This is a genomic window from Mariprofundus sp. NF (assembly GCF_013387455.1).
In the GTDB taxonomy this organism is placed as follows: domain Bacteria; phylum Pseudomonadota; class Zetaproteobacteria; order Mariprofundales; family Mariprofundaceae; genus Mariprofundus.
Genome location: NZ_VWNC01000006.1, coordinates 115,343 through 173,013, shown reverse-complemented (window position 1 = coordinate 173,013; position 57,671 = coordinate 115,343). Strand labels below are relative to the sequence as shown.

At 50.8% G+C, this 57,671-nt stretch carries 50 protein-coding genes (2 of these 50 running past the window's edge); 20 read left to right on the top strand and 30 right to left on the bottom strand.

All coding sequences use genetic code 11. The features are described from left to right. Positions 1–875: the 5' portion of a glycosyltransferase family 2 protein gene (locus F3F96_RS09875; RefSeq protein ID WP_176963086.1), read on the bottom strand. It extends 106 nt beyond the left edge of the window; 875 of the gene's 981 nt are visible here — the first part of the coding sequence; the start codon lies at positions 873–875; its stop codon lies beyond the left edge, outside the window. Positions 876–1,203: 328 nt separating this feature from the next. Between F3F96_RS09875 and F3F96_RS09870 the strand changes: the two genes are divergently transcribed. Beyond that, positions 1,204–2,361, top strand: coding sequence for an LptF/LptG family permease (locus F3F96_RS09870; protein ID WP_176963085.1), 1,158 nt, complete (start codon positions 1,204–1,206; stop codon positions 2,359–2,361). A gap of 97 nt (positions 2,362–2,458) precedes the next feature. Here the strand turns inward: F3F96_RS09870 and F3F96_RS09865 are convergent, their stop codons facing one another. From F3F96_RS09865 to F3F96_RS09800, 14 genes are all read right to left on the bottom strand, one after another. Further along, positions 2,459–3,502 carry a glycosyltransferase family 4 protein gene (locus F3F96_RS09865; protein WP_176963084.1) on the bottom strand — a complete coding sequence of 348 codons (1,044 nt, stop codon included), beginning with the start codon at positions 3,500–3,502 and terminating at the stop codon, positions 2,459–2,461. Beyond that, on the bottom strand, positions 3,499–4,275 hold the full coding sequence (locus F3F96_RS09860; RefSeq protein ID WP_176963083.1) for a glycosyltransferase family 2 protein: 777 nt from the start codon (positions 4,273–4,275) through the stop codon (positions 3,499–3,501). The genes F3F96_RS09865 and F3F96_RS09860 overlap by 4 nt, the downstream gene beginning before the upstream one ends. Beyond that, a complete protein-coding gene (locus tag F3F96_RS12730) occupies positions 4,268–5,086 on the bottom strand; it encodes a galactosyltransferase-related protein (protein WP_176963082.1) in 819 nt (272 codons plus the stop codon). The genes F3F96_RS09860 and F3F96_RS12730 overlap by 8 nt, the downstream gene beginning before the upstream one ends. Next, entirely contained in the window at positions 5,083–5,949 is an 867-nt protein-coding gene (locus F3F96_RS09850) for a class I SAM-dependent methyltransferase (protein WP_176963081.1), read from the bottom strand. The genes F3F96_RS12730 and F3F96_RS09850 overlap by 4 nt, the downstream gene beginning before the upstream one ends. An 80-nt stretch (positions 5,950–6,029) precedes the next feature. After that, positions 6,030–6,815, bottom strand: a complete 786-nt coding sequence (locus F3F96_RS09845) for a DUF3108 domain-containing protein (RefSeq protein WP_241697773.1) — start codon at positions 6,813–6,815, stop codon at positions 6,030–6,032. 8 nt (positions 6,816–6,823) lie between these two features. Next, entirely contained in the window at positions 6,824–7,396 is a 573-nt protein-coding gene (locus F3F96_RS09840) for an isoprenylcysteine carboxylmethyltransferase family protein (RefSeq protein ID WP_176963080.1), read from the bottom strand. Beyond that, complete coding sequence (waaC, locus tag F3F96_RS09835; RefSeq protein ID WP_176963079.1) at positions 7,386–8,420, bottom strand: lipopolysaccharide heptosyltransferase I; 1,035 nt, start codon at positions 8,418–8,420, stop codon at positions 7,386–7,388. Before waaC ends, F3F96_RS09840 begins: the two co-directional genes overlap by 11 nt. A 9-nt stretch (positions 8,421–8,429) precedes the next feature. Next, positions 8,430–9,410 (bottom strand): lipopolysaccharide heptosyltransferase II, encoded by a 981-nt coding sequence (gene waaF, locus F3F96_RS09830; protein WP_176963078.1) that lies wholly within the window; start codon positions 9,408–9,410, stop codon positions 8,430–8,432. Further along, positions 9,407–10,105, bottom strand: coding sequence for a bifunctional 2-polyprenyl-6-hydroxyphenol methylase/3-demethylubiquinol 3-O-methyltransferase UbiG (locus tag F3F96_RS09825; RefSeq protein WP_176963077.1), 699 nt, complete (start codon positions 10,103–10,105; stop codon positions 9,407–9,409). The genes waaF and F3F96_RS09825 overlap by 4 nt, the downstream gene beginning before the upstream one ends. Continuing rightward, the gene (locus F3F96_RS09820; RefSeq protein WP_176963076.1) at positions 10,102–10,983 is read right to left on the bottom strand and encodes a lysophospholipid acyltransferase family protein; all 882 of its coding nucleotides are present in this window, start codon (positions 10,981–10,983) and stop codon (positions 10,102–10,104) included. Before F3F96_RS09820 ends, F3F96_RS09825 begins: the two co-directional genes overlap by 4 nt. A 20-nt stretch (positions 10,984–11,003) precedes the next feature. After that, on the bottom strand, positions 11,004–11,174 hold the full coding sequence (locus F3F96_RS09815; RefSeq protein WP_176963075.1) for a Trm112 family protein: 171 nt from the start codon (positions 11,172–11,174) through the stop codon (positions 11,004–11,006). A gap of 96 nt (positions 11,175–11,270) precedes the next feature. Continuing rightward, entirely contained in the window at positions 11,271–11,930 is a 660-nt protein-coding gene (locus F3F96_RS09810; protein WP_176963074.1) for a Bax inhibitor-1/YccA family protein, read from the bottom strand. Positions 11,931–11,979: 49 nt separating this feature from the next. Further along, positions 11,980–12,429, bottom strand: coding sequence for an FxsA family protein (locus tag F3F96_RS09805; protein ID WP_176963073.1), 450 nt, complete (start codon positions 12,427–12,429; stop codon positions 11,980–11,982). A 57-nt stretch (positions 12,430–12,486) separates the two neighbouring features. Beyond that, on the bottom strand, positions 12,487–14,079 hold the full coding sequence (locus F3F96_RS09800; protein ID WP_176963072.1) for an ABC-F family ATPase: 1,593 nt from the start codon (positions 14,077–14,079) through the stop codon (positions 12,487–12,489). A 341-nt stretch (positions 14,080–14,420) separates the two neighbouring features. Between F3F96_RS09800 and F3F96_RS09795 the strand changes: the two genes are divergently transcribed. Continuing rightward, positions 14,421–16,769: a PAS domain S-box protein gene (locus F3F96_RS09795; protein ID WP_176963071.1), complete on the top strand. Its 2,349-nt coding sequence runs from the start codon at positions 14,421–14,423 to the stop codon at positions 16,767–16,769. 127 nt (positions 16,770–16,896) lie between these two features. After that, entirely contained in the window at positions 16,897–17,955 is a 1,059-nt protein-coding gene (rsgA, locus tag F3F96_RS09790) for a ribosome small subunit-dependent GTPase A (protein ID WP_176963070.1), read from the top strand. Between the two features lie 121 nt (positions 17,956–18,076). Here the strand turns inward: rsgA and F3F96_RS09785 are convergent, their stop codons facing one another. The 6 genes from F3F96_RS09785 to F3F96_RS09760 all read right to left on the bottom strand — a co-directional run bounded on the left by F3F96_RS09785 (position 18,077) and on the right by F3F96_RS09760 (position 23,727). Further along, positions 18,077–18,376 carry a HigA family addiction module antitoxin gene (locus tag F3F96_RS09785; RefSeq protein WP_176963069.1) on the bottom strand — a complete coding sequence of 100 codons (300 nt, stop codon included), beginning with the start codon at positions 18,374–18,376 and terminating at the stop codon, positions 18,077–18,079. An 11-nt stretch (positions 18,377–18,387) separates the two neighbouring features. Continuing rightward, positions 18,388–18,666 (bottom strand): type II toxin-antitoxin system RelE/ParE family toxin, encoded by a 279-nt coding sequence (locus tag F3F96_RS09780; RefSeq protein ID WP_176963068.1) that lies wholly within the window; start codon positions 18,664–18,666, stop codon positions 18,388–18,390. A gap of 256 nt (positions 18,667–18,922) precedes the next feature. Further along, positions 18,923–20,023 carry a glutaredoxin domain-containing protein gene (locus F3F96_RS09775; protein WP_206675315.1) on the bottom strand — a complete coding sequence of 367 codons (1,101 nt, stop codon included), beginning with the start codon at positions 20,021–20,023 and terminating at the stop codon, positions 18,923–18,925. 373 nt (positions 20,024–20,396) lie between these two features. After that, positions 20,397–22,022 carry an adenylate/guanylate cyclase domain-containing protein gene (locus F3F96_RS09770; RefSeq protein WP_206675314.1) on the bottom strand — a complete coding sequence of 542 codons (1,626 nt, stop codon included), beginning with the start codon at positions 22,020–22,022 and terminating at the stop codon, positions 20,397–20,399. Then, entirely contained in the window at positions 22,015–22,380 is a 366-nt protein-coding gene (locus tag F3F96_RS09765; RefSeq protein ID WP_176963067.1) for a response regulator, read from the bottom strand. The genes F3F96_RS09770 and F3F96_RS09765 overlap by 8 nt, the downstream gene beginning before the upstream one ends. Positions 22,381–22,485: 105 nt before the next feature. Further along, the gene (locus F3F96_RS09760; protein ID WP_176963066.1) at positions 22,486–23,727 is read right to left on the bottom strand and encodes a DEAD/DEAH box helicase; all 1,242 of its coding nucleotides are present in this window, start codon (positions 23,725–23,727) and stop codon (positions 22,486–22,488) included. Between the two features lie 168 nt (positions 23,728–23,895). On the opposite strand from F3F96_RS09760, the gene F3F96_RS09755 reads away from it, so the two are divergent. The 3 genes from F3F96_RS09755 (at position 23,896) to F3F96_RS09745 (ending at position 26,163) form a co-directional block, all read left to right on the top strand. Beyond that, positions 23,896–24,333, top strand: coding sequence for a nucleoside deaminase (locus tag F3F96_RS09755; RefSeq protein ID WP_176963065.1), 438 nt, complete (start codon positions 23,896–23,898; stop codon positions 24,331–24,333). 90 nt (positions 24,334–24,423) lie between these two features. Next, positions 24,424–25,623, top strand: coding sequence for a tryptophan synthase subunit beta (gene trpB, locus F3F96_RS09750; RefSeq protein ID WP_206675313.1), 1,200 nt, complete (start codon positions 24,424–24,426; stop codon positions 25,621–25,623). 21 nt (positions 25,624–25,644) lie between these two features. Then, positions 25,645–26,163 carry a GNAT family N-acetyltransferase gene (locus tag F3F96_RS09745; protein ID WP_176963064.1) on the top strand — a complete coding sequence of 173 codons (519 nt, stop codon included), beginning with the start codon at positions 25,645–25,647 and terminating at the stop codon, positions 26,161–26,163. 5 nt (positions 26,164–26,168) lie between these two features. Here the strand turns inward: F3F96_RS09745 and F3F96_RS09740 are convergent, their stop codons facing one another. Both F3F96_RS09740 and F3F96_RS09735 read right to left on the bottom strand, forming a co-directional pair. Further along, positions 26,169–27,350 (bottom strand): M20 family metallopeptidase, encoded by a 1,182-nt coding sequence (locus F3F96_RS09740; RefSeq protein ID WP_241697772.1) that lies wholly within the window; start codon positions 27,348–27,350, stop codon positions 26,169–26,171. Then, the gene (locus F3F96_RS09735) at positions 27,350–28,468 is read right to left on the bottom strand and encodes a YbdK family carboxylate-amine ligase (protein WP_176963062.1); all 1,119 of its coding nucleotides are present in this window, start codon (positions 28,466–28,468) and stop codon (positions 27,350–27,352) included. The genes F3F96_RS09740 and F3F96_RS09735 overlap by 1 nt, the downstream gene beginning before the upstream one ends. A 487-nt stretch (positions 28,469–28,955) precedes the next feature. On the opposite strand from F3F96_RS09735, the gene F3F96_RS09730 reads away from it, so the two are divergent. Beyond that, positions 28,956–29,855 (top strand): recombination-associated protein RdgC, encoded by a 900-nt coding sequence (locus F3F96_RS09730; RefSeq protein ID WP_176963061.1) that lies wholly within the window; start codon positions 28,956–28,958, stop codon positions 29,853–29,855. Positions 29,856–29,865: 10 nt separating this feature from the next. After that, the gene (locus F3F96_RS09725) at positions 29,866–30,678 is read left to right on the top strand and encodes a symmetrical bis(5'-nucleosyl)-tetraphosphatase (RefSeq protein ID WP_176963060.1); all 813 of its coding nucleotides are present in this window, start codon (positions 29,866–29,868) and stop codon (positions 30,676–30,678) included. 16 nt (positions 30,679–30,694) lie between these two features. Here F3F96_RS09725 and F3F96_RS12725 read toward each other — a convergent pair whose 3' ends face one another. From F3F96_RS12725 to rnd, 3 genes are all read right to left on the bottom strand, one after another. Continuing rightward, a complete protein-coding gene (locus F3F96_RS12725) occupies positions 30,695–32,164 on the bottom strand; it encodes a GGDEF domain-containing protein (protein WP_176963059.1) in 1,470 nt (489 codons plus the stop codon). Between the two features lie 235 nt (positions 32,165–32,399). Further along, positions 32,400–33,029: a hypothetical protein gene (locus F3F96_RS09715; protein ID WP_176963058.1), complete on the bottom strand. Its 630-nt coding sequence runs from the start codon at positions 33,027–33,029 to the stop codon at positions 32,400–32,402. Further along, positions 33,026–34,228, bottom strand: a complete 1,203-nt coding sequence (gene rnd, locus F3F96_RS09710) for a ribonuclease D (RefSeq protein ID WP_176963057.1) — start codon at positions 34,226–34,228, stop codon at positions 33,026–33,028. The genes F3F96_RS09715 and rnd overlap by 4 nt, the downstream gene beginning before the upstream one ends. Before the next feature lie 258 nt (positions 34,229–34,486). On the opposite strand from rnd, the gene serA reads away from it, so the two are divergent. The 5 genes from serA (at position 34,487) to F3F96_RS09685 (ending at position 43,087) form a co-directional block, all read left to right on the top strand. Continuing rightward, positions 34,487–36,076 (top strand): phosphoglycerate dehydrogenase, encoded by a 1,590-nt coding sequence (serA, locus tag F3F96_RS09705; protein WP_176963056.1) that lies wholly within the window; start codon positions 34,487–34,489, stop codon positions 36,074–36,076. Next, entirely contained in the window at positions 36,073–37,029 is a 957-nt protein-coding gene (locus F3F96_RS09700) for an ATP phosphoribosyltransferase regulatory subunit (protein ID WP_176963055.1), read from the top strand. The genes serA and F3F96_RS09700 overlap by 4 nt, the downstream gene beginning before the upstream one ends. 63 nt (positions 37,030–37,092) lie before the next feature. Further along, entirely contained in the window at positions 37,093–38,388 is a 1,296-nt protein-coding gene (locus F3F96_RS09695; RefSeq protein WP_176963054.1) for an adenylosuccinate synthase, read from the top strand. Positions 38,389–38,571: 183 nt separating this feature from the next. Then, on the top strand, positions 38,572–42,060 hold the full coding sequence (locus F3F96_RS09690; RefSeq protein WP_176963053.1) for a PAS domain S-box protein: 3,489 nt from the start codon (positions 38,572–38,574) through the stop codon (positions 42,058–42,060). 268 nt (positions 42,061–42,328) lie between these two features. Then, positions 42,329–43,087 carry a hypothetical protein gene (locus F3F96_RS09685; RefSeq protein ID WP_176963052.1) on the top strand — a complete coding sequence of 253 codons (759 nt, stop codon included), beginning with the start codon at positions 42,329–42,331 and terminating at the stop codon, positions 43,085–43,087. 7 nt (positions 43,088–43,094) lie between these two features. On the opposite strand, the gene F3F96_RS09680 is transcribed toward F3F96_RS09685, so the two are convergent. Continuing rightward, positions 43,095–43,556 carry an isoprenylcysteine carboxylmethyltransferase family protein gene (locus tag F3F96_RS09680; RefSeq protein ID WP_176963051.1) on the bottom strand — a complete coding sequence of 154 codons (462 nt, stop codon included), beginning with the start codon at positions 43,554–43,556 and terminating at the stop codon, positions 43,095–43,097. A 44-nt stretch (positions 43,557–43,600) separates the two neighbouring features. After that, positions 43,601–44,527, bottom strand: coding sequence for a lipase family protein (locus F3F96_RS09675; protein ID WP_176963050.1), 927 nt, complete (start codon positions 44,525–44,527; stop codon positions 43,601–43,603). A gap of 170 nt (positions 44,528–44,697) precedes the next feature. On the opposite strand from F3F96_RS09675, the gene F3F96_RS09670 reads away from it, so the two are divergent. From F3F96_RS09670 to F3F96_RS09655, 4 genes are read left to right on the top strand one after another with little or no spacing between them, the layout of a single operon-like run. Beyond that, positions 44,698–45,144 carry a DUF1841 family protein gene (locus F3F96_RS09670; RefSeq protein WP_176963049.1) on the top strand — a complete coding sequence of 149 codons (447 nt, stop codon included), beginning with the start codon at positions 44,698–44,700 and terminating at the stop codon, positions 45,142–45,144. Then, positions 45,144–45,488 (top strand): hypothetical protein, encoded by a 345-nt coding sequence (locus tag F3F96_RS09665; RefSeq protein WP_176963048.1) that lies wholly within the window; start codon positions 45,144–45,146, stop codon positions 45,486–45,488. The genes F3F96_RS09670 and F3F96_RS09665 overlap by 1 nt, the downstream gene beginning before the upstream one ends. Then, positions 45,485–48,190 carry a PD-(D/E)XK nuclease family protein gene (locus F3F96_RS09660; RefSeq protein WP_176963047.1) on the top strand — a complete coding sequence of 902 codons (2,706 nt, stop codon included), beginning with the start codon at positions 45,485–45,487 and terminating at the stop codon, positions 48,188–48,190. Before F3F96_RS09665 ends, F3F96_RS09660 begins: the two co-directional genes overlap by 4 nt. After that, positions 48,187–51,492, top strand: a complete 3,306-nt coding sequence (locus tag F3F96_RS09655; RefSeq protein ID WP_176963046.1) for an exodeoxyribonuclease V subunit beta — start codon at positions 48,187–48,189, stop codon at positions 51,490–51,492. Before F3F96_RS09660 ends, F3F96_RS09655 begins: the two co-directional genes overlap by 4 nt. Before the next feature lie 12 nt (positions 51,493–51,504). Here the strand turns inward: F3F96_RS09655 and F3F96_RS09650 are convergent, their stop codons facing one another. Both F3F96_RS09650 and F3F96_RS09645 read right to left on the bottom strand, forming a co-directional pair. Next, complete coding sequence (locus F3F96_RS09650; RefSeq protein WP_176963045.1) at positions 51,505–52,455, bottom strand: class I SAM-dependent methyltransferase; 951 nt, start codon at positions 52,453–52,455, stop codon at positions 51,505–51,507. Between the two features lie 109 nt (positions 52,456–52,564). Then, positions 52,565–53,644: an HD-GYP domain-containing protein gene (locus F3F96_RS09645; protein ID WP_176963044.1), complete on the bottom strand. Its 1,080-nt coding sequence runs from the start codon at positions 53,642–53,644 to the stop codon at positions 52,565–52,567. Between the two features lie 249 nt (positions 53,645–53,893). Here F3F96_RS09645 and aspS point away from each other — a divergent pair, with 249 nt between their 5' ends. From aspS to icd, 3 genes are all read left to right on the top strand, one after another. Further along, complete coding sequence (gene aspS / locus F3F96_RS09640; RefSeq protein ID WP_176963043.1) at positions 53,894–55,681, top strand: aspartate--tRNA ligase; 1,788 nt, start codon at positions 53,894–53,896, stop codon at positions 55,679–55,681. Positions 55,682–55,859: 178 nt separating this feature from the next. Beyond that, positions 55,860–56,141 (top strand): DUF4398 domain-containing protein, encoded by a 282-nt coding sequence (locus F3F96_RS09635; RefSeq protein ID WP_176963042.1) that lies wholly within the window; start codon positions 55,860–55,862, stop codon positions 56,139–56,141. Between the two features lie 29 nt (positions 56,142–56,170). Beyond that, positions 56,171–57,671: the 5' portion of an NADP-dependent isocitrate dehydrogenase gene (gene icd, locus F3F96_RS09630; RefSeq protein WP_176963041.1), read on the top strand. The gene runs 239 nt beyond the window's last position; 1,501 of the gene's 1,740 nt are visible here — the first part of the coding sequence; its start codon is at positions 56,171–56,173; the stop codon falls past the right edge of the window.

Here is a 57,671-nt window from a genome sequence, read left to right as displayed (position 1 = left end):
CCGATCATACCGATGCAGAGAGTCTGCACGCCGCCGATAAACAGGATGGTTGCGATCAGTGATGCCCAGCCTGCAGCCATATCCGGGTCGGTCAATTTCTGAATAATGATGATGCCAATCATAATCAGACTGAGCAGCGAGAGGGCAAAACCCATCAATGAGGCAAAACGCAGCGGTGAAACAGAGAAGCTTGTCGCCATCTTCATCCATAGAGAAATCGAATTAAACAGCCGATAGTTGCCTTCACCTTGAAGGCGAGGCTGATGCTCTACATCAATGGAGGTAATTGAGCGGGTGACATCGAGAATCAGACCATCAATATAGGCGTAGGGGCCATCATACAAAATAACCTCATTTACCACCTCTCTGCTCATGGCTTTAAATGATGAGAGATATAAACCTTCGGGTTTGCCGAGGAATTTTGCCGATGCCCAGTCATTAAAGCGGCTGCCCAGCTTTTTCCAGAGTGGGTGCTTTCTATTAAGGTAGTGGGTGTAACAAACATCATAACCACTTGAAATTTCAGCGATCATTTCACCAATGGCTTCAGGTGGATGTTGCAAGTCATCATCCATGATGATTACGATGTCACCCGATACATGATTCAGGCCTGCCATGGTTGCATTGTGCTGGCCGAAATTCCGGCGCAGTGATATCCCTTTTATAAACGGATACTTTTCAGCCAAATCGCAGATGATTTCCCAGCTATTATCAGGACTACTGTCGTTAACTAGAATTAACTCGAACTGTTCGCTAAAACCTTCTTTCTGTGCTTCGACAAATATCTTTTCGACCAGTTTAGGTAAAATGGATTCACTGTTATAGACTGGAACGACAATAGAAAGCTGTCTGGTTGAATCAGTTGTTTGTTTCATGGTGGCTATTTTGCACTCAAATATAGATGCGACAAGTGTTAACTCCGGCCTATTAATTCACTCCGATGTGTGATCAGAGTAGATTTTGTTTTAACCTATATTTCATAGGCTTGACTCATTGTAGTGCCTCAGTATATCCAATCCTGTAGCCGCTGTAGCACTAAAATTAGCCTATAAGCTATCAAAATACTTTCATATTACAGTAACAAATTTTCATGCGAAAAAATTCTTGCGGGTTTGAGAAGCAATGTAGGACTAGCCAATACTTTCATTCGTGGTGACAAACCTTATCATTGCATGATGGCAAAACTGAAGGGACCAGAGTGATATGATTCTCGATCGATATTTACTTCGACAATGGCTCGTGTCATTTGTGGGTGGTTTGGTTCTGGTGTTGAGTGTGCTGTTATTGGGGCGTGCTCTTAAACTGCTTGGAACAGTCAGTGATAGTGGGCAAGCGTGGATTCTAATCGGTGAATTGCTCGTGCTGACGATGCCGTACTTTCTTATTCTGACTGTACCAATGGCCTTTTTTCTTTCAATGCAGAACACCATTGTATCGCTACAGCAGAATAGTGAAATGGATGCCTTACGTGCTTCAGGCGTCTCTTATACTCGAATGCTTCGAAGTTTTTTTGTGGTGGTTCTTTTGCTCTGGTTTGGGTTGAGCTTCACTTCAATGGTTCTGCTTCCACAAGGCCAGCTTGGTTTCAACAATATACTGGCAAAAGTTTATGCCATGAAAGGGGTGATTACCTTTTCACCGCAACGATTTACACAGGGTTTTGATGGTGTGACGGTGTATGTCGATGGCGAAGATGAGCAGGGGGTCTATCACGGCGTGATTCTTGAGGATCATCGCAGTGGTATATCGGTGATCTACACAGCAAAATCGGCCCGATTCATTATGGGTGGCAGTTATCTTGAACTGCGTATGGACAATGGTGTTCGCCTTGAAGGGGCGGGGGCTGACCAGCGTATGCTCAGCTTTGATCACTATCAGGTGAGTATACCACTTTCGGATGGCAACTGGCGTGAGAGAAAGTCAAAAGATCACGTGACCATGATGACGATGGGTGAGCTTTGGGAGAGCATACAATCAGCTAAACCGGATGCTGCTACAGCTGAGTTGAACCGGCGTATTCTGCTGCCTTCGACCGTGCTGATTCTCTTCTTCTTTGCACTGCCGTTATCCATAACACAGAAGCGTTCCGGTAAAGCAGGCTCACTGATCTCCGGTATTGCCCTGCTGGTGATGATCTACAATGCGCAACTGCTTCTTCATCGGCAGGTGAGCCAGGGGGCATTCCCCGGCTGGACGATGTGGGCGGCGCAGATTGCCATGCTTATGCTGGCCATGTTCCTCTGGAGACGGGCTGAAGCAGATCGCATGCCACGGCTCTTTGCAGTGGCGGGAGAATGGATTTATTTCGTGCATCAGTGGATCATGCACAGACTGGCCCATCGCTGGAGCCAACAGCGATGATTCTTTCAGGGTTGTCAAAAAAATCGAACCACGAATAGACGCGAATTTACACGAATCATAAGATATTCATTGATTCATGCCAAAAGCAGAGATCGTATTAAATAATCCGTTGGTAGCAGGCCAGTTGCTCTTCTGCCACTGCTTTCCAGCTATGTATGACCACTTCAGCTGGTTGGCCGATCAGTTTTTCACAGGCATGTGACCACTCCAGTGTGCCTGAGCCGATGTTCATGATATTTTCGGGCTCCAGTTCACTGCAGATGCCACAGGCGGATGAGACAAGCACAGGCAGACCGGCAGCACGGGCTTCGGCAATGACCATGCCGTAAGGCTCCTGACGGGCCGGATGCAGCAGCAGATCGAAGCTGGCATACAATGGCGCAACATCGGTTGGCCCAAGTAGCTGGTAACCATCTGACCAGTCACTGAACAGGTGAGCCACCTTTTCAGGATCAGGGCCTGCCACAACAAACTGCAGGGCAGGGCGTCTCTTCTTCAGCTCACTGACGATTTCGACGGCAATATCCAGACCTTTTCGCCGCCACTCCTTGCCGACAAATCCGATTACACCACCCTCTTCATCCACCAGACGTTGTGGTCTGGCCGGGATAATATCGACACCGGGGCTGACCGGCTCAACCAGCCTTTCATTGATCTCGGGGTAGTAGTTGAGTAGCGCATTGGCGATGAGTGAAGAGTTAGGAACCACTGCTCTGACCTGATCTCCACACAGCTCTCGCCTCTCCAGCCAGAGATTTACAGCAATGCGTGGTGAGAAGCGTTGCCACAGAGGTTTAGATTTTACTTTGGCAAAGGGGGGGCCATGAAAGGTGGTGACATGGTGAACTGCCGTGCGTTCATGGCTGTGAATAATGCGTTCAGAATCAGGGTTGGCGGCGACCCAAGCCGAAACCTTTCTGGAGAAACGCAGATGTGCCAGCCATCGGGGACGCCAGTGTACCAGCCCAAGTTCAATAACCTCGACGCCTTGCGGGGGGCTATCTGCAGCGAGCTTTTCACAGAGAACAGTGACCTGATGACCCATAAGAGCCAGCTCTCTGGTCAGCTCCCAGACATAACGTTCCATGCCACCCACGGGGCCATAGTGACGTGCGATGTGCACCAGTTTCAATGGTATCATGATCGGTCCGGTGGTTGCTGCCACTCCTGCTTGCGTTCACACAATTTGGCATAACGGTAAAAGGTACCTTCAAAGTTGCCGAAGGCGATAACAAATCCGGCCCAGCCATCGAGGAATCCGAGTTTGAGAATATAGATGCGGATAAATGCCCAGAGGCCGCGTAGTAGTGCTTTGCCCATGCCAGGCTCTACACCGCGGCGCTCAAGTTTTAATGCACCAAGTGTTGAATAACGCTTACCTTTATCCTGAATCTGCGAGAGATCCTTAAACGGGAACTGCCAGATGGCGTTGCTCATATGGTCTACACTACCGTGAATCTCAAAACCCTCATGTACCTCATCAGCTTCATTAAATATCAGTGCACCTTTGCGGAAGAGCTGGGGCTGCCGGTAGTCGGGATACCAGCCGCAATGTTTGATCCAACGCCCCATAAACCAGTTTCTGCGTGGCGTATACCATGTGTCGGCTGCGTCAGAGTTGTTGATAATGGTGCGAATCTCTTCAGCGGCCTCAGGTGTGCAGCGCTCATCTGAATCGAGGCTGAAAATCCACTCATGACTACAGGCCGCAATCGCATCGTTACGAAGCTTTCCGAAACCCTGGAAATCGATCTGAACGACACGCGCTCCGAGTGATTCGGCAAGCTCGGCAGTGCGGTCTGAACTGTGCGAGTCGGCAACGATCACCTCATCTGCCCACAAAGCACTTTTCACTGCCGCAGCAATCTTATCCTCTTCGTTATACGCAATGATGTAGACCGAGACTTTATTCATCTGCTTCCCCAAGCTGTTTGAGGCCATGTACGGCTTCAATGCGCGACTCATTCAGGCAAGCCTGAAGCATGGCGTCATTTTCTTCCAGTCTGTTACGGGAGAACTCCCGGTGCCAGAGGTGCAGAACCGGTGTGCCGCGCAGATTGCGACGTCTGAATCCGGCATGTAGCAGGCGGGCAGTGAGATCGGAATCCTCACGTCCCCAACCCTCAAAGCTCTCATCAAAACCGTTGATCTTTATCAGTGCCTGAGTCGGACAGGAGAGGTGACAGCCACGGATGCCAGCAAGCTGCTCAGTTGGTTTGGTTAGATAAGGCTTCAGATGCAGTGGAATAAGGCGATTAATATTGCCTTTGAGTTTCTGCTTCAGCCACCAGAAGAGCGAACGTGAGGTCTTCAATTGTGGCTGAACGCATAAAGTTTCTGTCCATCTTTTTGAGAGCAGGACTCTACTGCCGCTGATAAAATGGTTCCGGTCTGCAAACCTGCGGTGGGAAGCCACCATATCGGGCATCGGAATGCAGTCACCGTCGGTTAAAAGGGTGTAGGGCTCGTTTATTCTTCTGATGGTCTCATTGTGGATACGCGCTTTGCGAAAACCATCATCCGTCTGCCAGATATGGTGGATCGGTACCGGGAATTCGGCTTTGATCTGATCAATCAGCGACTTTGTTTCAGCTCCGGAGCCATCATCGGAGATATAGATGACAAAGTTGAGATCACGCTGCTGGCGATACCCCTCCAGTACCAGACGTAAAAAGTCCGGTGCATTATAGGTGGAGATGACGACAGCAAGCGTGGCTGGGTTCACTGCTTGGGTTTTCTCAGTACAGCCAGCATATCATGCCCTTTCTTACTCCAGCGGGCTGGAATCGCCAGCAGTTCACGCGCCACTTTGGCTACTTCGTAAACAGCTTTGGAGGCATTCTTGCGTTCGACAAGATTGACCCGTTTGGTCGTGATCTCATGTACATCCAGACCGCACTTCTCAGCCAGCAGTGAGATGCTTTTAGGATTAAAGAAGCTGATATGACCGCCATGACTGCGGATATCGAAATACTCCCAGCTGCCGCCCAGCTGTCTGACGGTCCAGGAATCGGCATTGGCAGTACCGATCAACAGCAGACCACCGGGTTTGAGAATGCGCTGAATTTCACGGATCACATCAGAAGGTTCCAGCAGATGTTCGATCACCTCAAACAGGGTGACGACATCGAAATGGTTGTCGGGGTAACGGGCATCCTGCAGAAAGCCGGGGAAGACATCGAAACCAAGGCTTTTGGCAGTTGCTGCCGCCTGTGTGGCTGGCTCTGCACCGAATGCCTCATATCCACACTCTTTGGCGACCAGCAGCAGTGCGCCACTGGAGCAGCCAACATCCAGCAGTTTGGGTATCTGAGTCGCTGCGACCACTGCTTTGGCATCGTTGAGCATTTTACCCATGCGCTGGTGGTAACGGATTTTGTTTTTACCGGTCGGCAGGGTGCCCTCGGGGACATCAAACTCCTGCATCGATTCATCAAACCAGGCTTTGCCACAGGCACTGAGCAGCTGACCACAGGCAGGGCAGCGTTTCAGATTGCCCTCCGGCAGTACAATAGAAGTGGTTTCTAAGGTGCTGCTGCAACCCACCGGGCAGTGGTTGAAGATGGCATCTGTAACGTCTCTGTTCATAACTGTTGATCCTATTCCGGAAAGCTGCTGATTCCGGCACTGGGGCAGGGCAAGGGTTCGCGCTTGTCACGCCAGTCTGTTTATTGTGTTGCCGATGCTACCTTGGCTTCGCTTTTAGCGTAACCGGTGAGATTGGCGATGATGCGTCCGAACTTGATTTTGGCAATCAGTTTGATGGGGATATGACGCTCATCATCGCTCATATAGAGGGTCATCTCACCTTTATTGGTGAAGATGCCTTCTGACAACAGTTTGGGTTTGACGATCAGGCAGGAGACCTTTTCACCCCAGGGTGCCTTAAGCACTTTTTTCTCTTTGGCGATGGTCACCTCGATCTCATAACGCTTACGCGAATCAAAGACCGGTATTTTGATCAACTGACCCGGCGTCAGCTTCAGATTGCGCACCGCCAGAAATGCATCGATGACACTCAGGTGACCTGCCGGCACATCAAAATGTTCAGTAACCTGATTCTGGGTGTGGGTGACCTTGTTCTCCTGCCAGAGAAAATCGGTACGTTTTACAGCTTTGTATTTACGCTCGTGCAGATTGGCATCAAAGAGGGTGCTCTGCATGCGGCCGTTGATACAGATGCCTTCAGCAGTGATGTAATCACGAACCTTTCTGAAGATATCCAGTGCCTTGTTGGTGCGGGCGAATGTTTTGACCTGCCAGCCACTCTGTGAGGCTGAGATATCCATGGTTGCAGAGCCTGCATTGATAAACTCCCAACCGACATCAAAGCTAAGGTGTTCACCGTTATAGGGCATGCAGCTTACCGGGTTTTCAGATGCAGCGACGACCTCCGCAGAAGCACTCTGCGCAGAGATGCAGATTGCCAGCAGGATCATCAGAAGTGAGCGCATGGTGGTTGTTACCAGCTGCCGTGATACCAGGCCAGTAGAATCATCATCAGGGCACCACCGGCAAGGGCTGCAACATGGTTCCATTCGCGGTGCTGTTTTACCAGCGCCCAGCTAAAGGAGCCCTTTGATACATCACTACTCCAGCGCAGAGGAATCAGGGCCGGTCTCTTCTCCATAAAGTGGACATAGGTATCACCGAACAGGTTGATCAGGTTTTTCTCCTCATTCTTCCAGGTTGGCATATAGACAATGAAAAATGAGATCGTAACAATGATAAAAGCCAGTATGCTGTCGGAGACAATGCAGAAGCCGGTGGCAACCAGCAGGTGGCCCAGATAGAGCGGATGTCTGACCAGTGCGTAGGGACCGGTCGTTGTCACCTTGGCAGATTTATGGATGTGGCCTGAGGCCCAGATACGAACCAGTTCACCGATGACGATGACAACAAGGCCGGCCATAAAGCTCTCCCGACTTGGATGGGCAAAGATAATAATAGCCAGCGCCATAAGGATGCTGGCGGGAATGCGGGCGCGCAGAAACAGCTTATGGAGGCGCTGGGCGGATGTGGTTTCAGAGGTCATTTAATATCCTTATGATCGATTCAGGCTGGATGGTTTGCATGCAGACAAAGTTATCGCATTTGCGACTGAAACAGGGGCCACACTCCGGATTGGATTCGATATGCCAGTGTAACTGATGATTTTGGTCATGCTCACTGCACTCCAGTGGGGCGGATCGCCATGATGCCGAAGGGCCCCAGAATGTAATTGTCGGCCTGCCTAATGCCGCAGTCAGATGAAGCAGCCCCGTATCTGCACCCACAGCAGCACGGCTTTGCCTGATCAACGTGCACAATGCTGACATATTCAAACGTTCGGGCAAGGCGAAGCCGTTACTCTGCCCTGCTAAATATTCCGCTTGAGCTCGCTCCTGATCATTTCCCCAGCTGAAAAGTGGAACGATATCACGGTTTGTCAGGCTCTCTGCAATAGCCAGCCAGGTTGTTTCGGGAAGTTGTTTGGTCTCCCAGCCACCGGCGCTATGCAGTATCACATAACCATTCTGTTGCAGGTTGAAGCGGGCAAGCAGGCTCTCATCTTCGTTGATCGAGCTGTTATCCAGATCAATCGTGGGTGCAGCATAGGGGATAGGTTTATCACGCGCTGGTTCACTGAACGGGCCGGCTGCAATGCGGCGGTAATACTGTACAACATGGCGCTCCTGTGGATGGAACTCAACATTGCTGATCAACAGGCTGGCAGGTTTTTCACGCAGGAACTTTTTATCAAAACCAAATACAGGAGTGCCACAGAGGCGTGAGAGCAGGGCGGATTTCATCAGCCCCTGCAGATCGATCACGGCATCAAAACCAATGTGGCGAAGAGTGCGTGTAACCTGCCATGCTGAGCGCAGCGGTTGTTTGCCTTTCAGAGCAACGCTGTGCACCTGCACCTGTTTGGGAAGGACTTCGGTAACAAAGCGGTAGCGCTCATCAACCAGCCAGTGCACTTCATCAACCTCAGGGCGGGCCAGAAGATCATCCAGTGCAGGCAGGCAGTGGATGATGTCACCAAAAGCGGAGAGTCGTACGATCAGAATCTTCATCGTACTCAATCAGCCAGCCAGCATGGCGAGGCAGCTTTTCGTTAACATCTCTGGAGTGATATTGGCCATGCAGGGATGACCTTTTACTGTGCATTCGCGCTGTAGGCATGGACTGCAATCAGCAGGCTGATAGAGGATGCTAAGCTTCGGGCCGCAGGGAGAGGTACGGGCGGGATCGGTAGCTCCGAACGGGGTGACAGTTGGAATACCGATGCCTGCGGCCACATGCATCAGTCCTGAGTCATTGCAGAGCATCAGTTGTGAGGCCGCGATCAATTGCAGGGCCTGGCTCAGTGTTGTTGCTCCAGTCGCATTCCAGAATGGGGTGTCGATATTCTCTAAAATTTTCTCTGCAACAGCATGATCCTCGGGCATGCCCAGAATCATCGGCTGCCAGCCCTGCTCAGCCAGAGTTTTAACCACTGCTGCAAAACCTTCAGCAGGGTAACATTTGGCTGTGCCGAATTGGGCACCGGGTGCAATACAGATGGTACGATCAGCATCAAGCCCATGGTTCTGCATCATCTCTCTGCCGCGCTGCTTATCTCCAGATGGTACAATTAGTTCAACCGCATCATCTCCGGTAGTGATGCCGGTCTGTCTGGCAAGATCCATATGAAAGCCACGATGATGTTCACTGCGGGTGTCGATGCGTGGGGATATGGCCTGGGAGAGCAGCAGAGACCGCCACTGGCCGCGATAACCGATGATATTTTTTACGCCGGCTTTTTTGCAGTTCCAGGCGCTTCTGAAACTGTTGGGAAAGAGGTATGCGGTGTCCGCTGCCATGATGGTGTCGCTAAATTCTGCCCCTTCAATATTCAGGTAGGGGAGCAGATCTTTGAGCCAGCCACGACCACAGACGCTGATGCGGTAGTTTTCAAACTGTTGTCGGTAGTGGCTTGAGATCGCAACCATGGCCGGTTGGGCCATAATAACATCGCCGATCCAGTTTGGAGGCATCAACAGTAGATGGTGTCTGTTACTCATGCAGTGCTGGTCAGATCAGTTTTTTCATGGCGCCCGCAGATAAACAGTCGCTGTTCACGCTTAAAGAAGGGGAGCCAGAATCTGGCTTTACTCTGATTGATCTCCTCGCGTATTTTGAAGTGGCGGGAGAGCGTGCTTCTTATGCCTCTGAGCGAGTAGTAGTAGGGGCGGGTTTTAGTGCAGAAGATGGGGAAGAGCTGTTCGGCAAGGTAGTGCAGCCTGGCCTCCAGCGGGCTATGGGTGCGCATATCAATGATAAGCGTGCCGTCATCTTTAAGCAGCCGCTCCATCTCATGCATGATCAATTCCGGATTGAGAGAAAATGAGATCGTATTCAGGCAGATGATCAGATCAAAGCTTTCAGCCGGTTTTTTAATACGCTCAGCTGTGGTGGCCAGGAACTCGCCCTCAGGCAGCATGCCGGGAAACTGACGCCGGAAATCATCGATCAGGGGATCAAGGTAGACCTTATGCTTCAGGGGCAGATGCTGACTGATACAGATTGGTCCGCAACCGATCTCCAGCAGTGAACCCTCTTCTTTATCATATTGTTCTGCACAACGCAGCAGGATCGGCAGAATAGTCTGCTCCTGCAGCTCCCGATCAACATTGGGGCTCATCTTCTTCCATCGCGCCAGGGTTTTACCTTGTGAGGCCTGCCAGCGTGTGCGGGAGATCGGTTTATGTTTACTCATGAGGCCTGCTCAGACTCGCGTTCATCCAGATAGAGCCAGCGGCGGTGGATCCACAGCCACAGTTCAGGGCGCTGGTGAATTAGTGGTGCAAATGAGTCACATACCATTTGCATGATTTTGTTCTCATCGGTTTCCACTTCACCATTTGAGCCGGGGATTAATATTGGCCGGAAACGCAGTTTAAAACGGAATGATCTGCCGATGCGATCCAGGGTCACACCAATAAGCGGAGCGTTATATTTACTGGCTACGGTGGCGGGCAAGGTGGTTGTGTTTGCCATGTGTCCAAGGAAGGGGAGCGGTGTCCCGTTGGAAAGATGTTGATCAATCATGATAGCGATAGTGTGCCCGTTTTTCATGGCGCGGGGAAGCCAGCGCAGTCCCTCACTGCGGGAGTGCAGATGAGTACCAAAGCGGCTGCGAGCACTGAGTATGAACTGATCAAGGGCAGGCTGCCTCAGTGAGCGGTAGATCATGTCAGAATCATGACCAAGCAGGGAGATCGCCAGTGCACCCAACTCCCAGTTGCTGTGGTGCATAGCGGTTAAAATGACACCGTTTCCCTGCGCTACGGCATCTCTGTAGAGTGGTTCACCCTCAACCTCTATATGGGCGTTGAGGTATGCTTTGGAACGCATGAATACATGCGGCACCTCAAACATGGTGCGTCCCAGCTCGGCAAAGGATTCGTGAGCCGTGCGGATTTTCCAGGCATCGTCTCTATCAGGATAGATGCGGTTAAGATTGCGCAGGGCAATATTGCGGTGGCGGCTATCGATTAGATAAACGAATCGGCCCAAGCCTGCGCCGATGGCACCAAGCAGACGCACCGGTAGCAGTTGTACCAGAAAAAAAAGAGATTTAACGAGAAAGGTCAATCTGACGATCCAGTCGTTGATCAGTCGGTCAGCGCTTTTGCCTCGTCAATCAACATCACCGGGATATCGTCGCGGATCGGATATTCCAGTTTGCAGGCATCGCAGACCAGTCCGTTGTTGCTCTCATTGTAGCGAATTTCACCCTTACATTTTGGGCAGGCGAGGATCTCCATCAGTGCTTTATCCAACATTGTTCACTCCATCGAAACAGTAAAGGGGGTATGATAACGAAAATGCGGCCTGAAAACAGGCCGCATTGTGAATCGATTTACACTGCTGCTCTATTGTTAGTCGTCGTTAAGCATGCCGAACATCGCCAACAGATGTTGAAAGAGCAGGAATACATCCAGATAGAGGGTCAATGCTGCAGCGATATACTCATCATTAGGGTAGTCGCGCAGGATGTTTGAGGTGTCATAGAGGATGAAGGCTGAGAAGAGCAGTACACCGATACCGGAGAGGGTCAGTGCCATCATTGGTGATTCGAAGAAGAAGTAATTGGAGAGCCCGAGCACGATCATGGCGATCAGGCCGGTCCAGACAAAACCCTTCAGAAATGAGAAGTCGCGCTTGGAGATAAAGGCGTAACCGGTGAGTGAAACAAACGCGACAGCTGTGGTCATATAAGCCTGCAGTACCAGTGAACCTGATTTGGCAGCCACCATGCCGACCAGTGGCGAGATAGCCAGACCGGTGATAACACCAAAACCGATCAGAGCAACGAAATTCAGGCCGGGAACGTGGCGAACCGCCTGCACTGCGAAGATGCCGCCAATCATGATAAAGAGCATCATCCATGGATGTTCATAGGGGAATGCCATGCCGATGGAGAGGTAAGCGCCGATGCTGCCTGCTGCGATGCAGAGGGCGAGCATGCCATAGGTTTTGCCGAGGAAACCGATACGTTCATCGGCCAGCTGGGTTGAACTCATTGTCGTTGTATTCATGAATACCTCCGGAATAGTGAAACGTAATGTAGTGTTTGAACGAACTGGGTCAAGGGCGGTGGTGTTTTTCTTCAGAGACGATCTCCGCTTCGATAACCAGCGGATCGTGTGGTCTTGATTGGCCCGGTCCGTTGGGGCTGCCCGGAATCTGTACAGCCGGCAGAGCCTTGTTGATGAGCAGCTGGCGCAGTTGCGGAACCAGCAGCAGGAAACCGATGGAGTCGGTAATAAAACCGGGCGTGAACAGCAGCACACCGGCGAGCGCGATCATCACACCGTGAAAACCGTGATCCACAGGTGCTTCGCCGTGGGCCATGCGCTTTTGTGCATCAATGAGCGTGGATACACCCTGGTAACGAATCAAAAATCCGCCAAGTGCGGCAGTAAGCAGGCAGAGGGCGATGGTGGAGAGTCCACCAATGCCACTGCCGACCTCAATCAGCAGCCAGAGCTCAAGCAGCGGAACCAGAATAAATAGAGCAAAGAGAAATCTTAACATAGGCAATGTATAAGGGTTAACTCTGTCCGGTTCAAGGGGTATGGCAGTTGTATGATATTAAACGACGCCCTGACTCTTGAGATACTCTTCATAAGTGCCGTGATAATCGATAATGCCATCAGGGGTAAGCTCAATGATGCGTGTGGCGACCGAGGAGATCAGTTCGCGATCATGGCTGACAAAGATCAGTGTGCCCGGATAGTGTTCAAGTGCTGTGTTCAGTGATTCGATGAACTCCATATCCATGTGGTTGGTCGGCTCATCCAGCAGCATTACATTAGGGTTAAGAAACATGAACTTGCCAAACAGCATGCGGCCCTTCTCACCACCGGAGAGTGCTTTGACAGACTTTTTGATCTCATTCTGGGAGAAGAGCATACGTCCGAGGTTACCACGTACCTCCTGCTCACCATGCTCCTTGAGTTTCCACTGCGCCATCCAGTCAAAAACGCTGATATCTTCAGCGAAATCAGCCGAGTGATCCTGAGCATAATAACCGATCTTCACATTCTCCGACCATTTGATTTCACCAGAGGTTGGCTCCAGATCACCGGCCAGACAGCGCAGCAGTGTGGTTTTACCAATACCGTTGGGACCGATCACCGCAACGCGTTCACCGACAGGGATGGTTAGATCAAAATTTTCAAAGAGTAGATTCTCATCATAACCCTTACTCATTTTTTTCAGGTTGAGCACGATACGAAACAGCTTTTTGTCCTGCACAAAACGCATAAACGGTTTCATGCGGCTGGAGGGTTTGACCTCATCAAGCTTGATTTTATCCAGTTTCTTGGCGCGCGACTGTGCCTGTGTGGCTTTGGAGGCGTTGGCTGAGAAGCGGCGTACAAAAGCCTGTAACTCCTGAATCTCCTCACTCTTCTTGGCGTTTGAGGTGAGCAATTGCTCCTGCACAAGGGCAGCGGCCTCCATATAATCATCATAGTTGCCCGGATAGACGCGCAACTCACCATAGTCGAGATCGGCCATATGGGTGCAGACACTGTTGAGGAAGTGACGATCATGCGAGATGATAATCATGGTGCCTTTCTGGGCATTGATCACACCCTCCAGCCAGCGAATCGCATTGAGATCCAGGTTATTGGTAGGCTCATCCAGAAGAATGATCTCAGGATCACCAAACAGCGCCTGGGCCAGCAGTACACGCAGTTTCAGACCCGGTGCAATCGATTTCATCAGGTTGTAGTGATCCTCTACCGGGATGCCTACGCTGATCAGCAGATCGCCGGCATTGGCTTCGGCACTATAACCATCCATATCGGCAAAATGGCTCTCCAGATCACCGGCACGCATGCCATCCTCTTCACTCAGTTCATCCTGTGCGTAGATCTGGTCGCGCTCCTGCTTCACACTCCACAGCTCTTCATAACCCATCATCACCGTATCAAGTACGCTGAACTCTTCAAAGGCGAAGTGATCCTGACGCAGTTTTCCCAGCCGCTCATGTTTGTCGAGCATCACATTGCCACTGGTCGGTTCCAGATCACCACCGAGGATTTTCATCAGTGTGGACTTGCCGCAACCATTAGCGCCGATCAGGCCATAGCGATTGCCATCACCGAATTTGGTTGAGATGTTTTCAAACAGGGGTTTATCCCCGAACTGCATGGTAATACCGGATGTAGAGAGCAAAACACTGTTCCATTAAGCAAGAATTCCTTTCAAACCTTGGCTGAAAGGGTGGCGCAGCTTAGTGCCGCCCATGATATATACAAGCACGGGCACTCTCTGTTCAGTGGCATGCATGTTATAAGCAGTGAAGAGAGTCTGTGATCTGAAAGGGCCTGATGACCGGGGTGTGGACGATCTGCATTCAGACTGACGAAGAAAAGCCGTTATTTAATAGGGTTGCTATAAAACACTGAAAAGTGCAAATTCAACCTTGCATATCAGATATTTATACGCATGCCGATGAGTATTAAAGCTGTATCGGTGTATCCCTGATCGATGCGAGGACGTCTATGCAGGATGAAATGAAGAGCAAGGATCAGCTCATCGAGGAACTCAGACAGCTGCGTGCTGAGGTTGCTGCATCGACCACTTCTAATAGCAAACAGGCATTGCGTGACTCGCAGGTCTTTCTCCCCCTGATACTGAATAATGCCCATGATGCGGTTATTGCTGTGCAACAGGATCAATCTGTCCAGATGTTCAACAAGGGGGCGGAGAGGCTTTTCGGTTACAGGGCTGAGGAGGTGCTCGGCAAGCATTTGAATCTATTGATTCCTGAATGTTTCCACAAAGTTCATCATCAGCATGTTCATCAATTTATAGATGAGAAAGATGCTATGCGTCCTATGCATGGCTACCGGGAGATTCAGGCCCGGCGTAAAGACGGCGTCATTTTTTTTGCTGAGGCCACTATTTTCAAGCTCAGTGGTGATGGTCAGATGGTGCTGGCAGTCATGCTGCGTGATGTAACCGAGCGCAAGCGTTTGGAAACGTGCTGGAAACGCTACTCTTTTATCGTCAATAGCTCGCATGATTTTATGGACCTGATTGATCGGGATTATGTCTACCTGACTGTAAACGATGCTTTTCTGAAGGCACAGGCTATGAGCCGGGAAAATGTGATTGGTAAGAGCGTGACAGATATCTGGGGAGAGGAGGTCTTTAACACGGAGATCAAACCGATATTAGACCGATGCTTTTCCGGCCGGGTGACAAAACATGAGTTTAATTTTGAATCACCCACCGCTGGTCTGCAGCATTATGAGGCAAGCTTTTATCCCTACTTTGATGAGGATGGAGAGGTAGAGTTTGCCGCAGTTGTGACACGTGATGTAACCGATCGAAAAAAACATGAAAGCAAAGCCAATACGCTACTTCAGGCTGTAGAACAGGCCGGTGAAGCTGTAATGATCACAGATCTGAATGCAGTTATCGAATATGTGAATCCGGCCTTCAGCGAAATTACAGGTTATCAAGCGGAAGAGGTGATTGGCAAGACACCGGCGATTCTTAAAAGCAGTGCTCAGGACCCGGCCTTTTACACCGAGCTCTGGCAGACGATTTCTGCTGGCGAGGTCTGGCACGGAACACTGACTGACCGGCGTAAGGATGGTACTTTTTATCCGGGCATGATGTCGGTTGCGCCACTGCGCAATGATGCAGGTGAAATCACACACTATGTTTCAACACAGCAGGATATGACTGAGTATAAGCGATTGGAGGATCAATTCCTTCAGGCGCAAAAGATGGAAGCCATCGGTACGCTTGTAGGTGGCATAGCGCATGATTTCAATAATATGCTGGCGGCTATTCAGGGTAATATATATCTCTCCAAGCTGGCGTTGGAGAATCAGCCGGAGGTTCGCGAAAAGCTGGATACTATCGAGCGGCTGAGCACACGTGCAGCCGATATGGTCAAACAACTTCTTACCTTTGCACGTAAAGATAGAATCAGGATGGCTCCGTTTTCTCTCAATGCATTTATGAAAGAGGGGTTCAAACTGGCTAAAAATGCCATTCCCGAAAACATTGAACATATCTGTAACACATGTCAGGAAGATCTGGTTGTCAGCGGCGATACCACCCAGCTGCAACAGGTGTTAATGAATCTGTTAATTAATGCATCTCATGCTGTTAGCGGTACGGCTCAACCTCAGATCAGCTGCAGCCTCGCTCATTATGTGGCAACTGATGCATTTATCGATGCTCATCCGGATCTGCATGGTCTGCACTTTGCCCGGCTGACTGTCCAGGATAATGGCTGTGGTATTACAAAGGATCATCTGGATAAAGTTTTTGAACCATTCTTTACGACCAAGGGTGTTGGTGAAGGTACCGGTCTGGGGTTGGCGATGGTTTATGGTGCCATGCAATCGCATGAAGGCGTCATTGAAATAGAGAGCGAAGTAGGTGTGGGCACTGCTTTTCATGTTTATCTGCCACTGAAGGAGAAAGGCGAGAGCCCGGAGCCGGAAACAAACAGTGTTATCGAAGGCCAGCAAGAGACCATTCTTCTCGCGGATGATGAGGCGGATCTGCGCAGTACAACGGCTGAGGTTTTAAGCAGTCTGGGTTATCAGGTGCTGGAGGCCGGTGATGGCGAGCAAGCATTGGAGATATTTAAAACCCATCAGGAAACCATTGACCTGATTCTCACCGATATCGTTATGCCTAAGATGGGCGGCGTTGATCTGGCCAGGTCGATTCGGCAACTTGATCTCGAGGTGCCCATCATTTTTGCCACGGGTTATGACAGGGAGCATGTGCTCACTGCAGAGGATCAGATTGATAATAGCGAGATTATCGGCAAGCCCTTTTCGTTTGAAGAGCTCAGCCAACTGATCCGAAATAAGTTGATCTCCCCTGATTGATCGTCGACACACCTTCATTTTTTGAGCCACAGTCGATAGCTTCGATGCGTGGAACATCAGGAGATGAAAACATTCAGACACTCAACCAACTATATCTTTGCCAATACTGCAGAAAACGTGCTTCTGCATGAGTAAAGCCGACTTTGGATTAGATGCGTGGTTTGAGGCGCATGCTGAAGAGCTGTGCGGTTCAGCGTGTGAACTGGCGCGGGTGATTGCTGTGGATCGTGAGCGCTTTGATGTGCATGACGGTGAGTCTGAGCTGTTTGCTGTGCTTACACGCAAGTTTGTGCAGGCCACCGAATCTCCTGCCGATTTTCCGGTTGTCGGGGACTGGGTCTGCCTTGAACATCATGAGAGTGATGCTTTCACCAGCATCACGACTGTCCTGCCAAGAAAGACACTGCTTCGTCGCAAGATGGCTGGCACCGAGATTGAGTTCCAGATGTTGGCGTCCAATATTGATACCGCCTTTATCGCCCAGTCTTGCCATCTCGATTTTAATATCCGTCGTCTTGAACGTTATCTGGTGATGGTTAATCAGGATAACATTGAACCGGTACTGCTGCTGACCAAAACCGATCTGATCACACCTGATGAGCTGGAGCAGGTGATTGCCAAAATTCGCAAGGCGGGCATTGATCATACCATTATCAAGCTGAGTAATGTCACAGGTGAGGGGATTGATCTGGTGCGTGAACGCCTGCTTGCCAGAAAAACTTGCTGCCTGCTTGGCTCCTCTGGCGCAGGCAAAACCTCGCTGATGAATCACATCGCCAGCACCAGTTTCAAAACCAAATCGGTGAGTGTTTCAGGAGCAGGCAGGCACACCACCGTTCGCCGCAGGCTGATGATGCTTGATAACGGGGCGATGCTGATCGATATGCCGGGTGTGCGGGAGCTGGGCGTGATGAGCGGGCGAGAGGGCATCGATGAGCGCTTCTCCGATATCCTGGCACTTGGTGAAACCTGTCGCTTCAATGATTGCGGCCATAGCAATGAACCCGGTTGTGCCATCAACGAGGCCATTGCCAGCAATGAGCTGGATCAGGATCACTACAAGAACTACCTGAAAATCAAACAGGAGTCAGAAGCCTACGAGAAGGCTCACGCCGAGAAACTCAAAAAGGGCAGGGGCTCCAGACGACCTTCTCCCTCCAAAGCAAAACATAAGAAAAGGTATTAACTCCTTCCCCTTATTATATGCACACCTGATCTGGTCGGATTATCAATGGTAATGATACAATAGTAGACCTGACCCCGAGAGTTCCGCAGATGGGTGTTTTCCATTCACTGTTGCAGGTCGATCAGGCGGCTAGGGGGCGAATGTCCTGCTCGATTTCGTTGCCGTGGGCGGCTTTGGCTTTTTTCAGGTCGTAGGCGGTTTGCAGGTTGATCCAGAACTCTGGCGTTGTATCAAAGAAGCGAGCCAGCCTTAGTGCTGTGTCTGTGCTGATGCCGCGCTTTTCACGTACTACATCGTTGATGCGTGGCGCCGGAATGCTCAGGCGAATAGCCAATGCATTGGCAGACATGCTCAGTGGTACGAGATACTCTTCACGTAGAATCTCACCCGGATGAATAGCTCTCATTCCATTACTTGTCATGGTTGTACCTCCTAGTGGTAATCCACAATTTCAACTTCAAATACATCTCCGCCTTCAAAGCTGAAGCAGAGTCGCCACTTCTGATTGATGCGAATACTCCATTGGTGACTTCGATCTCCGCTAAGTTTCTCCAGTCGGTTTCCCGGCGGGGAACGAAGATCAATCACATCAGTTGCTGCATCAAGCATTTGCAGTTTGCGTTCAGCCTGATTTCGAAACGCCAGGAACCTGCGAGGGCATCTCCCTTCAAATAGAGATTGCGTCTCCTTGCTGGCAAATGAGCGAATCATAACGGCATAATAGCACGGCTTGCATTTAACGCAAATCGTTAAACTAAATGCGTTACCTTTGCTTGTTGAGTATTGCTGTCTCTGAACTGATTGGTTTAAAAAACCAGAAATTAGAAAATCAGGATCCTTTTTTGTCTTTGAGAAAATAGGTTTGCATTGAACCCTGGCCTTTGACCGCTATCGGGGCACGACTGTCGAAAATGAAGTTATCATCGTGAGCCTTGAAAGTGTTACGAGCGGGCCGCGCGGCAATACTCTACATCAGCCAATCAGGGCGCAGAATCATGACTGCTCCAAGCAGCAGCATGACTATCCCGCTCAGGAGTTTGAGCCAGCGCCCGGTGTTCTCCGTTAGCTTTCGACTGCTCAATGCGATAACGGCAACTGTGACCATCAGTGAATCATCCGCCACATAACCGATAATATACAGCCCCAGGTAGGCATAATAGGAGGCTGGGCTGAGCCCCTGCTGGGTAAGAACGGCGGTATAAACAGCCGGAATGCCTGCCGTACAGAGAAGTTCAATGAAGTTCACCAACACTGCCAGCGTAGCGACTCCGGCCAGCGATGGTAACAGCGAGTTGGCTCCCAGAATTAAACGCATACGTGCGTATAGATCAGGTTTTAGTGAATCCGAGATGGAGAGCGAAAACCCTTTTCCTGGCCTTATAAAGTCACTGATGTTGACTGCAGCGATGGCTAGCGCCGCACTACCCAGTATCCAGCGCAAAATTGTTGAAAAACCCACCAGCAGAAACAGATTGAGCCAGGCGGCCATGAATGCGTAGTAAACAGCACCGCTGATCAGCACGAAGGTTCCGGCAATCAGCGCCATTCGTTTGCGATTATGCAGGTGCACCAGTAGCGAAAGCAGAAACAGCAGTACCCACATAGCGCAGGGGTTAAAGCCGTCCAGTAACCCCAGAGTCAGGGTGAACAGCGGCAAGCCGAGGTTCGAAACAGTGAGCGTTCCAAAAGCGCCTGTCTCAACTGCTTGCGGGGGTCTCAAATGACCGTCAATCAGGGCTGCCAATTCGGAGCCGGTGCGCTCCGCGCTGGCGAAACCAACCAGCATCCTGCCGTCGAAGACGAAAGTAGGCACACCGGGTGGCCCGAGGCCAGCGTTTTGAAAGTGTCGCATCAGATCGTCGCGGGCGGCTTCATCATGATCCACTGGACGAAATTCAATCCGCAGTTCCGGCCGCTCTCTGGAAAATTCCGAGAGGAATTTCTTGGCTTCGCTACAGTGCGGGCAACCATCGCGCACGAAAACTTCCAGCACGGCTTGATTGGAAACCGGTTGCGTAGCTCCGATGTCTGCAGCCAATGGCATGGGCAACAACAGCAGTGCAGCCAACGCAAGCCACTGCAGAGGGGGGGCATAATATGCCCATCGCCACCTGTTGATATTAAAACGACAGTTTACAGGTGTCCGTGCGAGATTCCGCATCAATGAGACTGTTTTCATCTGCTCCGGCTGGTAATGGCTTCTGTTTTATTCTCCATGCATTACCTCCTCTGTGCAGCTATGCTCCCTATACGACCGGGTATAATAATGCATCTGAAACATGTAACTGACGTCTCTTAAATGTATTATAGACTATCCCCTGCAGGGGTGCCGAATGAAAAGAGATCGGGGGCAGGTCTACCATTGTATCATTTGGCGCTGAGTCGCAGAGGTTAAACGTTACGTGAAATATGTGGCTGTTGCCCTTTTAAGGGGTAGAAAATCAGGGCGCTTTTTTTGCTTTGAGGAAATAGGTTTGCATTGAACCCTGGCCTTTGACCTCTATCGGGGCGCGTTTATCGAAAATGAAGTTCTCTTTGATGCGCTGGTAGGTGGCATCGGAGATCTGAATGTGGCCGGGCAGGCTGTTGGACTCCATGCGGCTGGCAACAATTACGGCATCACCCCACAGATCATAACTGAATTTGTGTTTGCCGATCACCGCTGCAACCACGGGGCCGGTGTGGATGCCGATGCGGATACTTAAATTGCCACCATCTTCAGCATTCATCTGATGAATGACCTGCTGCATCTCCAGTGCCATGTCGGCGACCGCGTTGACATGGTCAGGGCAGGGGGTGGGCATGCCACCGACCAGCATATAGGCATCACCGATGGTTTTGATCTTTTCCAGTCCGTGTGACTCGGTTAACAGATCGAAGGCGAGGAAGATGGCATTGAGCTTCTCCACCAGTTGTTCCGGAGAGATATTGGCTGAGAGTTCAGAGAAGTTGACGATATCCGCGAAGAGAACGGTGACATCATCGAACCGGTCGGCAATAGAGCTTTCACCGTTTTTCAACCGCTCAGCAATAGATTTGGGCAGGATATTGAGCAGTAACTTCTCTGTTTTTTCCTGCTCAAGTTTCAGGGTTCTGTTATGGGCCTGCTCGCGTGCGCGCAGCCAGCTGCGCTCCAGAGATGCGTTGATCTTGGTGGTTAAAATAATCTGATTGAACGGCTTCTGCAGATAATCCTCAGCACCCATCTCCAGACATTTTACAACGCTGTCGATCTCATCCAGCGCAGAGATCATCATCACAGGGGTATGCTTTAATCGCTCATCCTGTTTCAGCCTCTCCAGCACCTGATAACCATCGAGTTCGGGCATAATGATATCCAGCAGAACCAGGTCATAATCGTGATCGCGCAGCAGATTCAGGGCTTGCTGTCCATTTTCAGCAACATCAACAGAGAAGCCCTGCTTGATCAGACGCCTGGAGAGAAAATCGCGATTGCTCTCCTTATCATCAACCACCAGCAGTGATGCCTCTTGCCGCTGTTCACTGCTGTTGCGCATACCGGCTATCACTTCACTCATCAGGTTCATCAGGTTGCGCTCTACTGAATCAGCTGCTGCAATAGCTGTCGGATTCAGGCTATTGGATACCGGTTCAACGGGAGTTGTCAGGGACATTTCGCCGAGATAATCGAGCTCTTTAATACGTTTTAACAGGGTCTGCGACAGATCCAGTACATGCTCTAACAGCTCACAGGCTTCTGTATCACCTTCAGCTTCAAGATCTTCCTGAATCATTTCGCTATAGGCGGTGACGGCAATCAGCGGGGTGGAGAGATCATGTTTGATGATGGCATTGATGCTATGAATCTCTGCAGCTGACCTGCCTGGGGCACTTTTGCTGAGGCTCTGTTTGATCAGATTGGCGAGCTGCTTGGTAGCGACCACTATTTTATCCAGATCCTCTGCAAACGGACTGTAGTTCGGGTTTAATCGCAACCCTTTGATGTGCTTGCTGATGGTCACCGTAGGCACAAGTAGCTGCTGCCCGGCATCGAGCAGGTCGCTATCGCTGGCCCGTTTCAGGCGTTCGGGTTGCTGATCAGGCATGTAACAGCCTCTCGATTTTGTCGAACAGATCTTTGGCGCGAAAAGGTTTCATCTGATAGTCGTCACAGCCTGCCGCCAGCGCTTTTTCTCTGTCATTTTCCGAGGAGTAGGCGGTGAGTGCAATAAGCGGGATAGCTCTGGTTACTGTGGAAGCTTTAATCTCCCGGGCTGCACTCCACCCATCTTTAATAGGAAGGTTCATGTCCATCAAAATAAGATCGGGTTGTTCACTCTCTGCAAGCTGCACAGCCCGGTCGCCATCTCCGGCAATCACAAATTCAAAACCACGGCGTTGCAGATGCCTTGAAAGTATATCGCGGTTCAATTCATTATCTTCTACAAGTAAAATCTTTGCCATCGGCATCCCATCTGTTCGTGATGAGGACAGCTTACGTGAACTGAAGTTGAAGTCTAAACCTTTTCCAGTGCGATCAGAGGTTAGCGTTGCTCAGGATTATGGGGGTTACTTCTTTTTACGTCTTTTTGGCCTCTTTTTATTCAGCCATGCATCGTGTTCATTGACCAGTGATTTCAGGTCAACAGCCTCAGGTGAGAGGGCAAGAGTGGCAGCATAATCCTCTTTGCCCACGTTGAGGGTTTCGATCGATTTGTTGAGGAAGGTTTGAATCTCTTCAAGCAGCTCCTTCTCCTCATTGCTGCAGTAGGAGATAGCGATACCCTTGTTCATGCCGCGTCCTGTACGACCCACGCGATGCACGTAGTTCTCCACCTTTTCAGGTAGATCGTAGTTGATCACATGCGTGACATCGGCGATATCGATGCCGCGCGCGCTTACATCGGTAGCAACGAGAATGTGACACTCTCCATCACGGAACTGCCGCATTGCCTCTGTACGCTCTTTTTGATCTTTATCGCCATGGATGTTTATCGCATCAATGCCAACGCGGCCCATGGCCTTCACAACGCGCTCAGCGCGCACTTTGGTGCGCACGAAGACAATGATTTTACTCTCAGGGTTCTCATTGATAAAACGCTCAAGGAAAAAGCGTTTATCATCCTGATCAACAAACATCACAGCGTGCGAAATATTTTTGGAGACCTTGTCTTGCGGGGAGACCTGAATACGGATCGCTTCACTCTTCACCTGTGAGTAGGCGAGTTTCCTGATCTCATCGTTAATGGTGGCTGAGAAGAAGAGGGTCTGATGGTGGCGGGGCAACATTTTTTTGACGTATTTGATATCTTCAATGAAACCGAGATCAAGCATGTGATCGGCTTCATCCAGCACTAGCGTGTTGACGATATTCAGGTTGATCACCTTCTGATTGATCAGATCGAACATGCGACCGGGTGTAGTAACCAGAATATCAATACCATCCTGCAGTTTGACGATCTGGCGCTCCTGCTCAACACCGCCAAACAGGGCAAAGGTTTTCACCTTGGTGTGGGCGGAGAGCTTGTCGAAAACCTGACCGATCTGCATGGTCAGCTCGCGCGTAGGCGCCATCACCACGCAGCTGATGCCACGGGTGCGTTTACTGGTTTTAGCACGGTGAATCTTATCAATTACGGGAATCGCAAATGCGGCAGTTTTGCCAGTACCTGTCTGGGCAATGGCCAGCACATCTTCACCATTCTGAATCGAGGGGATAGCTTTATACTGGATATCCGTAGGGCGAATGAAGCCGAGTTTCTTCAGGTTCTTTTTGATATCCTGGGAGATGTAATATTGATCAAACTTCATGTTGCCTCGGTTACTGCAGTGAATGCGAATAGATTGGCCGAAGGTTCAGGGATTTATAGCATCAAAGCAACGGTTGCTGAACGATTGTGCTTTGAACCTTTAGAGAATTGCGTTTTTCAGGTAGGAAGAGCTGCTTAAAACCGCTATTCTGCTGCTAACGGAGAAGCTATGGACCGATTTTTAGAGGCGGCAATTGAAGAGGCAGAAAAGGGGCTGGCTGAGGGTGGTATCCCTATCGGTTCGGTGCTGGTCATTGATGGGGAGATCGTCGGGCGTGGCCATAACCGGCGCGTACAGCAGGGCAGTGCCACACTGCATGCCGAGATCGACTGTCTGGAGAATGCCGGGCGCATCAAAGCAGCCGATTATCGGCGTGCCACGCTCTACTCGACACTCTCACCGTGTGATATGTGCAGTGGTGCAGTTCTTCTCTATGGAATTAACAAGGTCGTAGTGGGTGAGAACCGCACATTTACCGGCCCTGAGGAGTATCTGCGCTCTCGTGGCGTGCAATTAACCATCGTAGATGACCAGCGTTGTGTTGAGCTGATGCAGCAGTTTATCGAGAATTCGCCTGAGCTGTGGAACGAAGATATTGGTGAGTAACAGGCTGGATGGAGAGCGGCTGCCAAAATAGATGTGCTGCTCTTGCTAATGTTGTGATGAAATAAAAACTGAAACAGTGGGGGGATAGTGATGAAGTTAGATAGTATGCAGATGCCTGATAGCAGCGGATATTTTGGCGAGTATGGCGGCCAGATTATTCCTCCGCCACTGATTGAGATTATGAATCAGATCAATGATGCCTACGATGAGGTATCCCAAAGTGAATCGTTTCAGCAGGAGCTGCAGCAGCTTAATGCCGATTATGTTGGTCGCCCCAGCCCGGTCTATTTTGCCAAACGGCTGAGTGACAGCGTCGGTGGGGCACGCATCTTTCTTAAACGTGAAGATCTCAATCACACAGGTGCGCATAAAATCAACCACTGTATCGGTGAAGCGCTGCTGGCCAAATATATGGGTAAAACCAAGGTGCTGGCAGAGACCGGGGCCGGGCAGCATGGCGTGGCACTGGCCACCGCCTGTGCACTGGTGGGCATCGACTGTGAAATCCATATGGGTGAGATCGATATTGAGAAAGAGCATCCCAATGTCACCAAGATGAAGATTCTCGGCTGCAAGCTGGTGCCGGTAAGTCGTGGCACACGTACACTCAAAGATGCAGTGGATAGTGCTTTTGAGGAGTATATCAAGGATCCGGTCAACTTCTTTTATGCCATCGGTTCCGTTGTTGGCCCGCATCCGTTCCCCAAGATAGTGCGCGATTTCCAGAGTATTGTCGGCAGAGAGGCCAGAGCGCAGTTTCTCGCCAAAGAGGGGGAATTGCCGGGCACACTGATCGCCTGTGTGGGAGGTGGCTCCAATGCCATGGGGCTGTTTACCGCCTTTCTGGAAGATGAATCTGTGAAGATGATCGGTGTGGAGCCAGCTGGACGTGGACTGGATACTGCTGATCATGCCGCCACACTGACATTGGGCAGTAAAGGGGCCTTGCACGGCTTTGAATGTTATAATCTGCAGGATGAGGAGGGTAATCCGCTACCGGTCTACTCCATCGCTTCAGGCCTTGATTACCCCGGTGTCGGTCCGCAGCACTGTCACCTCAAAGATATCAAACGCGTCAGTTATGAATCGATTGATGATAAGGAGTGTCTGGATGCCTTTATGCAGCTCTCCAGACTGGAGGGTATTATCCCGGCATTGGAGAGTGCGCATGCGGTGGCGTATGCGATGAAGATAGCCAAAGAGATGTCGGCTGATGAGACCATTCTGGTCAATCTCTCCGGTCGTGGTGATAAAGATGCCGATTTTGTGGCTAACTATCTCTCACTTTGAAGGTATGAGGAATCAGGCGGTATGGTTTATACGGTTCGACTTGCAGTTTCCGATGATGTTGAGGCTATTGCTGAGTTAGGGGCGATCACCTTTGCCAAAGCCTATGGCGAAATCGTGCTGGTCAGTGATATGGAGAGCTATCTGGCCGAATGCTTTGACCCCGAGAGGTTAAAGCAGGAGATCAGCTCTAAAGCTGCCAGCTATTTTGTGGCTGAATCTGATGAGGGTGTTGTCGGTTACGCCAAGCTGGCAGAGACCCAGAGGCCTGCACAATTTGCGGATGAGAAGCTGATTGAGCTGATTCGGCTCTATGTCAGGCCCGGTTTTTACGGCAGGGGTATTGGCAGTCATCTATTACAAGCGGTAAAACAGCATGCCGTGAATTCGGGCTACTCGGGTTTATGGTTGCGTGTCTGGGAGAAGAATAGTGGTGCCATCCGTATGTATGAGCGAGATGGATTCAAACAACTAAGCAGTGAGCCCTATTTCATCGGCATCACTGCTAATCCCGTGGTTCTAATGGTTAAGAAGCTGAGCTGAGTTGTTTATCCCTGATTTAGAGCAAGCGCTGCGAAGGTGGCGATGCCTGAAGCCATGGAGGATTCATCAATATCGAAGTTGGGGTGGTGCAGCGGGTAGCGGGTTTCCGGCCCACCGCCGGTGCCTAGCCTGAACAGGCAACCGGGAATATCACGCATAAACTCTGCAAAATCCTCGCCACCCATAGAGGCTTCCGGTAGTTCGATAATCTCAATCTCCGGCGAAGAATTTCGAATAATTTCACGGGCTTGAGCAATTAACTTCAGGTCATTGGTCAATACAGGTGTGGCCTGTTTGAGCGTAAACTGGGCAGTAGCTCCCCAGGCCTCTGAAGTCTGGCGGATGATGCGATCCATCATGGCGCGAATCTCTTCATGTGCTTCCGGATGCAGACTGCGAATAGTGCCTGAGAAGTGAACCTTGTCCGGGATCACATTGCCTGCATAACCACTGTTAATCTGACCGATGGTGAGCACGGCCGGGTGCAGCGGATTAACTTTGCGACTGACAATATGGTGTAGTGACTGGATGACATGGCTGGCAATCAGGATGACATCAATGCACTCATGCGGGCGTGCGGCATGGCCACCACGGCCGACAATCTCGACATCGAACATATCCGCCGCCGCACACATAGGACCCTCTCTCAGGCCGATGGATCCTGCTGGTAGGTAGGGGAATACATGCATGGCATAGATCTGTTCCGGTGTGAAATGCTCAAACAGGTGCTCTCGCAACATCGCTGCTGCACCTTCGCAGGTCTCCTCGGCAGGCTGGAAGATAAAAGCGATATTATAGTTCAGGTCTGCTTTTAGATTACTGATCACCTGTGCCGCACCAAGCAGGACGGCACTGTGAACATCGTGACCGCAGGTGTGGGAGACACCCTCAATACGTGAGGCGTAGGGCAGCTGTTTTCTATCCTGAATGGGCAGGCCGTCCATATCCGCACGGAAGGCGAGCCACGGTTTAAGCGGATCAATGATCAGTGTGGCTAATAGCCCGAAACCACCAATCTTTTCAGATACCTCCAGTCCCATATTCCGGCACTTTTCAGCAATCAGAGCGGCTGTCTTCTCTTCACTTCCCGAGAGTTCAGGGTGTTCGTGAAGATAGCGGCGGGTGCGTATCACTTCAGCCATCACACTGCTCACCTCAGCAGCCAGTTGTTGATTATCTACATGCATCATCTACTCCAGCCGTCCAGCTCCCGCATGGCACGTATCATGGCGGAAAAATCATCCGTTGTATTGAACAGTTCACGCTGTGATTCAGCACCGCCGCCATTATTGCGCCAGTGGCCGATCTGACTCTTCACCAGATCAAGTTCACTTGCCGCGATGCCCTGATCAGCGAGTTGATCAAGGCGTCTCTCCAGCCAATCCAGCATCGGTACCAGCTCTTCAGTAAATGGGTCGATGATGGTGGCACGCATGCCGTAACGGCAGGCGCGCCAGCGGTTTTCGCGAATCAGTGAGGGGTGAACCTTGGGTCTAACAAAATCCTGAGCAGCAGCCATCGCTTCTGCACGCACATAGGCAACATAGGCGGCTGAGTCAGCAAAACGGGCAGGCATATCCCCGATACGTACCTCAAGGGTGCCAAAGTCGGGATGCGGGCGCATCTCCCACCAGATATCACGCACCGATTTGATGCTGCCAGTGGCAGTCAGGCGTTCTGTACAGTGTTCAAAGTCTTTCCAGTCACTGAAATAGAAGGGCATACCACCCTGACTCAAACCCTCGAAAATTTTGATGCGGCTGGCCGCCAAACCGGTTGCTTCACCGTGCCAGAAGGGGGAGTTGGCCGAGATAGCGAGAAACACCGGCATAATCGGTAGCAGATGATTCATCGCTTTGATGCAGGCATCACCATCGGGCATACCGACATGCACATGAATGCCGCAGATATTAAAGCGGCGAGCTACCCACTGCAGTCGTTTGAGCAATTTATAATAACGCGGATCATCGCTGACCACCTGTTCCCGCCAGTGGGAGATCGGGTGTGTGCCGGAGGAGAGCAGGGCGGCGTTATGATTCTCCAGTATAGCCTCAACCTCGGCATAGAGATCGGCCAGTTGGCTCATGGCATCAGCAGTGCTAAACTGGATATCGGTATTGGTTTCAACAATCGAGGTGAAAAGTTCGGGTTTGATGCGGGGGGTATCACCGACAACAGAGAAGACCTGTGGTGCAGCCGGAATCTGCAGGCCGGTGTCACCGTCTACGCACATCCACTCCATCTCCACCCCCAGCGTGCCGAAGCGGGAGTTGTTAAACGGAATCTCTGAAGCGGGATTGCCCATGAATGCTAGTATAGTCCATAAACGGCATGCGATGAAAGTTTAAAGGTAATTGTTCACTGCAATCATTGAAAATACAGTTAGACACAGATGAACACAGATGAACACAGATAGACACAGATAGACACAGATAGACACAGATAGACACAGATAGACACAGATAAGCACGGATGCTCTAGGGCTCATCTCTTTCGCAGGGTGCCTTCTCTGACGCAAACGGCATTCACCTTGCCGCAATTCACCGTGTGGACACAGATATAGTGTAAATTCTTAAGGTTACGGCCATTACTCCTGTCTGTTTATATCTGTGGCTAAACATGAATAGTTGCGTTTAAAGTGGGCTTTGATTCATTCAGCGTTTTCACGCAGTCCATAAATCACTCTCTCCTGAGAGATATGTTGTGATGTTTGGGGCCTTTGGTACATTGCGGCTGGTTTGCAAATAGCGGAGTTTCTGAACATCACTCCGACCATCAGGGATAATCCATTTATGTGGTTTAAAAATATACACTTTTACCAATTCGAAGCGCCATTCAAGATGAGTGCAGAGCAGCTGCATGAGGCGCTGTTGACGCGTAAGGCGCGTCGCTGTGGTCATATGGAGATGGACACTCAGGGCTGGACCTCGCCGCTGGGGCAGGGCAGTGAGACACTGGTGTTTCAGAGTGGAGCTAATCTGATGCTCTGTCTGCGTCGTGAGGATAAGGTGTTACCTGCTTCGCTGGTACGTGAACAGGTGGAGGAGCAGGCACTGGCGATTGAGGCAGAAGCCGGGCGCCCCGTTGGCCGTAAAGAGCGCCGTGATCTTAAGGATCTTGTACTGCAGCAGCTGATGCCCAAAGCGATGGTGCGCTCATCTCAGACCTTTGCCTGCATTCTGCCTGAATCGGGTTGGTTGATCGTTAATGCAGCCAGTGCCAAGAAGAGTGAGGAGCTGATTGAGACACTGAGAAAAACACTGGGTACCCTTAATGTTGTGCTGCCCTCCACCGGCGAATCACCAGAGGGCGCGATGACCCGCTGGCTGCTCAATGATGAGAGTCTGCCGCACGGATTTACGCTGGAGGATGCCTGTGAGATGCAGGCGGCAACAGAGACAGCCGGTGTGATCCGCTGCAACAAGGTGGATATTGCCCGTGATGAGGTGCGTGCCCATGTCGCATCGGGCTATCGGGTGCGTCGTCTGGCACTGAACTGGCAGGAGCGCTTGAGCTTTATGCTCTATGAGGATCTCTCTGTACGCCGTATGCGTTTTGATTCAGCCGTGCTTGATGATGCCGATGGTGGCGATGATGAGGCCAGTCGCTTTGATGCAGATTTCACGATTATGACTTCGGAACTTAGCGAATTTATTCCGGTTTTGTTGGCTGCACTCAACACAAAAGAGTAGAGTTTTTGCAATGGCAACGTACGCGGTAGGCGACATACAGGGATGTTATAAGCAGCTTAGGAAGTTACTGAAAATGGTGGGTTTTGATCCTGCTAAGGACAGACTCTGGTGCGCGGGCGATATGGTCAATCGAGGACCTGATTCTCTTGAGACACTGCGTTACCTGAAAAGTCTTGGTGATGCGGCTATCTGTGTATTGGGCAATCATGATCTGCATCTGCTTGAGCTTGCTGCCGGTGGTGAGCCCTATCGCCGTGATACGCTAAAACAGGTTATTGAAGCCCCTGATTGTGGTGAATTGATCGACTGGCTGCGCAGTCAGCCTCTTTTGCATCACAATAAAAAACTCGGTTGGTGCATGGTACATGCCGGTCTGCATCCGGACTGGACACTGAAAAAAGCGAAGAAACGTGCGGCAGCTATCGAGCTTGAACTACAGGGTCCCGGTTGGCGTGAGTTCAGTCGGCAGCTGCACCATGTGAAGTTCCCGATCAAAGAGCCTGCCAAGCATGATCCGACACGGCTGCTGTTTGCAGCCGCAGTGTTGACCCGTACCCGTTACTGTAGTCGTGACGGGTATTTCAACTGGGATGTACGAACAGGAGAGAGCAGTAATAAGAAAGACAAGCCGTGGTATAGTCATGCTGGTCTGGCCTGGGCTGGCGATTGCAGTGTGGTCTATGGCCACTGGGCGGCGAAAGGATTGGTAAAAAATCAGCCACATGTGCTGGGCCTTGATACCGGCTGTGTCTGGGGTGAAAAGCTTACCTTAGCCAGATTGAGAAAGGGTGGCAGAATGGAGATTGTGGCTCAGGTTGGTTGAGAAGGTATAATCCTGTTTAATCTTTATCACGTTTCTGTTTTTTATAGTGAAACTGCTCATCGGCCATAATGCGCAGGCAGCCTTTGCCACCTTTCTTGGCCTGATAGAGGGCATCATCAGCCTGTTTCATCAACTTCTCTGCATCCACCGTTTCACCCGATTGTGTGCAGATGCCAATCGATACACTGGCTTTGACTTCAGGATGGTTGACCAGATGTAATTTGGAGACCTTCTCCAGTATGCGCATGCCGATCACTTCAAGCCCTTCACCTTCAATGGCATCATCGGTAGGCACGAGAATCACAAACTCATCGCCGCCATAACGGGCGCAGATATCGTAATCACGGATGCTGCTCTCGATGCACTGAGCGATATGTTTGAGCACCTCATCACCAACGCCGTGGCCATAGGTGTCATTGATATGTTTGAAATCATCCAGATCGATAAAACCACAGGAGAGGGTGCCGTGACGAGTACGCTTGGTGCGATTGACCTCATGACTGAGCTGCATATCGAATTTACGGCGGTTGAATACACCGGTCAGCGCATCAAAGATGGCCATCTCTTCAAGCTTCTGCAGGTGATTGAGTGTTTTGAAGGTCATATTAAGATGAGTGGAAGCCATCTCCAATGAGGTTTTCTGCTCTTTGCTCAATTCACCCTGAATATCAAACAGCAGGGCACCTGCCAGCTTTGCATCCTGCCAGACCGGGATAATGACATTGTATTCGGCGTCCAGTTCAGAGCAGTTCAGCCGAACAGGGGAATCAATTTTTTTGTAACGTTCATCTTTGTTTAAGGTGCTGCAGGCTTTGCGGATATTGTTGCATGCCGAAAAATCACATGATGGATCGCCGCATGCCGGTTTTTTATCGCCAATGGCACCAATAAATTCCAGAGCGCCATCCTCATTGCCAAACATCACCGCCACACCTTTGGCGGCTTGAATGTGCCCGTGCAGTCCTTCAAATGATTTGGTTGTGATGGTGTGAAGGTGTGGATCATTCTCCAGCAGCAGGGTGACCTCCAGCATGCTATCGAGCAGCGAGAGGCGGGTATTCTGAATCTGGATGGTATGTTCATCATGAATCTGATGGTTGGCCAGTTCAAAGAGCAGCTTGGCAGATTTGGCTGAGATCAGTTCGATCTCCAGAGGCTCGCTGAAGACATCAAGCTTTTCGTACAGTTTATGGTCACCGGTAACATCAATCACGATGCCCTCTCTGAATGAGTCCAGTGTGGCATCAGTATCTGTAGAGGTTTTAATGCCAAGCTCTCTGGCCAGTTCAAAGCCGGGAGCTTCTTCAGAGACATCAACAATGGCAGTAATATTGACGCCTTTATAGGAGTGCAGTACCTCCAGCATGGCAATGCCGCCAATACCGGCACCGAAGATGAGAATATCGGTTTTTTTTGCGTTATGAGACACGCTTGCCAGCCTTTCAGCTAACTTCTGAACCTCATCTGCACTTCTAAGCTGAGTCACGGAATACCTCCATGTTTTCCACTCCTTTAATATGAGTCATGCAAGAGGAGGGAGCATTGAAAAATAGCTCCCCATGACATCAGAACGAATCAAGATTACAAATAACGGAGATAAAATACCAGCGTAAATTATTTTGGCGGAGTTCGCTTTTAGCTGGAATATTAAGCTGATGGGTGAAGCTTCAGGGTAGTAGGTGTAAATATGCCGGAGGAGATGCCATGCTATTGGCTGCTGGTTATGTTGGCTTCCAGTTACGAATGGCATCTGCATAATCCTCTTCATTTTTCAGTTTTTCAGCATCAGGAACGAACACATTCATGTTGGATGAGTTGAGGTGATCCAGCCAGCCAGCCAGAAACTGGAGGTAGAGCTCACTCATCATCTTCTCGTTTCTGCAGGCGCGTGGGCCGATGTAGTCACCACTTGAGGCGATCTCGCCACGTACGGCAATATCGAGATTGGAGATCATCGGGGTGTTGCTCGAATCCAGCGCGGTGAAGTGACCGGCGACAGTAAGGTAGAGCAGCCATGGTGTGCCGGGATTAAGGGCGGCAATGCACGCCAGCATCTGGGCCTTGTCAGGAATCGGGGCGGAGGAGTCTCGGTGCAGTACGGCATGGGCAAAGGTGCCGCGCATCAGGAAATCAAAGGTGCCGGCTTTTTTCTTGGGGACCAGAACCAGATCCTTGTCTTTCTCCAGACGACGGCCACTCCAATGCTCGGCTGTTTTTTTATCAGTGATGCGCATGTCGCCATCTTTCAGTGGTTCGCTATAGATGCATTCGCGCCAGCTCTCATCACTCTGCAGACGCCAGGCCTGAGCACCGGATGCGGAGAGGGCATCAATGGAGAAACAGAGTTTCATGATGTCTGATCAGCCGAGAATTCAGTGATCACCGGCATGCCGGTATCAGGATTCAGATGCAGGCATATCTCACCACGCAACAGGCGAAGCAGATCGTGCCCGACCAGTTCATAACGCCAGCCGTGCAGACAGGCCACTTCCGGTGCTTCACCTTTACAGCGATAACCCCACGATGCCAGTTCAGAGAGGTCGGATTTGCTGGCCAGAATAGTTGAGGCGATCTCACCCTCTTCAGCTTTCAGGCGTACCAGTGTGTCGAGCATCTCAAGGCGCAGATCGGTGCCCCGGCTGTTGTGGCGGCGGGCAGGAAGTTTCGGCCAGCTCTCCTGGGGAGCATCAACACCAGCCTGCCACACCTCAAGAATGGTATCACCATGGCGCTTCACAAAACCGGGGTTTACCCCGCGCATTCTGCCCATCGCCTCCAGCGTCAGTTTATCTCGCCGCGCTATTTCAATCAGCTGCTCATCGCCAATCATACGACGGCGTGGAATGTTGTTGCGTTGTGCCTGCTGCTCGCGCCATGCTGCGAGGCTTCTCAGGACTGCCAGCTGCCTGCCTTTGAGGCGATTGGATCCTTTAACGCGCCAGAACACATTGGCTTCATCCATCTCGTAGGTGGCGGGGTCACAGAGCGTGGCCTGCTCCTCATCCAGCCAGCTGAGGCGGCCGAGTGCTTCCAGACGCTCTTTCAGATGCTGATAGATCGGCATCAGCCAGATTACATCATCAGCAGCATATTCGAGCTGCTTCTCTCTTAGTGGGCGCGCCTTCCAGTCACTGAAAGACTCGCCCTTGGCCAGCTCCTGTTTGGTGATGCGCTGAACAAGGTTGCCGAAACCTACCTGCTGCCCGTATCCGAGCAGGGCGGCGGCAACCTGAGAGTCGAAAAGGGGAAGTGGCATGGAGCCTGACTCTTTCACCACAATCTCCACATCCTGTCGTCCGGCATGGAACACCTTGAGAATTTCAGGATTGGCCATGATCTCCCAGATAGGGGTAAGGTCGGTCAGTTCGATAGGATCAATGATCCAGCACTGGCTGTTACCATAAATCTGCAGCAGCGCGAACTCGGAATAGTAGGTCGATTCACGATGGAATTCGGTATCGACGCAGAGCACTTTGCATTGGCTGATCTCTATGCAGGCCTGTTCAAGTTGGGATGGTGTGTTGATGAATTGAAATTTGGATTCGGACATGGCGTTAGCCTAGCCTCGATTTTATATAAGAACAGTCTCAAGGAGAGGTCAGAAATAAGTTCAGGGCGATTACCTTCCTTAAATAGGGACTTCCTCTTTGAAAGTTGACCCTTTTGCCTTCCGCTATAGAGTGCCCACGCACTCCGGTTCACATTCGACTTGATAGCCCTGAAACGGGCCTCCCACCCATTCGACCCCCAGACGTGCAAAAGATGAGGCAGGAAACAGCATGTTGCTTTTCTGCATAGGAGTTTAACAGTGCCCAAGGTCTGGATTGCTGACAAAATGTCTGCCCGTGCGATTGAAGTATTTAAGGCGCGCGGTATCGAAGTTGACTACAAGCCGGGTCTCTCTGATGACGATAAGCTGGCCATTGCAGGCGATTATGATGCTATCGCCGTGCGTTCATCGACCACACTCAAAGGCGAACTTCTTGATGCAGCCAAACGGGTAAAAGTGATCGGTCGTGCCGGAATCGGTGTCGATAATGTTGATGTTGAGGGCTGTTCACGGCGTGGCATCGTGGTGATGAATACACCTTTTGGTAACACCATTACCACTGCCGAGCTGGCCGTTGCCCATATTGTGGCAGCCGCGCGCATGATTCCGCAGGCCTCTGAATCGACAAGAAGCGGAAAGTGGGAAAAATCCCGTTTTATGGGCATGGAACTGACCGGTAAAAAAGCTGGTGTGATCGGTGCCGGTAATATTGGTGCTATCGTATGTGACCGCCTGAAAGGGCTGCACATGGCTGTGTATGTTTACGATCCGTTTATCTCGGATGAACGCGCCTCTGCGATGGGTGTGACCAAGGTTGAGACGGTGGCTGAGCTGGCTGAAATCGTCGACATCCTGACCATTCATGTGCCGCTGCTGCCGGCAACGCGCAATCTGATTGATGCAGATATTATCGCTCGTATGAAAAAGGGTTCGATTATCGTCAACTGTGCCCGTGGCGGCATTGTTGATGAGACTGCACTCTATGATGCTTGCAAATCGGGCCATCTGCGTGCTGCAGCTCTGGATGTTTATGCCAGTGAGCCGGCCCGTGAAAACCGCCTGTTTGAGTTGGATAATATCAGCTTTACCCCGCATATCGGTGCCTCTACCAATGAGGCGCAGGAGAATGTGGCTGTGCAGGTGGCCGAGCAGATGGCTGACTACCTGCTCTCCGGCGTGGTCTCTAATGCGGTCAATGTACCTTCACTGACGCAGGAGGAGCAGCGTCTGCTCTCACCCTATCTTCTGCTTGCCGAGCGTATGGGAAGCTTTATCGGTCAGACCATGAAACCGGGTTATACAAAAGTGAATGTCTGTTTTGAAGGCAAAGCCTCCACGATCAATCGTAAGCCGTTGATCAACGTGATGCTGCAGGGACTGCTCTCCGGATCTATGGAAGAGGTCAATGCGGTGAATGCCGGCATGCTGGCCAAAGATCGTGGTATCGAGCTGATGGAGTCAGCTTGTGATTCATCCGATCACTTCGCCACCCTGATCAAACTTGAGGTGGAGGGCGATGAAGGTGTGCGTTCGGTCTCAGGAACACTCTTTGATGAATCTCGCCCACGTCTGGTAAGTGTCGACACCTGTGAAGTTGAGATTGCCCCTGAAGGTAACATGATCTTCTTCCAGAATGAGGATAAGCCGGGTGTAATTGCCGCAATCGGCGCAGTGCTGGCCGATGCCGGTATCAATATCGGTGATTTCCGCCTTGGCCGTCGCGAAGATACAGGTGGTGCCGTTGCACTGATTCAGGTGGATTCGACACCGGGACAGGAGATCCTTGATAAGATGGCTGAGTTGAACCATGTACAGGCCGTTCGTTATGCTGAATTGGGGGCGATGTGAAACATAAACCCATCATAGGACTGGATGATGCATTCGGCTCACGTGCAAAAGCGCTGCGCAGCATGCAGGGCAAGATGCTCGATCTATTCGAAGATGCCGGTTATGAAGAGGTGATTCCTCCTATGCTTGAGCGGCCGGATGCCCTGAAATCGGGTGCAGGTCGTTTTCTGGCTGATCAGACTGTTGTTTTCTCCGATCCGGCTGGAGCAGGCACACTGGCCATTCGCTCTGATATGACACCACAGATCGCCCGTATTGCTGCAACGCGACTGCAGGCTGAAGCGGTGTTGAAACTGAGCTACTCAGGTACCGTTATGCTGGCTCGCCCGGATGTGCGTGGTGGTTCCCGTCAGCAGTGGCAGACCGGTGTTGAGTGTCTGGGAATAGCCGGTGCAGCAGGTGATATCGAAGTGATGCATTTGGCTGCCCGCTGCATGATGGCTGCCGGATTTGTTAAATCTGTGCTGCAGGTAGGCCATATCGGCTTGCTGAAAGCGCTTGTGGCCGGTTGTGATGCTCCGCTGGAGACCTGGACAGCACTGCTGGCTCGCCGTTCACCTGATGATCTGCGTGAAGTTATTGCTGTTGAATCGATCTCTGAAGATAGAGCTGATGCACTGCTGGCGCTGGCCAAAGGCAAAGGCGATGAGCAGTGGATTGCCGATAGTGTTGGCAAGTTTGGCGCTGATTTTGATATCGCTGCCAATGAACTGCTTGATCTGGTGCATGAAGTGGGTGATCGGGTTGAAGGTGATGTGAGTGTCTATGCCGATGCGGCAGTGATGCCTCGTTTCCTCTACCACAGTGGCATCCTGTTTGCCGGATTTGCCGAAGGGGTATCGCAGGCGCTGCTCTACGGCGGCCGTTATGATGCGATGATGAAAGCACATGGTCGTGATATGCCAGCTACTGGTTTCTCTTGCGACCTGTGGGCACTGCTCGATACAGTTTAATTGTAAACCTGCCTGTGTGGGTGGGAAGCATCGTAAGATGGCGTTTGAGATAAGAGGGATAACATGACAAATACAGTTGCAATTGGAATCCAGTGGGGCGATGAAGGAAAGGGCAAGATCGTAGATCTGATGGCCCCGAAGATGGATGTCGTAGCCCGTTTTCAGGGTGGACCGAATGCCGGTCACACGCTGGTACTTGGTGATAAGAAGACTGTATTGAATCATATCCCGTCCGGCATCCTGCATGATGATACGCTCTGCTTGATCGGCAACGGCACCGTGGTTGATCCGTTCCGACTGGTGGAAGAGATGGATATGTTGCTTGATGCCGGTATTCCTGTTGCAGATCGATTGAAAATATCTGATCGCTGCCAATTGATTCTGCCATACCATCGTGATCTGGATGCGGCACGCGAAGCTGCCAAAGGAAAAGGTAAAATCGGTACAACAGGCAAAGGTATCGGCCCTTGTTATGAAGATAAAACAGCTCGTCGCGGCATTCGCTTGGTTGATCTGACCTCAGCCGACCTGGATGCACGTATTGATGCCAATATTGAGTATGTGAATTTCATGCTCACCCAATATCTGAAGGCTGAGCCGATCAATCGTGCCGATGTTGATGAAGCGATTGCGCTGGCCAAAGCACGTCTGCTGCCACTTGCTGCTGATGTGCCGCTGATTCTACAGAAACGTATTAAAGCCGGAGATCAGGTTCTTTATGAGGGTGCGCAGGGGTCGATGCTTGATGTCGACCACGGTACTTATCCGTTTGTCACCTCATCCAATACTGTTGCCGGTGCTGCACTTGCAGGGCTCGGTGTTGGTCCGGGCCAGGTGGATGCGGTGCTGGGTATCTGCAAAGCATATACCACCCGCGTTGGCGCAGGTCCGTTTCCGACTGAGCTGTATAATGCCGAAGGCATGTGTGATGCGAAGAATGCAGGCAAACATATGGCTGAAAAAGGCCATGAGTTTGGTGCCACCACTGGTCGCCCACGCCGTACCGGCTGGTTTGATGGCCCTGTGGTACAACATGCTGTGCGCATCAATGGCGTCACAGGTCTGGCTATTACCAAGCTGGATGTGCTCGATGGACTAGACGAGGTGAAACTGTGCACCGGTTATGAGCTGGATGGTGAAGTGCTGGAATCTATTCCGGCCTGCTGCTCTCAGTTGGATGCAGTAATCCCCGTTTATGAGACACTGCCGGGTTGGTCTGACAACACCTTTGGTGCCACCTCAATGGATCAGCTGCCAGCCAATGCCGTGGCACTGCTCAAGCGCATTGAAGCGGTATGTGATTGCCCGGTGACAATGCTCTCCACCGGCCCTGATCGCAATCACATTATTCATCTCTGAATATAAGAATCCCCCTATAACCCGTTAAATATTGTGCCGCTGTCGAAAGCGGCACAATTATTGCTTCATCTTTTTATCCTGTTCACAGGTGCGGAGTCTGTTATTGAAATGATCTCTTCTCGATGCAAAGGATTTGCATTTTTCAGGCTGTTTTCGACAGTCCTTATCGCACTAAGTTTTCTAGTGTCTTTCAATCCGTTTGCTGCCCAGGCTCATGAAGATCAACAGGAGGTTCTTGTTGGCAGTGAGCTGGATTATCCACCCTATGCCGATGTTGATGAAGAGGGCAATGCTGACGGTTTCTCTGTTGATCTGATCAAGGCTGCAGCCAAACAGGTCGGTATTAAACTGAAGTTCGAAGTCGGTCCATGGGCCGAAATGAAAGCCAAACTCGAGCGTGGTGAGATCGATGCGCTGCCACTGGTCGCTTACTCCACTGAACGTGAAAAATATTTTGATTTTTCCACACCCCATATTGTTAGTCATGCGGTTGTATTTATTCGCAAGGGTGAGAAGAGGTTTCACTCACTGGAGGATTTGCGCGGCAAAGAAGTAATTGTTATGCGTGCAGATTCAACGCATGAGTATGTCAAATTCAGCGCGATCACCGATAAAATCATACTAACCAAAACCGTAGGTGAGTCATTTCAGCTGCTCGCATCAGGCAAACACGATTTTGTTATTGCCCCCAAACTCTCAGGACTTCTACTGCTTAATGAGCTGGGCATAGATAACATTGAACCTTTTGGAGAGCCGCTTGAGGCATATGGTAAAGGTTACTCCTTTGCTGTGCATGAAGGTGACAGAGAACTTTTAGAACATCTTGATCGTGGTCTGGTACTGGTCAAAGCCAGTGGTGAATATGATCAAATCTATGACAAGTGGTTTGGCCATGTCGATCCACGTGAAGATAAAAATGCAGAGCTTATCAAACTGATTTTAACTGCTGTTATCATTCTTGTGCTGATTGTTCTGATCGGATTTATCTGGAACCTGATGTTACGTCGCAAGGTTGCAATCAAAACCAAAGAGCTGCTTGAGAGTGAAACCCGCTTTGCCGCCACCTTTGCCGAGGCTGCGATGGGGCTGGCGCATGTGGCTCCTGATGGTTCATGGCTGCGGGTGAATCAGGCACTTTGTGACATCGTAGGTTACAGTGAAGAGGAGCTTTTAAAGCTGACTTTTCAGGATATCACCCACCCAGATGATCTCAATACTGATATGCATTTTGTTGAGCAGATGCTTGCTGGTGAGATCAATCAATACAGCATGGAGAAACGCTACTTTCGCAAAGATGGCACCATCATTTGGGTGAATCTGACGGTGTCACTATTATCCAAAGCCAATGGAGAGCCGGACTACTTTATCTCTGCAGTTGAGGATATTTCAGAACGTAAAAGCCTTGATGCACAGGTCAGGCAGTCCAAGGATGAGTTGGAGACATTTTTTGATCTGGTACCCGATATGGTCTGTGTGGCAACGCCGGATGGTTATTTCAAAAAAATTAATAATACATGGAGCAATGTTCTGGGGTACTCGGATGATGAGCTGCTCTCCAGGCCGTATTTCGAGTTTGTACACCCTGAAGACCAGAAAAATACGCACGAGGTCGCAGCTACTCTCGTTCAAGGTAAGAAGGTTTTTCAATTTTCCAACCGATATCGTTGTAAGAATGGTGGTTATCGTTGGCTGGAGTGGGTCTCTGCGCCCGGATTGGATGGAACGGTTTACGCTGTCGCACGAGATATTACCGAGCGGCGCGAGGCTGAAGAACTTATCCTGAAGGAGCGGAATCTGGCGCAGAAATATCTCGATGTTGCCGGTGTAATGATGGTTGTACTTGATCCTCAGGGGCGCGTTACGCTGATTAATCGCGAAGGTTTGGATATTCTCGGTTATGAAGAGAGTGAACTGCTGCATCAGAGCTGGTTTGAGGTCTGCCTGCCGAAAGAGTCTGTTGAAGAGGTCAGGAGTGTGTTTGATCAGATTATCTCTGGTGGCCATGAACTGATGAAATACTACGAGAACTCTGTGATCACCAAATCAGGAGAGCAGCGAATTCTTGCATTTCATAATGCCCTGCTCACTGACCGGCATGGCAATATCACCGGCCTGTTATCATCGGGTGAAGATATTACCGAGAGCAGGCTGGCGGTAGAGAAGCTGAATAAACTATCGCAGGCCATTGAACAGGCAGGTGAAGGGGTGGTGATCACCGATGCCAATGGCACCATCGAGTACATCAACTCAGCCTACAGCCGTATTACAGGTTACGATGAAGCGGATATCCTCGGCAAAAACCCACGTGTGTTAAATAGCGGTAAACAGAGTGATGAGTTTTATGAGTCAATGTGGGGCACACTTACTAAAGGCGAGGTATGGCAGGGCAGGATCATCGATCAGAGAAAGGATGAGACTCTTTATCCAGCGCTGCTGACTATTTCGCCGATTAGAGATGAAGAAGATAATGTGACTCACTATGTAGGTGTACAGCAGAACCTTAAAGAGTACGAAGATCTGGAGGTCCAGTTTCAGCAGGCCCAGAAGATGGAGGCGATTGGCACGCTGGTGGGTGGCATTGCCCATGACTTCAATAATGCCCTGGCTGGCATCACCAGTAATCTCTATCTGGCTAGAAAGAAATCCTCCGAGCTTGATGTGATAGGCAATGTTAAAAGTGCCGAGAAACTCGCTTTTTCTGCTGCAGGAACCATCCAGCAGCTGCTCGCTTTCTCCCGAAAAGGGGTGGTGAATATGGGTACACTTTCGATTGCACCCTTCCTGAAAGAGATCATCAAACTGCATCGTGTCGCTATTCCTGAAAATATTGAAATTAAACAGCTGGTTGAAGAGAGCGGATTGAAAATCAGGGGTGATATTAATCAACTGCAGCAGATGTTGATGAATTTGATGAACAATGCCCGTGATGCGCTTGAGGGCGTTGAAAATCCGCAGATCAGTCTGATTTTGAGCCATGAACTTGTTCGTAACAAAAGCAAAGCAAAACCCGGTCAGGTGAAAAATGGCGAGTATGCATGTATCACGGTGATGGATAACGGTTGCGGTATTAGCGATGAGCATCGCGAGCATATTTTCGAGCCATTTTATACCACCAAAGAGGCGGGTAAAGGCACAGGGCTCGGGCTTTCAATGTCCTATGGTGCGGTGAAGACACATGGCGGCTGGATATTTGCACTGCCGGGAGAGGACGGCATTGGAACGGTATTGAAGGTTTACCTGCCGCTTGTCGATCTCAAAGCTGATCTGGATATATGCGTGGATTCGGATGAAGTGGTTGATGGTAAGGGTGAAACGATTCTGCTTGTCGATGATAACCAGATCGTGCTGGAGGTGGGAAAAGAGCTTCTGGAGGGGCTCAATTACCATGTGCTGACTGCTACAGATGGTCTGGAGGCTATCTCGGTTTACAGCGAGCATCAGGATCATATTGATCTCTTACTGCTCGATGTGGTGATGCCAAGAATGGGCGGCATGGAGGCGCTGAAAGAGATGCGTCGGATTAATCCGGATGTGAAAGCGATATTTGCTACAGGTTACAACAAGGTCAGTGCGATGGGTGAAAGCGATGAATTTCAAGCTGAAAAAGTGCTTGCTAAACCACTGGCCATTTCGGAATTAAGTCAGGCGCTCAGGGATAAACTGAATTCATAATCACCATGGCGTCCATGATGATCTGCACGGCTGTTGGCAGAAAAAAAGAGTGTAAATATTGTTGCATTATATTACAGGGTAGATGTTGCCGGAAGGGGAAAGAGTTTCCCTCGCTGATGTTCGTCTCAATTGGCTGTGTGATATTTGAATATGTAATATTGTCAGTTAGTTATGGCTGTTCTGTGAGACTCTAAATAGAGCAGGTGTTGTTTGGCGAGATCTATGCTCCTGATCTGTTAAGTAGCTACGCTAGCTAAGGAGCAAGCCTATGCGATCTCTCTTTCTGACCCTTATTGCGATATCCGCTGCAGTGCAGTTGATTTCAGGTTTGATGTTGGAAGCCCATGCATCAGTGGTGACCGGAGAATTTATCTACCAGAAGCAGGGGCTAAGCAAAACAGCGTTCAGTTATCGTGTGGAGCAGGATACTTTTCAGGGCGTTCCTGCCTGGCGCGTCAGTTGGCAGGGGCAGGGCATGAACGCTGACCATCTGATTCGCCGTTCTGATCTGAGGCCTCTCTATACCTCGCGAGAAAATCACCGCAATGGTCAACGTATTGAAATTAGATACAGCACACTGATTGATACCCCGACGCTCTATCGCCGGTTTGAGGGAGGAAAAACAGTAGAGCTCAATATTTGGCACACCAACCTCTATGATCTGGGCGCACTGCCTCAGTTGCTGGCCTCCAGACTCACTACAGGGGGTGATCCAAACATCAAATTTTCAGCTATTAACTATAACGATGGCAAGGTATACGAGCTGAAGGCCAGAAGAGGCGAGTTGCGTTCAGTTGTGGCAGGGGAAGGGTCGATAGATTGTGTGGAATACACAGTGAGCCTTGATTCATGGATGTCAGCAATTATTTCACCCGTCCGCCTCCTTATTTCCGGACAGCAATCACTTGAGAGTAACCTCGTGGCCTACAAAGGACCTGGTCTTGATGGGGTAGAGAGTTTCTGGTCGCTGCTTCTGGTTGCAAGCAGCAGCAGGTTGGCCATGGCGGAGAGAGCTCCTGCAAATTGAAAAGGGGTTATATCCAGCGGCGGACGCGAGCCTTATAGGTCAGATAACTGTCGCCGAACTGCTTCTCCAGCGCCTTCTCTTCCTGTTCGATCTGAAATTTATTGATGTAGAGGATAAATGCTGCAACTACAAACAGCCCTAATCTGGCACCAAGCCAGATACTCAGTGCTGAGAGAATAAAGGCTAAACCGAGATACATCGGGTTCCTTGTATATCTGTAGATGCCCGTTGAGACGATGGTTGATGTTTTATGCGGATAACGGGGGTCAATCGTGGTTTTAGCCAGTCTGAAGCTGATCAACGCCCAAACATCGATGACTCCAGCCATGCCAAGCAGTATGTAGGCGATACTGTTTCTGATCTCTGCATCAACGTGGTGCAGGGGCAATACAATGCTTAAACCCCAGATCATCAATCCGCACAGCAGTGCCACAATCGGTGGCGGAATTTTAAGGTGAAGCCTTTGCATGGCCCCGATCATGAACTAAATGCGATAAAACCTGTAGCAGGAGATCATCGATCTTTGATGTAGCTGTTCCAGATGCGCACCACATAATAGATCGGCGCGTGATCATTAAGGTAGTCGCTGGGGATGGCATCCAGGTCACCATGGCTCCAGCTGTTGAAGAGGTCGCCGAGGTGACCGACATGGCCGGTAATGCGGTTTTTCATCTGTAACCAGCAGTTCGGATTATCGTGAATAAGGCCTGCATCATCGATATATTTTAACTGGCCAATATGCCGGTAGCTAATGGCGGGCGGTACCATGGTTACAATATCGTTGTTGTTCACAAAGCGATAGGTGGCCGTTGTGTAGTTATCGGCAAAATCATGGTCTCCTACCCGAGGTGAGCCGAAGGTATAGAGACCATCTGCCTTGGGAGATCGTTCTGCAGCCAGTGTGGCCAGGGCTGCGCCCAGGCTATGGCCGGTGAACCAGAGCGTTAATCCGGAGTTTTCGGAACATATTGTGTTGAGATGGTTGAGCATATTATGGCTATCGCAATCAGTCATATTCCAGACCAGATCCAGTGCTTTTTTGAATCCACGATGTACCAAGCCTCTGCCATCATGCGCTGATAAGGGGAGATCCAGATCGGTAACAATATCCTCAATTTCACTCACTTCCGTGCCGCGAAAGCAGATGATGGCAAAGTTCTCATTATGCGCTACAAAACTCTGGGTACCCCTGTTTTCAAAGAAGTGACAATGAGGAAGCCCGGCACTTTTCAGTTTTTCTGCTACGAAACTCCGGTCACGCACATAAACCAGCAGAGATGCTTCGGCCAGCCACCAGCCATTGACCGATTGATAACTGTTTGAGGTATAGCGGAAGGGGTGGCTATCGCAGTCCCTGAAATAGTCATAGGTTGTGTTGGCTGCAAACAGTCCGTCAAAGGAGCGGTCTGTTGGAAGTGGTTTTGGTACAAGAGCGTTCATCGCTTTCTCTCCCATGCAAGTACATTTCCTATTATCATAGTTAGCATTTGAGAAAGTGCCAAACTGATTTTTTTTGCTTCGTGAAGCGAATCGTTCACGTTTATCATTGCCCGGATCGTGTTACAGTTTGGCAGCATGATAGTTTGGCAGCATGATAGTTTGGAGGATGAATGACTGAACAGGAAGGGCCGAGCAGAGAGATGCTCAGGGCACACAGACAGATTTTCTGGGATGCATGGCACAAGGCGCAGGCCGATCTTCCGATCAATGCCCTTGAGGTGCGTATCGCACGGGTGATTGAGATGCATCCTGAATATCACCACTTCTTTGATGATATGGAAGATTTTCTCGAGCGTGATTTTGAGGTGAATGATGGTATGAATCCCTATCTGCACCTCTCTCTGCATCTGGCTCTGGAGGAGCAGCTGGCGACCAAGCAGCCCCCGCAAGCAGCCAATGCGATGGTTCATCTGCTGACAGTGAAAAAGATGGATCGTCATGATGCACTACACAAGCTGCTGGAGATTCTGGCGGAAACGGTTTACTACGCGCAGCGTGCAGGGCAAGAACCGGATGTGGAAGCCTATGCCCGGCGTATGAAGGAGTTGGTGATCTAATGTTCAGGAATTTACTTGTCTCAATCGTATTTTTTATTGGCCCTGCACTGCTGATGTTTATTGCGCGTAATCTGGTATTGATCGGCATGGTATGGTTGAAGAGCCGCCATGAAAAAGAGCTTGAGCAGAAGATCATCGATATCACGCCGATCCATAACCACAGGCATCCGAACTGGTTTGTGATTATTGTTGTCATGATCAGTATGACCTGTGCCGTTACGGTGTTTCTGGAGCTGCAAAATAAAGATGATGTTGTGCCGCAGGAGTATGTACCTGCCTATACCGATGATTCCGGCAAGATCATTCCGGGTCATTGGCAGCCGAAAGCGCCAGCCTCTGATTGACTGATTTGAAGGAGATGCAGCCCTCTCTTTTTGACGAACCTTCTCTACAGACCGATGTAGCTCTAAAGATAGAGGCTATCGCTGAGGCTGATCTGCCAGCAGCCCTGAGTGAAGGGGGATTGCTGCTCACCGCCAGCGCCGGGCTGGCACTGGCATGGAAACGTGCCTGCGTAGTGGCTTCGGATCAGAGCGTCTGCATCACGCCTGCTGTGATAAGTTGGCAGGACTGGATCAATGCTCTTGCTACACAGGACTCAAACCTCTCTGTGCCACTGAACCGCATGCAGGAGACAAGGCTCTGGGAGCAGGTGATTCGCGATGATGGCTCCTCCTCTGCCTCCCACTCATCCTCATCCCTGCGTGGACTTGCACGCCACGCACGCGATGCCTTTGCATTGATGAAAGATTATCGTATTGAAACCAGAGAACTTGCCTTTGGAGGTGAAGAGGCTGAGGCACTGGCTGGCTGGATCAGTGCCATGGCTGAGCAGCTGGGCCGTGGGGCATTGGCAGGGCGTACGCTTAGCGCAATGCAAGCAGAGCATCTGCTGGCCGATATTACCCGGCGGGTAAGCCAGACAGCGCTGATACTCGATGGTTTCGATCGCTTTACCCCGATGCAGGAGGCTCTGCTCTCTGCGCTTCAGGGTGCGGGGACAACAGTTTTATCTATTCAGCGTGAGCAGATTGCGACACCGGTGCTTACGGCATGCAGTGATCAGACTGAGGAGTTTCAACTGCTGGCGAAAAGGATCAGAAGCAGCCTTGATGAAGAGCCTCAGATACGTATTGGTGTGGCTCTGAGTGATGCTATCAAAGATACGAAACCGCTATGCAGGGCTTTGAATGCGGCACTTATGCCGGTGGCAGGATCAGAGACTGAACTGCAGGCGGTGAATATGCCTGCCGCCTCTCTCTCTAATCTGCCGATGATCAGCCAGCTCCTGCATATGTTGGCTATGGCCGCGCAGAGCACTGTTTCATTCAATGATTTTTCACGGCTTCTCTTCTCGCCATGGTTGAAGGGTTATGCAGATGAGCGGATGGCACGCAGCGAATTTGATCGACAACTGCGGCGACTCAATCGCCATCAGCTATCCCTGCAAACGATAGTCGATAGCCCGATGATGGCTGCATTACCGGAGCTTAAGCCACTGTTTGCAACGCTCTCAAGCTGGGATGAGAAGGCCTGTTCGGTGCTGGAGTGGGTAAGCCGGGTGCATGGCCTGCTGCAACAGAGTGGTTTTGTGCAGATTTCCAGCGATGGCGAGCCGCGCAGCAGTAGTGATATTCGCCAGATGAACGCCTTTCGCGATACGCTGAGTTCACTGGTATCGATTGATGCAGTGGCCGGACGTTTGAACTGGAGCTCTTTTCTTTCACTGCTGCGCTCCGCCTGCTCAGAGACACAGTTCGGCCAGCCTGGCCGATATGCCAATATCACGGTGTTGCCCATCAGCCAGATGGCCGGCATGAGCTTTGATAAACTCTATGTTATCGGCCTGGATGAAGAGGTGTTTCCAATGCCGGTGCGATCACAGCCGCTGTTGCCTCCGGTGTTGCAGCAGAAATTTAATATCGCCAACAGTCGTGCTGAGCTGGCTTTTGAGCACTCGACATGGCTCTGGCAGCAGCTCTTAAACACAGCCCCGATTGTTGAACTCTCCTATGCAGCCCTGCGCAATGAACAGGAGATGCATGTTTCACCTTTTGCCAGGAATCTTCCACCACAGAGGGCTGATGTGTCGCCTGAAAAGATTCAGCAGCTTGAGCAGGATGTGTATGCCGATGCACCCGATCTGCCACTGCTGGCGGATGAGAGTGTCCGTGGTGGTACAGCCCTGATTCGCGATCAGTCGGCTTGCCCTTTCAGAAGTTTCGCCACCTGGCGGCTGGGTATCTCCGAACTGGATGAGACCGAACCCGGCATTGAGGCGACAACCAAAGGTTCATTGATTCATCTGGCGCTGGAATATATCTGGCAGCAGCTGAGATCGAGATCTGCACTCTCAGCGCTGGATGCAGAGGGTAGATCTCTATTGATCGCTGCCAGTATCAGGCATGCATGGCAGCAGCAGGGGGTGTCGCTTACCTCTGCAATCAAGGCGATTGAAGTCAAGCGCATGGCAACGGTTCTGGAGGAGTGGCTTGAGACAGAGCTGCTGCGCCCCGGTTTCAGGGTGAAGGCGACCGAAGCCGATTTTACGTTGCAACTGCCGCAAAGTGGTTCACAGCAGGTGACCATCAGAGTCAAGGCGGATCGTATTGATGAGGATGAAGAGGGGCGCACTATCCTCATCGATTATAAAACCGGAGCGCCGCAGAGTTTTCGCAAGTGGCTGGGGGAGCGTATTGAGGAGCCTCAACTACCGCTCTATGCCGTGGCAGCCGGTTTGTCAGAGCTGGATGTCGTGACATACGGGCGTGTGCGTACAGGTCAGATGGGCTTTGAAGGGCTCTCAGGTGAGGGCAGTGGTATCAAAGGGGTGACTGCCTGTGATGGTAAGCGTGGTGCTCCCGATGATTGGGATGCGGTACTGCAGCTGTGGCGTGAGCAGGTTAATGCATTGGCCGCTGAGTTTGTAGCTGGCCGTAGTGAAGTGGCCCCGCGCGATGAGAAGGCGTGTAACTACTGTGGGCTGGAATCGATCTGCAGAATTGAAGAGCGAGGATTTGTTAGCGATAGCGGGGAAGAGAGTTGAGTAGCGAAGTACGTCTGATTGCCCGTGATCCGCAGGTGTCAGTGCTGGTGCAGGCACCGGCAGGTTCAGGCAAAACAGAACTGCTAACCCAGCGAATTCTGGCACTTTTAGCCATTGTTGAAGAGCCTGAAGAGATTCTGGCACTCACCTTTACCCGCAAGGCTGCTGCTGAGATGCGTGGCCGGGTGATAGGGGCGTTGTCGATGGACAAACCTGCTGCCGATCAGTCGCATAAACTGGAGACATGGCTGCTGGCGCAGCAGGCGCTAAAGCGCTCTGAAGAGCGGGGCTGGAATCTCTGTGACTACCCTGCACGACTGCGTCTGATGACACTTGATAGTCTCACCTTTGCTCTGGCAAAGCAGTTGCCACTGCTCTCAGGGCTGGGCGAGATGCCTCGCCCCGGTGAATATCTCTTTGCGGCCTATCGTGAGGCGGCTGAAACGGCACTGAATCAATTGCTGCGAAGTGATCTGGAGACGGCCGAAATTCTGCTGCTGCACCATGATCATCAGGCTCCGGCCTTGATTGCACTGGTGGCCGATATGCTCTCCAAACGTGAGCAGTGGCTACCGTTGATTGGCCGCCATGCTGCAGATATGGCCAGTGCCCAAAGTGATATGGAAGCACTTTTAGGCAGGCTGATTGTCGATGAGATTAGCTCCTGCGATGATATGATTCCGGTCGAGGTAAGACAGAAACTTCCGGCGCTTATCGCCTATGCAGCCAATCAGCCCGATTGCACTCTTGGCATTGAGGATCTGGGCGGGTTGGAGTGCTGGCCTGTAGTTGATATTGGTATGGTCGAGACATGGCAGGGCATTGCCAGGGCAGTGCTGAAAAAAACCGGTGGTTTCCCGACTGCACGTGCGATTAACAAAGCGCGTGGCTTCGGCACGCAGGCCAAAGATGAGAAGCTGTGCATGCAGGAGCTCACCGAGATGATGGCCTCAGTGCCGGGGCTGGAAGCGGCACTTGAATCTCTGCTCAAATTGCCTGTGAGCCCTGTTTATGACCAGAAGCAGTGGATGGTGCTTGAAGGGCTGTTTACGCTGCTGCTGTTCGCCTCACAGCGCCTGCAGCAGCTGTTTGCACGTAGTGGGGAGGTCGATTTCACCGAGATTGCTCTCAGAGCACTACAGGCGCTTGAAGATGAGGTGGGGGCACCTTCAGATCTTCTGCTGAAACTGGATTATCGTATCCACCATATTCTCGTTGATGAGTTTCAGGACACCTCACTGCTGCAGATGCGCCTGCTGCAGAGTCTGACTGCCGGATGGCAGGAGGGTGATGGCAGGCATCGCACCCTGTTTATGGTGGGTGATCCGATGCAATCGATCTACCGCTTCAGGAAAGCTGAGGTGGGGCTGTTCCTGCAGGCTGCTGATAACTGCTCAGGTCTGCCTTATGTTGAAGCGCTGCAGCTTGAACGCAATTTCCGCTCCGCTCCTGATATTGTTGATTGGGTAAATCGGGCTTTCGCATCAATTTTACCCGATCAGCAGGATGTGGTGCGTGGTGCCGTTGCCCATGCACAAGCGACGGCAGCACTGAAACACTCCGGTTTGGTACGCTTGAGCATTCAGACGGGTAAGGATGTGGCTGCAGAGGCGAAAGCAGTTGTCTCTCTGATCAGCGAACAGCTGACACAAACTGGTGATGATGGCGGCAGACGTCGCATTGCCGTTCTTGCCCGTTCACGTAAGCAGTTGCATACGATCATGCCGGAGCTGGAAGAGGCGGGCATCGCCTATCGCGCCATCAAGATTTTACCACTTTATGACAGGCCTGAAATTCGCTTGTTGCGCGCTCTTGTGCGTGCACTGCTGCACCCATCGGATCGTGCTTGCTGGTCAGCACTGCTGCGGGCGCCATGCTGTGGTCTTACAACGGTTGATATGCATCTGTTGATGGCAGGTGACAAAAGGCCGTTATGGCAGCTGTTCAATGATGAGGCTCTGCTTGGGAAGTTTGATGCTGATGCCTTGCAGCGTATTGAATTCCTCAAACATGCACTCGGCCCCTGCATGCATGCATCGGGCAAGGTAGCTGTTCGTGATCTGGTTGAGAGCGCATGGCAGCGACTGGCGATGCCTGCACTGATTGATCAAACAGCACGGCTCAATATTGAGGTTGCGCTTGAGCTGATTGAATCGCTTGATGAGGGAGGGCGTATCAACTTCCCGCTTTTTGATGAACGCCTTGAAAAGCTCTTTGCTGCACCGGATGTGAGAGAGGAGGCCGGCCAGGTTGAATTGATGACCATGCACGGTGCCAAAGGCTTGCAGTGGGATACGGTGATTTTGCCGGGCCTTGGTAACAGAGGCCAGAATAGTGACCGGCCGTTACTGGCCTTTACCGATATTGCCGTGGGTGAAGCGGTGCTTCCACTGATGGCTGCCAAGGCTGCAGTGCGTAGTGATGATGCCATATTCTCGCTAGTGAATGGCATTGAAAAGTCCAAATATGACTATGAGTTAGCGCGGCTTCTTTATGTGGCTTGTACGCGGGCTGAGTCTGAGTTACATATGTTCGGACATGTTTCTGAGAATAGTGAAGTGGCTGGCTCCGGTTCGCTGCTGAATCTGCTGATGCCCGATGGTATTGAGGCGGGCTGTTTTGGCGCAGAGCTGGTCTCGCTTGAGCTGGAGCAGGGGTGTGACGCGGCTGAGGTTAAACCCGTGCAACGGGTCAAACAGATACCACAGATTGTCGAGCCACTACCTGAGCAGGAGTTGGCTGTGGAGTCCGAATACTTCTGGGCAGGCCCTGAAGCGGCACCGGTCGGTAATGCTGTGCATGCCGCGCTTCAATCTGTTGGTGAGGTTGGTCTGGAGCAGTGGAGTGATCCGCAAAACGACAGGGCGTGTGAGTCTATTGGTCGACTTCTACTGGCAGAGGGGCTCTCAGGAAGTCTGCTGGAGCAGGCAAAACAACGTGCAGAGAGAGCGCTGCGCAAGACATTGGCGAGCGAGAAAGGGCGCTGGATACTATCAGGTGAGCACAGTGATGCGCATTGTGAGTGGGCTCTGAGTAGTGAGAGAGATAGTTTTGTCTCTCATCACATTATCGATCGGAGCTTTATCGACAGAGACGGAATCCGCTGGATTATTGATTACAAAACCGCAGCCCATGAGGGCGGTGATCTCGAAGGTTTCCTTGCTGAGGAGAGCAAACGTCACGCTCCTCAGCTAGCCCGTTATGCCTCAATCCTGCAGGCCCTGGAGCCCGGTCGTGAGCTCAGAACCGCACTCTACTTCCCCATGCTCGATGTTATGCGCGAGGTGAGCGTAGAGGATTGAACATTGCAAACGCTACTTTTTACAGTGTTTGAGCATGCCTTTGACGAATACGCGGGCCAGTAAAAACTCACCCAGATAGCTAAGTATCTTGTTGATGCGGCGAATGATATAAGCCGGACGCAGGTGGTAGGTGAATGCATTGTAGCGATGGATGGCCGCTTTAGTGCGTGCCGCTTCATCACTGCTGACCTCAAGGGCTTTCGCCTCAACCTTGCGGAAAAGCATGTTAATATCGGGATGGGACTCATCAGTGAACTGGCTGACCAGCTCAAAGCCACACTTTTTGGCAAGAGCAATCAGGGTTGCAGGGGTGAAGTTGTAGATGTGCGCGTAGTGGAAGAGACGATCATAGGTGGCGAACGGGCCGGCAATGTTCGGGCACTCTACATAGAAATAACCATCTTCATTGAGCAGGCTGTGGATATGATTCAGGGCGCGGGTAGGGCTGGAAAAATGCTCGATCACATGGATCAGAAGAACCACATCATAGGTGGGTTCAGCGGGCAGGTCGTAGAGGTTACGATTCTCTACCGATGCGTGAAGCTGTTCGCGGGTAAATGCATTGAAATCTTTGTTTGGCTCAATGCCGCTGGCATCAAAACCCTGCAGCTCGAATGATTTGACTGTGCAGCCGATACCGGCACCGATCTCAAAAACCCTGGCTTTTTTATCCAGTCGTGAAAAGAGCTGTTTAAGAATACGGTCGCCATTTCTCCAGGCGCGCATGATACGGCGGGTCGATGGAGTGCTCTCACCATGATAATCACGGCGATACTGTTCGGCGTAGTAGGCGGATACTTCCTCTTCGCTGGGCACCGGCATATGCGCCACCAGTCCGCAGCTGCTGCAGATACCGGTGTGCAGTTCCTTGCCGTGGCGGTCACGATTGCCTATCTCTTCAAAGCTCGAACCTCCGCAAAGGTCGCACTGATTTTCCGGATGCTGCGTCTGATCACTACTCAAAATGGGGCCCCTGATCTGAATTCGGGCGAATGTTAATCTATTTCGCTGGCAATTTCATTGATCAGAAGCATGGATGTCATACGTTGAAAACAGAGGCCGGATATATTTGTCAGCCCAGCTTATCCTCTTTGAAACGTTCCTGAATACCTTTCAGGATCGGTTTGCTGGCAAAAAGCGCATCAACACAGTCAGCATCAAACATCCGCCCTTTGTTTTCCGCCATAAATGCCAGCGCCTTGCGGTTGGACCATGCCTCTTTGTAGGGGCGTTTGCTGGTCAGGGCATCAAATACATCAGCCGTTGAGGTGATACGAGCCTCTATCGGGATCTCCTCACCTTTGAGCCCTTCAGGGTAACCGGAACCATCAATACATTCGTGATGGTAGAGTACAATGTTTCTTAACATCTGCACGTTATCAAGGCCATCAAGGTCAAATTGATCGACCATCGTATCGATGATTTTTTTGCCGATATGAACATGGGTCTGAACAATGGATCTTTCATCATCCGTTAGCTTCCCATCTTTAAGGATGATTTTGTCCGGCACGCCGACTTTTCCGACATCATGTAGTGGTGTGAACTGGAAAATATACTCAATCATCTCGTCATTGAGGTCGTGTTTCTCGCCAATCTCAAGTGCGATCACCCGGGCATAATGAGACATGCGGGATAGGTGGGCACCGGTCTCCTCATCCTTGATGCGACTAAATTCACGGGCTGTGGCGACGGCACCCTTCAGTGTTTTCAGCGGCATGGTTTCGGCAATCAGCAGGGTGGAGATGAGATGGATGAATATTTTAAGTTGTTCAACTCTCTCAGCGGAGAAATAGTTGACCTCTTTGGCGTTCATAAACAGGAGGCCGACCAGTGAATCTTTACTGAACACCGGAAAGGTGAGACTTGAGCGGTAACCGGCAGCTTTGATCAGCTTGGTGTGTCTTCGATCTGAGGAGATCGCGGTGATATCATCGATGATGCGCATCTCTCTTGTTTCTACCAGTTTTGAGAGTGACTCTGAACTGCTCAGTTTGCTGGAGTAGTACTGGATAGGGGTGGCATCACGGGTGCTGTTGGTGAAGGTTTTCAGCATGTCTGTCTCTTTGTCGTAGAGTACAACGGCAATACGGCACAGTGCTGGAAATGTGTCATTCAGGTTTCGATGAATCTGCTCAATCTGATTGCATAACATGGTGGGGCCCCTCCAGCTCTAACATCCCTCCATGGACATCAATTAGAAATCTATCGGTTATTATAGAAATAACTTAAGTAGGAGTACTTCATGTTCTCTCACATTGACTGGTATGAAGGCATGTTGTCGTGAATTCACGCTGTTAATAAATGAATAAAGATACATTCTTTGCCTGATTCAGCAGGCGGCGCTAGTCTGCGCGACCGTTTGATCTCAATGGGATCGGATGACTTTTCGGAGGTGCAAAAGATGCTACCACGCACACATTGCGGAGATTTCACAGTAATGCATATCGGTCAGACTGTTCGACTGAATGGTTGGACTCAGACCAATCGTGATCATGGCGGTGTGGTATTCCTCGATGTGCGCGACCGCTCTGGTCTGGTGCAGGTGGTGGTGCATCCCGATACCCCTGAGATGCACAAGCTTGCCCATGCGATGCGTCAGCAGGATGTGATTGAAGTGGTGGGTGAGGTGATTGCCCGTTCTGAAGCAACGGTCAATGGTAACATTCCAACCGGTGAGATTGAGGTGAAAGCAACCGATATCGTAGTGTTGAACGGTTCAGAAACCCCGCCATTCATGATTGATGATGATTGCGATACCTCTGAGCAGGTCAGGCTTGAGTATCGTTATCTCGACCTGCGAAGGCCTAAGATGCAGCGTTTTATGGAGCTGCGTCACCGTGTTACGCATGCGGCGCGCAACTATCTCGACAGCCAGAAGTTCCTTGAGATCGAGACCCCGATCCTGAATAAATCCACACCTGAAGGTGCGCGTGATTATCTTGTTCCATCAAGGGTTTACCCCGGCTCCTTTTATGCACTACCGCAGAGCCCGCAGATATTTAAGCAGCTGCTGATGGTGGCCGGTATGGATCGCTATTACCAGATTGCCCGCTGTTTCCGTGATGAGGATCTGCGAGCAGATCGTCAGCCTGAATTTACGCAGGTCGATATTGAACTCTCCTTTGCTGATCAGGATGAGGTGATGGCGGTAGCTGAAGGGCTGCTGCGCTCGATGTTTGATGCCGGTGTCGGCATCCGCTTGCCTGAAGAGTTTCCACGTATCACCTATCACGAAGCGATGGATCGTTTTGGTCTGGATCGTCCTGATATCCGTTTCGGACTTGAGCATGTCAATGTTACCGAGCTGATGAAGAAAGTGGATTTCAAGGTGTTCCGTGATCCGGCTGATAATGGTGGACTGATCAAGGTGATGCGCGTGCCTGATGGTGCCGCAAAACTCTCGCGTAAACAGATCGACGACTATACCAAGTTTGTATCGATCTACGGTGCCAGAGGGCTGGCCTGGATCAAGGTCAATGACAAATCGAATCTTGCCGCCGGCCTGCAGTCACCGATCGTTAAATTCCTTCCTGAAGATGTGCTGGCTGAGTTGCTGGAAGCCAGTGAAGCTGAGAATGGTGATCTGCTCTTCTTCGGTGCCGGTGATACCAATATTGTTAACGATGCACTGGGCCATTTGCGTGTGAAGATGGGTCACGATCTCGATCTGATTGCCGAGAATGATCACCGTTTCGTCTGGGTGGTCGACTTCCCGATGTTTGCATGGAATGCGGACGAGAAACGCCCTGAAGCGCTGCATCATCCCTTTACCGCACCACACGAAGATGAACTACACAAGCTGGAGAGCGATCCGTTGAATATCTGTTCACAGGCTTATGATCTGGTCTGGAACGGCACCGAGATTGGTGGTGGTTCGATTCGTATTCATAAACCGGAAGTACAGGCGCGGGTTTTCAGAACACTATGCATCTCTGATGAAGAGGCGGACGAGAAGTTCGGCTTCCTGGTCAGGGCTCTGAAGTATGGTGCACCACCACATGGTGGTCTGGCATTTGGCCTTGATCGTGTGTTGGCACTGATGGCCGGTGTTGACTCAATTCGTGATGTGATTGCATTTCCGAAGACACAGAAAGCGGCTGATCCGATGTCTGATGCACCGAGTGAAGTTGCAGATGCGCAGTGGAAAGAGCTGGGACTGCGTAAACGTCCAACCATCAAAGAGAGCTGATCCAACTATTCAAACAAACGCTCAATCATCAAAAGGCCGCGTAGTTACGCGGCCTTTTTTGTTTGTCGTATACCGTATCCGTTAACGGCTTCATTGTCCTGATCAATATGAATGATATCAAACGCTTACAACGGGCAGTGCATTGACATCGCAATTAAATAGGCTGATTATGCATGTTATGAAACGCGGTCTGTTTATCCTGATGATATTGCTCTCTGCCTGCGCGGCAAAACCGCCAGTTCAGGAGATGTCCAATGCGCGTTCTGCAATCAAGGCGGCACAGGATCTTCCCGGTAGCAGCCAGAAATCAGAGGTTTATCTGAAGTCTGCTGAAACGGCGCTGGAAGAGGCTGCCGAAGCCATCCGTCTGGAGCACTACGAAACAGCACGTGGCAAAGCGCTTGAAGCCAAGCGCAACGCACAGGCCGCGGCACGCATCAAACAGTCCACAAAACAGTAATAATTCGTTTCTACCGAGTGAGGTAAATCATGGCCTTTGATAAAATCAGTGTGCCGGAAAACGGCGAAAAAATTAATATGGGAGCTGACGGCATTTTGAGTGTGCCGGATCAGCCAATTGTCACCTTTATTGAGGGTGATGGCACTGGTCGCGATATCTGGCGAGCATCACAACGTGTGCTGGATGCGGCTGTTGCAAAGGCATATTCAGGATCACGCAAGATCGCCTGGATGGAAGTATTTGCAGGTGAAAAAGCGTGGAATCTCTACGGGCAGTCTGACGATGCATGGCTGCCGCAGGAGACACTGGATGCATTCTCTGAGTACCTGATTGGTATCAAAGGGCCACTGACCACACCTATTGGCGGAGGCATCTCATCGTTGAATGTGGCACTGCGTCAGAAACTTGATCTCTATACCTGTCTGCGTCCGGTAAAATATTTCGAAGGTGTGCCTTCACCTGTCAAACGGCCTGAAGATGTCGATATGGTGATCTTCCGCGAAAATTCTGAGGATATCTATGCCGGTATTGAGTGGGCTTCCGGAACTGAAGAGGTTAAGAGGGTGATCGCCTTTCTGCAGGATGAGATGGGGGTAAGCAAAATCCGTTTCCCGGAAAGCAGCGGTATCGGTGTTAAACCTGTTTCACAAGAGGGCACGGCACGCCTTGTTCGTGCTGCCATCCAGTATGCCATCGATAATGGCCGTGAGTCGGTAACGCTGGTTCATAAAGGCAATATCATGAAGTTCACTGAAGGGGCTTTCCGTAACTGGGGTTACGATGTTGCCAAGGATGAGTTCGGTGCGGTGGAGATTGATGGCGGGCCGTGGTGCAAGCTGCCTAACGGCATTGTCATCAAGGATGCTATTGCTGATATTGCACTGCAGCAGGTGCTGACCCGCGCCACTGAGTTCGATGTCATCGCTACCCTTAATCTGAATGGTGATTATCTATCCGATGCCCTGGCTGCACAGGTGGGTGGTATCGGTATCGCACCGGGTGCAAATATCAACTACACAACTGGTCATGCCATCTTTGAGGCTACTCACGGTACAGCGCCAAAATATGCGGATAAGGATATGGTGAATCCCTCTTCGGTACTGCTCTCCGGAGAGATGATGTTGCGCTATATGGGCTGGGTGGAAGCAGCTGATCTCATACTGGATGGTATTAACGGTGCAATCGCGGCTAAAACCGTGACCTATGATTTCCATCGCCAGATGGAGGGGGCTACTAAACTATCCACCTCCGAATTCGGTGATGCTGTGATCTCTCATATGGGGAGAGCTGAAACAGCCAAGCCTGAGGATCAATACGATGAACTGGCTGAGCGTTTTAAGGAGCTGTTCGAGGCGGGAGCTGAGAAGAGTAGTGAGTACGCCCAGATTGCTATGGAAAAAGCGCGTAAGCAGTTGACAGCGGCAGGTGCTTTTTCTGAGGAGCAGGGTAAAAACCTGAAACAATTTCTCGAACGTGATTTTGCTCAGGTGGCTGATGTGATGCGCAGTGAGGCGAAAGAGAAGCTTAATC

What these genes read in the sequence shown, in the direction of transcription:
- F3F96_RS09870 (WP_176963085.1), top strand. Translation starts at nt 1,204, where the DNA reads ATGATTCTCGATCGATATTTACTTCGACAATGGCTCGTGTCATTTGTG.
- F3F96_RS09865 (WP_176963084.1), bottom strand. Translation starts at nt 3,502, where the DNA reads ATGATACCATTGAAACTGGTGCACATCGCACGTCACTATGGCCCCGTG.
- F3F96_RS09860 (WP_176963083.1), bottom strand. Translation starts at nt 4,275, where the DNA reads ATGAATAAAGTCTCGGTCTACATCATTGCGTATAACGAAGAGGATAAG.
- F3F96_RS09850 (WP_176963081.1), bottom strand. Translation starts at nt 5,949, where the DNA reads ATGAACAGAGACGTTACAGATGCCATCTTCAACCACTGCCCGGTGGGT.
- F3F96_RS09845 (WP_241697773.1), bottom strand. Translation starts at nt 6,815, where the DNA reads ATGCGCTCACTTCTGATGATCCTGCTGGCAATCTGCATCTCTGCGCAG.
- F3F96_RS09840 (WP_176963080.1), bottom strand. Translation starts at nt 7,396, where the DNA reads ATGACCTCTGAAACCACATCCGCCCAGCGCCTCCATAAGCTGTTTCTG.
- waaC (WP_176963079.1), bottom strand. Translation starts at nt 8,420, where the DNA reads ATGAAGATTCTGATCGTACGACTCTCCGCTTTTGGTGACATCATCCAC.
- waaF (WP_176963078.1), bottom strand. Translation starts at nt 9,410, where the DNA reads ATGAGTAACAGACACCATCTACTGTTGATGCCTCCAAACTGGATCGGC.
- F3F96_RS09825 (WP_176963077.1), bottom strand. Translation starts at nt 10,105, where the DNA reads ATGAGTAAACATAAACCGATCTCCCGCACACGCTGGCAGGCCTCACAA.
- F3F96_RS09815 (WP_176963075.1), bottom strand. Translation starts at nt 11,174, where the DNA reads ATGTTGGATAAAGCACTGATGGAGATCCTCGCCTGCCCAAAATGTAAG.
- F3F96_RS09810 (WP_176963074.1), bottom strand. Translation starts at nt 11,930, where the DNA reads ATGAATACAACGACAATGAGTTCAACCCAGCTGGCCGATGAACGTATC.
- F3F96_RS09805 (WP_176963073.1), bottom strand. Translation starts at nt 12,429, where the DNA reads ATGTTAAGATTTCTCTTTGCTCTATTTATTCTGGTTCCGCTGCTTGAG.
- F3F96_RS09795 (WP_176963071.1), top strand. Translation starts at nt 14,421, where the DNA reads ATGAAGAGCAAGGATCAGCTCATCGAGGAACTCAGACAGCTGCGTGCT.
- rsgA (WP_176963070.1), top strand. Translation starts at nt 16,897, where the DNA reads ATGAGTAAAGCCGACTTTGGATTAGATGCGTGGTTTGAGGCGCATGCT.
- F3F96_RS09785 (WP_176963069.1), bottom strand. Translation starts at nt 18,376, where the DNA reads ATGACAAGTAATGGAATGAGAGCTATTCATCCGGGTGAGATTCTACGT.
- F3F96_RS09780 (WP_176963068.1), bottom strand. Translation starts at nt 18,666, where the DNA reads ATGATTCGCTCATTTGCCAGCAAGGAGACGCAATCTCTATTTGAAGGG.
- F3F96_RS09770 (WP_206675314.1), bottom strand. Translation starts at nt 22,022, where the DNA reads ATGCCTGATCAGCAACCCGAACGCCTGAAACGGGCCAGCGATAGCGAC.
- F3F96_RS09765 (WP_176963067.1), bottom strand. Translation starts at nt 22,380, where the DNA reads ATGGCAAAGATTTTACTTGTAGAAGATAATGAATTGAACCGCGATATA.
- F3F96_RS09760 (WP_176963066.1), bottom strand. Translation starts at nt 23,727, where the DNA reads ATGAAGTTTGATCAATATTACATCTCCCAGGATATCAAAAAGAACCTG.
- F3F96_RS09755 (WP_176963065.1), top strand. Translation starts at nt 23,896, where the DNA reads ATGGACCGATTTTTAGAGGCGGCAATTGAAGAGGCAGAAAAGGGGCTG.
- trpB (WP_206675313.1), top strand. Translation starts at nt 24,424, where the DNA reads ATGAAGTTAGATAGTATGCAGATGCCTGATAGCAGCGGATATTTTGGC.
- F3F96_RS09745 (WP_176963064.1), top strand. Translation starts at nt 25,645, where the DNA reads ATGGTTTATACGGTTCGACTTGCAGTTTCCGATGATGTTGAGGCTATT.
- F3F96_RS09740 (WP_241697772.1), bottom strand. Translation starts at nt 27,350, where the DNA reads ATGCATGTAGATAATCAACAACTGGCTGCTGAGGTGAGCAGTGTGATG.
- F3F96_RS09735 (WP_176963062.1), bottom strand. Translation starts at nt 28,468, where the DNA reads ATGGGCAATCCCGCTTCAGAGATTCCGTTTAACAACTCCCGCTTCGGC.
- F3F96_RS09730 (WP_176963061.1), top strand. Translation starts at nt 28,956, where the DNA reads ATGTGGTTTAAAAATATACACTTTTACCAATTCGAAGCGCCATTCAAG.
- F3F96_RS09725 (WP_176963060.1), top strand. Translation starts at nt 29,866, where the DNA reads ATGGCAACGTACGCGGTAGGCGACATACAGGGATGTTATAAGCAGCTT.
- F3F96_RS09715 (WP_176963058.1), bottom strand. Translation starts at nt 33,029, where the DNA reads ATGAAACTCTGTTTCTCCATTGATGCCCTCTCCGCATCCGGTGCTCAG.
- rnd (WP_176963057.1), bottom strand. Translation starts at nt 34,228, where the DNA reads ATGTCCGAATCCAAATTTCAATTCATCAACACACCATCCCAACTTGAA.
- F3F96_RS09695 (WP_176963054.1), top strand. Translation starts at nt 37,093, where the DNA reads ATGACAAATACAGTTGCAATTGGAATCCAGTGGGGCGATGAAGGAAAG.
- F3F96_RS09685 (WP_176963052.1), top strand. Translation starts at nt 42,329, where the DNA reads ATGCGATCTCTCTTTCTGACCCTTATTGCGATATCCGCTGCAGTGCAG.
- F3F96_RS09680 (WP_176963051.1), bottom strand. Translation starts at nt 43,556, where the DNA reads ATGCAAAGGCTTCACCTTAAAATTCCGCCACCGATTGTGGCACTGCTG.
- F3F96_RS09675 (WP_176963050.1), bottom strand. Translation starts at nt 44,527, where the DNA reads ATGAACGCTCTTGTACCAAAACCACTTCCAACAGACCGCTCCTTTGAC.
- F3F96_RS09670 (WP_176963049.1), top strand. Translation starts at nt 44,698, where the DNA reads ATGACTGAACAGGAAGGGCCGAGCAGAGAGATGCTCAGGGCACACAGA.
- F3F96_RS09665 (WP_176963048.1), top strand. Translation starts at nt 45,144, where the DNA reads ATGTTCAGGAATTTACTTGTCTCAATCGTATTTTTTATTGGCCCTGCA.
- F3F96_RS09645 (WP_176963044.1), bottom strand. Translation starts at nt 53,644, where the DNA reads ATGTTATGCAATCAGATTGAGCAGATTCATCGAAACCTGAATGACACA.
- aspS (WP_176963043.1), top strand. Translation starts at nt 53,894, where the DNA reads ATGCTACCACGCACACATTGCGGAGATTTCACAGTAATGCATATCGGT.
- F3F96_RS09635 (WP_176963042.1), top strand. Translation starts at nt 55,860, where the DNA reads ATGAAACGCGGTCTGTTTATCCTGATGATATTGCTCTCTGCCTGCGCG.